56 protein-coding genes (2 of these 56 cut by a window edge) are annotated in these 57,671 nt (G+C 32.1%); 19 read left to right on the top strand and 37 right to left on the bottom strand.

Going from position 1 to position 57,671, the window contains the following annotated elements; all coding sequences use genetic code 11:
• On the top strand, nucleotides 1–971 hold the 3' portion of the coding sequence (locus Q0739_RS08675; protein ID WP_298238324.1) for a transporter. The gene continues 49 nt to the left of window position 1, outside the view; 971 of the gene's 1,020 nt are visible here — the last part of the coding sequence; its start codon lies beyond the left edge, outside the window; its stop codon occupies nucleotides 969–971.
• A 24-nt stretch (nucleotides 972–995) separates the two neighbouring features.
• Complete coding sequence (locus Q0739_RS08680; protein WP_298238325.1) at nucleotides 996–2,117, top strand: GTP cyclohydrolase; 1,122 nt, start codon at nucleotides 996–998, stop codon at nucleotides 2,115–2,117.
• A gap of 62 nt (nucleotides 2,118–2,179) precedes the next feature.
• Here Q0739_RS08680 and Q0739_RS08685 read toward each other — a convergent pair whose 3' ends face one another.
• From Q0739_RS08685 to Q0739_RS08695, 3 genes are all read right to left on the bottom strand, one after another.
• Nucleotides 2,180–3,439 carry an aminotransferase class I/II-fold pyridoxal phosphate-dependent enzyme gene (locus tag Q0739_RS08685; RefSeq protein ID WP_298238326.1) on the bottom strand — a complete coding sequence of 420 codons (1,260 nt, stop codon included), beginning with the start codon at nucleotides 3,437–3,439 and terminating at the stop codon, nucleotides 2,180–2,182.
• Nucleotides 3,440–3,701: 262 nt separating this feature from the next.
• Entirely contained in the window at nucleotides 3,702–4,742 is a 1,041-nt protein-coding gene (locus Q0739_RS08690; RefSeq protein WP_298238327.1) for a cysteine synthase family protein, read from the bottom strand.
• A gap of 78 nt (nucleotides 4,743–4,820) precedes the next feature.
• Nucleotides 4,821–6,890, bottom strand: coding sequence for a S9 family peptidase (locus Q0739_RS08695; protein ID WP_298238328.1), 2,070 nt, complete (start codon nucleotides 6,888–6,890; stop codon nucleotides 4,821–4,823).
• 144 nt (nucleotides 6,891–7,034) lie between these two features.
• Between Q0739_RS08695 and Q0739_RS08700 the strand changes: the two genes are divergently transcribed.
• Nucleotides 7,035–7,358 (top strand): YbaB/EbfC family nucleoid-associated protein, encoded by a 324-nt coding sequence (locus Q0739_RS08700; protein WP_298238329.1) that lies wholly within the window; start codon nucleotides 7,035–7,037, stop codon nucleotides 7,356–7,358.
• Nucleotides 7,359–7,402: 44 nt separating this feature from the next.
• On the opposite strand, the gene Q0739_RS08705 is transcribed toward Q0739_RS08700, so the two are convergent.
• From Q0739_RS08705 to Q0739_RS08715, 3 genes are read right to left on the bottom strand one after another with little or no spacing between them, the layout of a single operon-like run.
• The gene (locus Q0739_RS08705) at nucleotides 7,403–8,425 is read right to left on the bottom strand and encodes a GntG family PLP-dependent aldolase (protein WP_298238330.1); all 1,023 of its coding nucleotides are present in this window, start codon (nucleotides 8,423–8,425) and stop codon (nucleotides 7,403–7,405) included.
• A complete protein-coding gene (locus Q0739_RS08710; protein ID WP_298238331.1) occupies nucleotides 8,403–8,957 on the bottom strand; it encodes a hypothetical protein in 555 nt (184 codons plus the stop codon). Before Q0739_RS08710 ends, Q0739_RS08705 begins: the two co-directional genes overlap by 23 nt.
• Nucleotides 8,900–9,232 (bottom strand): hypothetical protein, encoded by a 333-nt coding sequence (locus Q0739_RS08715; protein ID WP_298238332.1) that lies wholly within the window; start codon nucleotides 9,230–9,232, stop codon nucleotides 8,900–8,902. The genes Q0739_RS08710 and Q0739_RS08715 overlap by 58 nt, the downstream gene beginning before the upstream one ends.
• Before the next feature lie 120 nt (nucleotides 9,233–9,352).
• On the opposite strand from Q0739_RS08715, the gene prfB reads away from it, so the two are divergent.
• The 4 genes from prfB (at nucleotide 9,353) to Q0739_RS08735 (ending at nucleotide 13,986) form a co-directional block, all read left to right on the top strand.
• Nucleotides 9,353–10,463 (top strand): peptide chain release factor 2 gene (gene prfB / locus Q0739_RS08720; RefSeq protein ID WP_298238333.1). Its coding sequence is split into 2 segments (ribosomal slippage): nucleotides 9,353–9,415 and nucleotides 9,417–10,463, totalling 1,110 coding nucleotides; the frame shifts between segments, so codons are not numbered across the junction.
• Between the two features lie 31 nt (nucleotides 10,464–10,494).
• Entirely contained in the window at nucleotides 10,495–11,112 is a 618-nt protein-coding gene (locus tag Q0739_RS08725; RefSeq protein ID WP_298238334.1) for an HAD family phosphatase, read from the top strand.
• Nucleotides 11,112–11,453, top strand: coding sequence for an arsenate reductase (glutaredoxin) (arsC, locus tag Q0739_RS08730; RefSeq protein ID WP_298238335.1), 342 nt, complete (start codon nucleotides 11,112–11,114; stop codon nucleotides 11,451–11,453). The genes Q0739_RS08725 and arsC overlap by 1 nt, the downstream gene beginning before the upstream one ends.
• A gap of 85 nt (nucleotides 11,454–11,538) precedes the next feature.
• A complete protein-coding gene (locus tag Q0739_RS08735; RefSeq protein WP_298238336.1) occupies nucleotides 11,539–13,986 on the top strand; it encodes an outer membrane beta-barrel protein in 2,448 nt (815 codons plus the stop codon).
• A gap of 58 nt (nucleotides 13,987–14,044) precedes the next feature.
• On the opposite strand, the gene Q0739_RS08740 is transcribed toward Q0739_RS08735, so the two are convergent.
• Both Q0739_RS08740 and Q0739_RS08745 read right to left on the bottom strand, forming a co-directional pair.
• Nucleotides 14,045–14,218 carry a hypothetical protein gene (locus tag Q0739_RS08740; protein WP_298238337.1) on the bottom strand — a complete coding sequence of 58 codons (174 nt, stop codon included), beginning with the start codon at nucleotides 14,216–14,218 and terminating at the stop codon, nucleotides 14,045–14,047.
• Nucleotides 14,219–14,311: 93 nt separating this feature from the next.
• Nucleotides 14,312–14,953, bottom strand: a complete 642-nt coding sequence (locus Q0739_RS08745; RefSeq protein ID WP_298238338.1) for a peroxiredoxin — start codon at nucleotides 14,951–14,953, stop codon at nucleotides 14,312–14,314.
• Nucleotides 14,954–15,138: 185 nt separating this feature from the next.
• On the opposite strand from Q0739_RS08745, the gene fumC reads away from it, so the two are divergent.
• The gene (gene fumC, locus Q0739_RS08750) at nucleotides 15,139–16,536 is read left to right on the top strand and encodes a class II fumarate hydratase (RefSeq protein WP_298238339.1); all 1,398 of its coding nucleotides are present in this window, start codon (nucleotides 15,139–15,141) and stop codon (nucleotides 16,534–16,536) included.
• A 148-nt stretch (nucleotides 16,537–16,684) separates the two neighbouring features.
• On the opposite strand, the gene Q0739_RS08755 is transcribed toward fumC, so the two are convergent.
• Together Q0739_RS08755 and Q0739_RS08760 are read right to left on the bottom strand one after the other, a co-directional pair.
• Entirely contained in the window at nucleotides 16,685–17,260 is a 576-nt protein-coding gene (locus Q0739_RS08755) for a Crp/Fnr family transcriptional regulator (RefSeq protein ID WP_298238340.1), read from the bottom strand.
• Nucleotides 17,261–17,264: 4 nt separating this feature from the next.
• Complete coding sequence (locus Q0739_RS08760; RefSeq protein ID WP_298238341.1) at nucleotides 17,265–17,957, bottom strand: aspartate/glutamate racemase family protein; 693 nt, start codon at nucleotides 17,955–17,957, stop codon at nucleotides 17,265–17,267.
• Nucleotides 17,958–18,012: 55 nt separating this feature from the next.
• Here Q0739_RS08760 and hutI point away from each other — a divergent pair, with 55 nt between their 5' ends.
• Nucleotides 18,013–19,251: an imidazolonepropionase gene (gene hutI / locus Q0739_RS08765; RefSeq protein ID WP_298238342.1), complete on the top strand. Its 1,239-nt coding sequence runs from the start codon at nucleotides 18,013–18,015 to the stop codon at nucleotides 19,249–19,251.
• A gap of 53 nt (nucleotides 19,252–19,304) precedes the next feature.
• On the opposite strand, the gene Q0739_RS08770 is transcribed toward hutI, so the two are convergent.
• The gene (locus Q0739_RS08770) at nucleotides 19,305–20,189 is read right to left on the bottom strand and encodes a chromosome partitioning protein ParA (RefSeq protein WP_298238343.1); all 885 of its coding nucleotides are present in this window, start codon (nucleotides 20,187–20,189) and stop codon (nucleotides 19,305–19,307) included.
• A 117-nt stretch (nucleotides 20,190–20,306) separates the two neighbouring features.
• On the opposite strand from Q0739_RS08770, the gene Q0739_RS08775 reads away from it, so the two are divergent.
• Together Q0739_RS08775 and Q0739_RS08780 are read left to right on the top strand one after the other, a co-directional pair.
• Nucleotides 20,307–21,320 (top strand): formimidoylglutamase, encoded by a 1,014-nt coding sequence (locus Q0739_RS08775; protein ID WP_298238344.1) that lies wholly within the window; start codon nucleotides 20,307–20,309, stop codon nucleotides 21,318–21,320.
• Between the two features lie 60 nt (nucleotides 21,321–21,380).
• Nucleotides 21,381–22,331 (top strand): bifunctional helix-turn-helix transcriptional regulator/GNAT family N-acetyltransferase, encoded by a 951-nt coding sequence (locus Q0739_RS08780; protein WP_298238345.1) that lies wholly within the window; start codon nucleotides 21,381–21,383, stop codon nucleotides 22,329–22,331.
• Between the two features lie 51 nt (nucleotides 22,332–22,382).
• On the opposite strand, the gene Q0739_RS08785 is transcribed toward Q0739_RS08780, so the two are convergent.
• The 8 genes from Q0739_RS08785 to Q0739_RS08820 form a co-directional block, all read right to left on the bottom strand.
• Nucleotides 22,383–24,077: a hypothetical protein gene (locus Q0739_RS08785; protein ID WP_298238346.1), complete on the bottom strand. Its 1,695-nt coding sequence runs from the start codon at nucleotides 24,075–24,077 to the stop codon at nucleotides 22,383–22,385.
• A 200-nt stretch (nucleotides 24,078–24,277) separates the two neighbouring features.
• The gene (locus Q0739_RS08790) at nucleotides 24,278–24,787 is read right to left on the bottom strand and encodes a hypothetical protein (protein ID WP_298238347.1); all 510 of its coding nucleotides are present in this window, start codon (nucleotides 24,785–24,787) and stop codon (nucleotides 24,278–24,280) included.
• A 79-nt stretch (nucleotides 24,788–24,866) separates the two neighbouring features.
• The gene (locus tag Q0739_RS08795; protein WP_298238348.1) at nucleotides 24,867–25,211 is read right to left on the bottom strand and encodes a four helix bundle protein; all 345 of its coding nucleotides are present in this window, start codon (nucleotides 25,209–25,211) and stop codon (nucleotides 24,867–24,869) included.
• A 60-nt stretch (nucleotides 25,212–25,271) separates the two neighbouring features.
• Entirely contained in the window at nucleotides 25,272–26,507 is a 1,236-nt protein-coding gene (locus Q0739_RS08800) for a DUF6638 family protein (protein WP_298238349.1), read from the bottom strand.
• Nucleotides 26,508–26,590: 83 nt separating this feature from the next.
• Entirely contained in the window at nucleotides 26,591–27,178 is a 588-nt protein-coding gene (locus Q0739_RS08805; RefSeq protein WP_298238350.1) for an NUDIX domain-containing protein, read from the bottom strand.
• Between the two features lie 63 nt (nucleotides 27,179–27,241).
• On the bottom strand, nucleotides 27,242–29,203 hold the full coding sequence (locus Q0739_RS08810; RefSeq protein WP_298238351.1) for an AAA family ATPase: 1,962 nt from the start codon (nucleotides 29,201–29,203) through the stop codon (nucleotides 27,242–27,244).
• 81 nt (nucleotides 29,204–29,284) lie between these two features.
• A complete protein-coding gene (locus Q0739_RS08815) occupies nucleotides 29,285–30,358 on the bottom strand; it encodes a hypothetical protein (RefSeq protein WP_298238352.1) in 1,074 nt (357 codons plus the stop codon).
• A 220-nt stretch (nucleotides 30,359–30,578) separates the two neighbouring features.
• Nucleotides 30,579–31,922 (bottom strand): microtubule-binding protein, encoded by a 1,344-nt coding sequence (locus tag Q0739_RS08820; RefSeq protein WP_298238353.1) that lies wholly within the window; start codon nucleotides 31,920–31,922, stop codon nucleotides 30,579–30,581.
• 231 nt (nucleotides 31,923–32,153) lie between these two features.
• Between Q0739_RS08820 and Q0739_RS08825 the strand changes: the two genes are divergently transcribed.
• Genes Q0739_RS08825 through Q0739_RS08835 form a run of 3 tightly spaced genes read left to right on the top strand, consistent with a single transcriptional unit; the run spans nucleotide 32,154 to nucleotide 32,809 of the window.
• On the top strand, nucleotides 32,154–32,384 hold the full coding sequence (locus Q0739_RS08825) for a hypothetical protein (protein WP_298238354.1): 231 nt from the start codon (nucleotides 32,154–32,156) through the stop codon (nucleotides 32,382–32,384).
• A gap of 3 nt (nucleotides 32,385–32,387) precedes the next feature.
• Entirely contained in the window at nucleotides 32,388–32,570 is a 183-nt protein-coding gene (locus Q0739_RS08830) for a hypothetical protein (protein ID WP_298238355.1), read from the top strand.
• Nucleotides 32,571–32,596: 26 nt separating this feature from the next.
• Nucleotides 32,597–32,809, top strand: coding sequence for a hypothetical protein (locus Q0739_RS08835; RefSeq protein WP_298238356.1), 213 nt, complete (start codon nucleotides 32,597–32,599; stop codon nucleotides 32,807–32,809).
• 54 nt (nucleotides 32,810–32,863) lie between these two features.
• Here Q0739_RS08835 and ettA read toward each other — a convergent pair whose 3' ends face one another.
• From ettA to Q0739_RS08870, 7 genes are all read right to left on the bottom strand, one after another.
• Nucleotides 32,864–34,555, bottom strand: coding sequence for an energy-dependent translational throttle protein EttA (gene ettA, locus Q0739_RS08840; protein ID WP_298238357.1), 1,692 nt, complete (start codon nucleotides 34,553–34,555; stop codon nucleotides 32,864–32,866).
• Nucleotides 34,556–34,647: 92 nt separating this feature from the next.
• On the bottom strand, nucleotides 34,648–34,830 hold the full coding sequence (locus Q0739_RS08845; RefSeq protein WP_298238358.1) for a CAL67264 family membrane protein: 183 nt from the start codon (nucleotides 34,828–34,830) through the stop codon (nucleotides 34,648–34,650).
• 96 nt (nucleotides 34,831–34,926) lie between these two features.
• Complete coding sequence (locus Q0739_RS08850) at nucleotides 34,927–35,643, bottom strand: pirin family protein (protein ID WP_298238359.1); 717 nt, start codon at nucleotides 35,641–35,643, stop codon at nucleotides 34,927–34,929.
• Nucleotides 35,644–35,881: 238 nt separating this feature from the next.
• On the bottom strand, nucleotides 35,882–36,751 hold the full coding sequence (locus tag Q0739_RS08855) for a pirin family protein (RefSeq protein WP_298238360.1): 870 nt from the start codon (nucleotides 36,749–36,751) through the stop codon (nucleotides 35,882–35,884).
• A gap of 107 nt (nucleotides 36,752–36,858) precedes the next feature.
• Nucleotides 36,859–37,296, bottom strand: a complete 438-nt coding sequence (locus Q0739_RS08860; protein WP_298238361.1) for a MarR family transcriptional regulator — start codon at nucleotides 37,294–37,296, stop codon at nucleotides 36,859–36,861.
• Nucleotides 37,297–37,330: 34 nt separating this feature from the next.
• The gene (locus Q0739_RS08865; protein ID WP_298238362.1) at nucleotides 37,331–37,861 is read right to left on the bottom strand and encodes an NAD(P)H-dependent oxidoreductase; all 531 of its coding nucleotides are present in this window, start codon (nucleotides 37,859–37,861) and stop codon (nucleotides 37,331–37,333) included.
• Between the two features lie 60 nt (nucleotides 37,862–37,921).
• Complete coding sequence (locus Q0739_RS08870; protein WP_298238363.1) at nucleotides 37,922–38,278, bottom strand: DoxX family protein; 357 nt, start codon at nucleotides 38,276–38,278, stop codon at nucleotides 37,922–37,924.
• A 143-nt stretch (nucleotides 38,279–38,421) separates the two neighbouring features.
• Here Q0739_RS08870 and Q0739_RS08875 point away from each other — a divergent pair, with 143 nt between their 5' ends.
• Nucleotides 38,422–40,065, top strand: a complete 1,644-nt coding sequence (locus tag Q0739_RS08875) for a carboxyl transferase domain-containing protein (RefSeq protein ID WP_298238364.1) — start codon at nucleotides 38,422–38,424, stop codon at nucleotides 40,063–40,065.
• 87 nt (nucleotides 40,066–40,152) lie between these two features.
• Here the strand turns inward: Q0739_RS08875 and Q0739_RS08880 are convergent, their stop codons facing one another.
• The 8 genes from Q0739_RS08880 to Q0739_RS08915 all read right to left on the bottom strand — a co-directional run bounded on the left by Q0739_RS08880 (nucleotide 40,153) and on the right by Q0739_RS08915 (nucleotide 49,688).
• Entirely contained in the window at nucleotides 40,153–42,474 is a 2,322-nt protein-coding gene (locus Q0739_RS08880) for a von Willebrand factor type A domain-containing protein (RefSeq protein ID WP_298238365.1), read from the bottom strand.
• Nucleotides 42,475–42,565: 91 nt separating this feature from the next.
• Nucleotides 42,566–43,636, bottom strand: coding sequence for an AMP-binding protein (locus Q0739_RS08885; protein WP_298238366.1), 1,071 nt, complete (start codon nucleotides 43,634–43,636; stop codon nucleotides 42,566–42,568).
• A 7-nt stretch (nucleotides 43,637–43,643) separates the two neighbouring features.
• Entirely contained in the window at nucleotides 43,644–44,603 is a 960-nt protein-coding gene (locus Q0739_RS08890) for a type II CAAX endopeptidase family protein (RefSeq protein WP_298238367.1), read from the bottom strand.
• Between the two features lie 63 nt (nucleotides 44,604–44,666).
• Nucleotides 44,667–45,713, bottom strand: a complete 1,047-nt coding sequence (locus Q0739_RS08895) for an o-succinylbenzoate synthase (protein ID WP_298238368.1) — start codon at nucleotides 45,711–45,713, stop codon at nucleotides 44,667–44,669.
• Complete coding sequence (locus Q0739_RS08900; RefSeq protein ID WP_298238369.1) at nucleotides 45,714–46,391, bottom strand: metal-dependent hydrolase; 678 nt, start codon at nucleotides 46,389–46,391, stop codon at nucleotides 45,714–45,716. It abuts the gene before it with no gap.
• A 32-nt stretch (nucleotides 46,392–46,423) separates the two neighbouring features.
• Entirely contained in the window at nucleotides 46,424–47,920 is a 1,497-nt protein-coding gene (locus Q0739_RS08905) for a hypothetical protein (protein ID WP_298238370.1), read from the bottom strand.
• A gap of 24 nt (nucleotides 47,921–47,944) precedes the next feature.
• Nucleotides 47,945–48,847 carry a 1,4-dihydroxy-2-naphthoate octaprenyltransferase gene (gene menA / locus Q0739_RS08910; protein WP_298238371.1) on the bottom strand — a complete coding sequence of 301 codons (903 nt, stop codon included), beginning with the start codon at nucleotides 48,845–48,847 and terminating at the stop codon, nucleotides 47,945–47,947.
• Between the two features lies 1 nt (nucleotide 48,848).
• Nucleotides 48,849–49,688 carry a 1,4-dihydroxy-2-naphthoyl-CoA synthase gene (locus Q0739_RS08915; RefSeq protein WP_298238372.1) on the bottom strand — a complete coding sequence of 280 codons (840 nt, stop codon included), beginning with the start codon at nucleotides 49,686–49,688 and terminating at the stop codon, nucleotides 48,849–48,851.
• Between the two features lie 54 nt (nucleotides 49,689–49,742).
• Here Q0739_RS08915 and Q0739_RS08920 point away from each other — a divergent pair, with 54 nt between their 5' ends.
• Nucleotides 49,743–50,840 carry a C1 family peptidase gene (locus tag Q0739_RS08920; RefSeq protein ID WP_298238373.1) on the top strand — a complete coding sequence of 366 codons (1,098 nt, stop codon included), beginning with the start codon at nucleotides 49,743–49,745 and terminating at the stop codon, nucleotides 50,838–50,840.
• 319 nt (nucleotides 50,841–51,159) lie between these two features.
• On the opposite strand, the gene Q0739_RS08925 is transcribed toward Q0739_RS08920, so the two are convergent.
• Nucleotides 51,160–51,825 carry a uracil-DNA glycosylase gene (locus tag Q0739_RS08925; RefSeq protein ID WP_298238374.1) on the bottom strand — a complete coding sequence of 222 codons (666 nt, stop codon included), beginning with the start codon at nucleotides 51,823–51,825 and terminating at the stop codon, nucleotides 51,160–51,162.
• A gap of 5 nt (nucleotides 51,826–51,830) precedes the next feature.
• The gene (holA, locus tag Q0739_RS08930; RefSeq protein ID WP_298238375.1) at nucleotides 51,831–52,835 is read right to left on the bottom strand and encodes a DNA polymerase III subunit delta; all 1,005 of its coding nucleotides are present in this window, start codon (nucleotides 52,833–52,835) and stop codon (nucleotides 51,831–51,833) included.
• A gap of 127 nt (nucleotides 52,836–52,962) precedes the next feature.
• Here holA and Q0739_RS08935 point away from each other — a divergent pair, with 127 nt between their 5' ends.
• The 3 genes from Q0739_RS08935 (at nucleotide 52,963) to Q0739_RS08945 (ending at nucleotide 55,330) form a co-directional block, all read left to right on the top strand.
• Nucleotides 52,963–53,409 carry a type I restriction enzyme HsdR N-terminal domain-containing protein gene (locus tag Q0739_RS08935; RefSeq protein WP_298238445.1) on the top strand — a complete coding sequence of 149 codons (447 nt, stop codon included), beginning with the start codon at nucleotides 52,963–52,965 and terminating at the stop codon, nucleotides 53,407–53,409.
• The gene (locus tag Q0739_RS08940; protein WP_298238376.1) at nucleotides 53,406–54,395 is read left to right on the top strand and encodes a glycosyltransferase family 2 protein; all 990 of its coding nucleotides are present in this window, start codon (nucleotides 53,406–53,408) and stop codon (nucleotides 54,393–54,395) included. Before Q0739_RS08935 ends, Q0739_RS08940 begins: the two co-directional genes overlap by 4 nt.
• Before the next feature lie 98 nt (nucleotides 54,396–54,493).
• Nucleotides 54,494–55,330, top strand: coding sequence for an OmpA family protein (locus Q0739_RS08945; RefSeq protein WP_298238377.1), 837 nt, complete (start codon nucleotides 54,494–54,496; stop codon nucleotides 55,328–55,330).
• A gap of 180 nt (nucleotides 55,331–55,510) precedes the next feature.
• On the opposite strand, the gene katG is transcribed toward Q0739_RS08945, so the two are convergent.
• A protein-coding gene (gene katG / locus Q0739_RS08950; RefSeq protein ID WP_298238378.1) for a catalase/peroxidase HPI crosses the window boundary here: on the bottom strand, nucleotides 55,511–57,671 show its 3' portion. It continues 35 nt past the right edge of the window; 2,161 of the gene's 2,196 nt are visible here — the last part of the coding sequence; the start codon falls outside the window, past its right edge; the stop codon is at nucleotides 55,511–55,513.

A 57,671-nucleotide genomic window follows, 5' to 3' on the forward strand; every position in this document is an offset into this window, starting at 1 on the left:
CACTTTCTTTTAGTCAATACACCGACGTTATAAACTCAAATAGACCTGGTGTTTCACGTAGTGCATTTTCTGTAGGTACAAATGTTTTACAATTTGAAGTTGGACCATATATAATTAATGAAGAACGCACGCCAGCATTAAGAAACGAGGTATCTGGTTTTGGTGTTGATTTTGCAGCACGATACGGATTGTTTTTTGAAGAATTAGAACTAAACATTGAAGGCACCTACCAAAATGACACAAAGACTTTTTTCTCAAGTATTCCATTTGAAGAAGATCGTGCTAATTTTAAGTTTTTAACAGTTGGTGCTAAATATTTGATTTTCGATCCTTATAAAAATTCTGAAGAAGACAAACCTAATTTATATAGCTATCATGCAAATCACAGGTTTAAATGGGAATCTTTAATTCCTGCGGTGTCCGTTTTTGTTGGTGCCAATTTTGACACTAAGAACAACCCATATACAGCACCAGCAATAGAAGGTTTTAGCCCAAAAGTAATGATCGCTTCTCAAAATAATTTTGCAGGAGGATGGGTATTAGTACTTAATTTAATAAAAGATAGAATTGGTACAGACCAATCCGATTTTCAATATATTATAACATTAACACATTCATTTAACCCGAAATGGGTGATATTTGGAGAAACTCAAGGAATTAAAAGCGATTTTTATGCCGATAATCTATTGCGGTTTGGTGGTGCTTATTTATGGGGTAAAGATTTTCAACTAGATACCGCTTTAACTTTTAACACCAAAGATACGCCGTCTGTTTTTAGTGTTAATTTTGGTGCTTCATATAGATTCGATTTTCACAAAGACAAAGAAAATGAAGACATAGATAATGGTGGCTCTGCTAAAGAGGAAGGTAAACGTCAAGCAAGACGTAATAAAAACAAGAAGAAAAAGAATTCTGATTCAGATTCGAAAAAGAAACAACAACGAAAAGACACAGATTTTGACGACAACTAAAAAATCAAAATCTATTATTTTTATATGATAACACTGAAAGAAGTACATACAAAAAAAGACTTAAAAACATTCGTAAAGTTTCCTTTTAGACTATATAAAAATTCTAAATATTGGGTTCCTCCTATTATTAATCAGGAAATAAAAACATTTAACAAAAAAGAAAATCCCGTTTTTAATGATGCCGAAGCTAGATTATTCCTAGCCTTTAAAGGTGATGAAGTTGTTGGAAGAATTGCTGCTATTATTAATTGGTTAGAGGTTAAAGACCAACAACAACAAAAAATGCGCTTTGGCTGGTTTGATGTTATTGATGATATTGAAGTATCCAAAACTCTACTTAACAAAGTTTTAGAGATAGGTAAAAATAACAACCTTGAGTACATTGAAGGTCCTGTTGGCTTTTCTAATTTAGACAAGGTTGGTGTTTTAACCTATGGCTTTAACCATATTGGAACCATGATTACTTGGTATAACCATCCTTACTACGCAACGCATTTTAATAAACTAGGATATAGAATTGAAAAAGAATATTTAGAACACAAACATGCTTTTGTAGACATAAAGAGAGAGAGTTTTGCTAGAATTCAAGAAATAATTAAAAAACGTTATAAGCTAAAGGCGCTTTACTTTAAAAAAACAAAAGAAGTTATGCCTTATGCAGATAGAATGTTCGACTTGTTTAATGAAAGCTATGCATCTTTATCATCGTTTGTTGCCATTACAGATATTCAAAAAGAATATTTTAAAAAGAAATTTTTAGGATTCATTAACCCAGAATATATAAAGTTTGTTGTTGATGAACATGATGAATTAGTTGCATTTGGTATAGTAATGCCATCTTATGCTGAAGCATTACAAAAAATGAACGGAAAACTTTTCCCTTTTGGTATTAAGCACTTGTTACATGCAAAAAAGCATAGTAAAAAAGTAACTTTTTACTTAATAGGTGTGCATCCAGAATATCAACAAAAAGGTGTACACGCTATAATTTTTAATGAATTCTATAATACTTTTAATAAAAAAGGAATAGTTGAATGTATTCGCACACCAGAATTAGCAGATAATATTGCTATTAATAAGATTTGGAAAAATTTCAATCCTGTTACTCATAAAAAACGGTGTACATTTAGAAAAGATATTGCATAAAAAAAATCCAATTCTTTAAGAATTGGATTATTTTTTTTTATTTGCTCATCAGTTTTAAACTTCTACTCACCCATTGCTGCTAAAACAGCCGCAGATAAACGTTTGTATGTACCATTTTGCAATCGATCTCTAATAGCATCAAAAGCATCTAAAGTCTCTTCAACATCTTTTAAAGTATGTGTAGCGGTTGGAATCATTCTTAGTAAAATTAATCCTTTAGGTATTACAGGGTAAACCACTATAGAACAGAATATTCCGTAATTTTCTCTTAAGTCTCTAACTAAAGCCATAGCTTCAGGAATACTCCCTTTTAAATACACTGGTGTAACACAACTTTGCGTTGTACCAATATCAAAACCACGCGATTTTAATCCAGATTGCAATGCGTCAACTATAGTCCAAAGATTTTGCTTTAATTCTGGCATTGTCTTTAACATTTCCAAACGTTTTAATGCACCAACTACTAGTTGCATTTGTAACGATTTAGCAAACATTTGAGAACGCAAATTGTATTTTAAATAATCTATAATTTCTTGATCTGCAGCAATAAAAGCACCTGTGCTTGCCATAGATTTTGCGAATGTTGCAAAATATACATCAATATCATCTTGCACCCCTTGCTCTTCTCCCGCACCTGCTCCAGTAGCACCTAAGGTTCCGAATCCATGAGCATCATCAACAAATAATCTGAATTTAAATTTCTTTTTAAGCGCTACTATTTCTTTTAAACGTCCTTGTTCTCCTCGCATTCCAAAAACACCTTCAGAAATCACTAAGATTCCACCACCTGTTTGTTCTGCCATTTTAGTAGCACGCTCAAGGTTTTTCTCTAAACTTTCAACATTATTATGCTTATATGTAAAGCGTTTACCCATGTGCAAACGAACACCGTCAATAATACAAGCATGTGCATCAACATCGTAAACTATAATATCATCTTTAGAAACTAAGGCATCAATGGTAGACACCATGCCTTGATAGCCGAAATTTAATAGATAAGAAGCCTCTTTATTAACAAAAGCCGCTAGTTCATTTTGAAGCTTTTCATGTAAATCTGTATGACCAGACATCATTCTTGCTCCCATTGGGTAAGCCGACCCATACTGTGCTGCAGCTTCAGCATCAACCTTACGTACTTCTGGGTTATTTGCTAAACCTAAATAATCGTTGATACTCCAAGTGATAACATCTTTTCCTTGAAACTTCATACGATTAGAAATCTCTCCCTCTAATTTTGGAAAAACAAAATACCCTTCAGCCTGAGATGCCCATTTACCTAATGGTCCTTTGTCTTTATAAATTTTATCAAATAAATCTTTCATTCATTATAAATCTTATAGCTATTAAATTTAAGATATAACCTTTAATTTCTAAACGCTTCAAAATATCATAAAAAAAACACAAATAGTGCGTTTTAGTTATTTCAATAAAGCTTTTAGTTAATGCTTAGTTAGTTGTGCAAAATTAAATATTTATATTGTTTGAGCATAATTTTTTAATACCCAATTAGTAATAAAATAAAAAAAGAGATAACTTTTTGTTAAAACAACAATAGTTATCTCTTTTCTAGGTAGATATTATTTATTATTTAATGTATTGTATCTTTTCTGCAGCTTCTTCATGAACACTATCAAAGAATCCTTGTTCGTTCATCCACTTATCGCTGTAAACTTTACTCATGTACCTAGAACCGTGATCTGGAAATATAACAACAACTTTATCTCCTTTTTTAAATTCACCTTGCTCATTTAACTGCTTAACAGCTTGCATTACAGCTCCAGATGTATATCCTACAAACAATCCTTCATTTTTAGCTATCTCACGTGCTGTATGGGCACTTTCCTCATCTGTAACTTTTATAAATTTATCTATAAGGTCGAAATCTGTTGCAGATGGAATAAGATTTTTACCTAAACCTTCAATTCGGTATGGATAGATCTCTTTTTCATCAAATTCTCTAGTTTCATGATACTTTTTTATTACAGAACCAAAAGCATCTACTCCTATAACTTTTACATCTGGGTTCTGCTCTTTTAAATATTTGGCTGTACCCGAAATAGTTCCTCCAGTACCACTACATGCAATAAGATGTGTTATATTACCTTCTGTTTGATTCCATATTTCTGGACCTGTACTGTGGTAATGGGCATCTATATTAAGTTGATTGAAATATTGATTGACATAAACAGATCCTTTTGTTTCCTCATGCAAGCGCTTTGCTACCTGATAATAAGATCTAGGGTCATCTGCACTAACATGAGCAGGACAAACATAAACCTTGGCTCCCATGGTTTTTAGCATATCTATTTTATCTGCTGATGATTTTGAACTTACCGCCAAAATACAATTATAACCCTTAATAATACTTACCATTGCTATACTAAACCCTGTGTTTCCAGAAGTAGTCTCAATGATAGTATCGCCAGGTTTTAAAATACCTTGCTTTTCTGCTTGCTCAATAATGTAAAGTGCTATTCTATCTTTTGAAGAATTACCTGGGTTAAAAGATTCCACTTTTGCTAGATAATCTCCTTTATAATCTGCGGTTAGTCTATTAAGTCGAATAAGAGGTGTCTGACCTACTAATTCTAAGACATTATCAAATACTTGATTTTTTTGCTTCATATGTACCATTTAAAGACTAGTATATTTTTAAAAATAAATACAGTCTAAAACCTTGCAAAAATAATACATTTTTTTTTATTACTGATTAATTCTTTCTAAATCTAATAAAAAGGCATATTCTAAGGCTACTTCCTTAAGACTTTCAAAACGTCCAGAGGCACCTCCATGGCCAGAATCCATATCTGTATGTAGTAATAATTTGTTATTATCTGTCTTGTAGTCTCTAAGTTTTGCAACCCATTTTGCTGGTTCCCAATATTGTACTTGCGAATCATGTAACCCAGTTGTTACCAACATATTCGGATAATCTTTGGACGCAACATTATCATAAGGCGAATAAGATTTCATATACTCGTAATATTTCTTATTATTTGGATTTCCCCACTCATCATATTCTCCAGTAGTTAAAGGAATAGTATCATCAAGCATCGTTGTAACTACATCAACAAAAGGTACTGCTGCCAAAACACCGTTATACAATTCAGGATTCATGTTTATAACAGCTCCCATAAGCAATCCTCCTGCTGAACCACCATAAGCATATAAATGGTCGCTTGAAGTATATTTCTCTTTAATAAGGTGTTTAGAACAATCTACAAAATCGGTAAACGTATTTTTCTTAGATAGAAGCTTTCCTTTTTCATACCAATCTCTTCCTAAGTACTCTCCTCCTCTTATATGGGCAATAGCATAGATAAACCCTCTATCTAATAAACTTAGTCGGATAGTAGAAAAAGACGGATCTATTGTAGATCCATACGAACCATAGGCATACTGTAGTAAGGGATTTGTTCCATCTAATTTGATTCCTTTTTTATACACTAAGGAAATAGGTACTTTTACGCCATCTCTTGCCGTTGCCCAAATACGTTCTTCTGCATAATTTTCTTTTTTGAAATTCCCACCAAGAACCTCTTGCTCTTTCATTATTTCTGATTGCCGAGTCTTTAAATTATAATCAATTACAGAACTTGGAGAAGTTAATGAATTGAAACCATAACGCATCGTGTCGCTATCAAAATCTGGATTATTTCCAATGTAAGCGGTGTAAGTTTCAGAATTAAATGGCAGTTTATAATCTTCTTCTCCGTTCCAACTTATAATTCTTAAATTGTTGAGTCCGTTTTCACGTTCGTTAATAACCAAATAATCTTTAAAAATTTCAATATCTTCAATCAATACGTCTTTTCTATGTGCAATAACTTCTTCCCAATGTTCTAACTCTGTGCTATTTTCACTTGTTTTTAAAAGTTTGAAATTTGTTGCATTATCCTTATTAGTGATTATATAAAAATGGTCATTAAAATGTGAAATACTGTAGTCTAACTCACGAATTCGTTTTTGAAATACTTTAAATTCATCATCTGGCGTGCTGGCATTTAAATAGCGATATTCGGTTGTTAGCGTACTTGATGAACCGATAATGATATATTTTTTCGACTTAGATTTATAAACAAAGGTGTTAAAAGTGTCGTCAGCTTCATAATATACTTGTAAATCTTCACTAGAAGCTGTATATAATTTATGCTTAAAAATTTTATGAGATCGTAAAGTAACTGCATCTTTCATTGAATAAAACATAGTTTTATTATCGTTTGCCCAAGTGGCACTACCTGTTGTGTTTTCAATTTTATCAGCATAGATCTCTCCTGTAACTAGGTTTTTAATTTGAATTGTGTACTGCCTTCTACTAACTACATCTGTTGAAAAAGCAGCCATTGTATTGTCTGGACTAACAGAAATACCTCCTAATTTAAAATAAGCATGACCTGCAGCCATTTCATTGCAATCGAACAAAATTTCTTCTGGAGCATCTAAAGACGCTTTCTTTCTTGTATAAATTGGGTAATCTTTCCCAGTTTCATAACGTGTTAAATACCAATAGCCATTTAATTTAAAGGGTACTGTTGTATCGTTCTCCTTTATTCTACCTTTCATTTCTTTAAAAAGTTCTTTTTGAAAAGCTTTGGTATGCTTCATAACACTTTCTGTATAAGCATTTTCGGCATTTAAATAATCTAAAACTTCAGAATCTTCCCTATCATTCAACCAATAATAATTATCTAATCGAACATCATCATGAATACGTAACTCGTGAGGAATTTTTTTGGCAATTGGTGAGCTTATAGCAATAGTACTTTTTGTCATTTTTGGTTCTTTTTTACAAGAATGAGCAAAAATAAAGCTTATGACTATAAAAATAATGAGATTCTTCATTTTTAATAAACTAAGGGATGAAATTACTCTATTTATTTTGATAGTTTTGTAGTTATATACTAAAATATAGAAATTATGTTTGGAGATATGATGAAAATGATGGGTAAACTTAAAGAAACCCAAAAGAAAGTAGAAGAAACTAAAAAGCGTCTTGATACCGTTTTAATTGATGAATCAAGTACCGATGGGAAACTTAAAGTAACCTTAACAGCAAATAGAACCATAAAAACTATCGAGATAAATGAAGATCTTCTTGAAGACAAAGAACAACTTGAAGATTATTTAATCTTAACGCTAAATAAAGCAATAGAAAATGCAACGCGTGTTAATGAGGCAGAACTTGGTGCTGTAGCTAAAGAGGGTATGCCTAATATTCCTGGGATGGATATGTTTAAGTAAGGGACGGAAGACAGTTTATAGGAGACTAAAGCAGAGAAATAGCACTAAAATTTAAGGGTTTTTAAAATATTTAACAATTTCTCATGCATAGCATTGGTGTAATCTAAATGCGTTACCATTCGTAGTTTACCTCCACCCATGCTTATAATGTGAATATTTTTATCGGCTAGGTTTTGTACAAATTCCTTTTCGTTAATATCTTTATTTAATTCGAAAATAACAATGTTAGTTTCTATAGGCTCCACAGTATTGATAATTGATAATCTAGTTAACTCCTCACCTATTTCTTTTGCTTTTTTATGATCTTGATCTAAGCGTTCAATATTATTATCTAAAGCATATAATCCTGCAGCTGCTAAATAGCCAGATTGTCGCATATTACCGCCAAAAATTTTACGTATTCTAATAGCATTTTTCATGATTTCTGAATCTCCTACTAAAATTGATCCAACAGGACACCCCAGTCCTTTACTTAAACAAACAGAAATGGTATCAAATAAACTTCCATACTGTTGCGTAGTTTCATTTTTAGCAACTATAGCATTCCATAAACGTGCGCCATCTAAATGAAAACCTAAATTATTATTATCGCACACCAATCTAATTTTTTTCAATTCATTAAAATCCCAGCAAGCTCCTCCCCCTTTATTCGTAGTATTTTCAATTTCAACTAAGCTAGCTTGAGCATACCAATAATCACTTGGATTAATAACTTCTTCAACCTGTTTAGCTTTAAACATACCTCTATTGCCATCTATTAACTTGCATGACACACCGCTATTAAAAGAGGCACCACCAGATTCATAATTATAAATATGAGCATATTTATCGCAAATAATCTGGTCTCCAGGGCTTGTATGTAATTTTAAAGCTGTTTGATTTGCCATAGTTCCTGAGGGAAAAAATAGGGCTTCTTCTTTACCAAACATACTTGCAATACGCTTCTCTAGAACCTTAACCGTAGGGTCTTCCCTAAACACATCGTCACCAACATTTGCTTGCATCATAGCTTCCAACATACCCTTGGTTGGTTTGGTAACTGTATCACTTCTTAGATCTATTATCATTCTTTTTGATAGGTTCATCTGGTTTTAAGACAGTATTTGAATCGATAAATATTGAGATAGGTGCTATAATACGATTGCTGAGTTTCATATAAAGCTTAGCAAAAAAATCGAATAATATCTCTATTAAATTGAATAGAAATTTTTCATCCTTAATATAAAACTTATGCCAGTAAATATCTTCATAAATTTTTAATTCTGGATACCTTAACTCAAATTCTTTAGCTTTTTTAGCATCTTTAAATATGCTTTTTTCATGAATAATTCTATTTCTTAAATAATAATAATCTTTAATCCTCCTAAACAAATCCTTCATATCTCCGATATCGACATCTATAATCTTAACAAAAAAATTCCAATAATTATCTAAACTACCCTTTCCGCTTAAATCTTTCAGCTTTATTGGAGATTCTAAACATATTTCAAATTCACTACAAATTCTATTAAGGTTTCCTTCCATCAATGAAAGTATAGAAATTAAAGCCGAATCTCTTTGCAAATATTGTAGTTCAACAACCGTTCTTCCTTCATCCAAAAAGTATTTATTCTTATAATCATTTTCAATTTTTTATCATCAATTTTAGCATAACCCTCATCATTGCTGATTTTCTCTCGAAGGGCTTTCCTTTGAGAATCGTATAAATTTTGATGATTAGCAATAACCATTTTCATTCCTTTCAACCCTGAATTAATTTCACTTTGCCATTCATCTAGATGGTTTTTTATATAAAACACATCTCTATAAATATAATTAACCTTATAGACTTGTTTTGTTGGTTTGAAATTATCTTTCCCTTTTATTATTCTCATGAATTTATATTTAAGTTTACTTCCCGTTATCCATAAAGCTACATAAATTAACCTCAAAAATCATATGATATAATTTTTAATTGAATGATTTAAATCTATTTTTGTTCAAAATAAAATACTATGATTACTTCAGATCAAATTAAAGATCTAAATACCCGCCTTGACAAACTTAGGCACTATCTTTGACATAGATGCCAAACTTATAGAAATACAAAACGAGGAAGAACAAACTTTCGACCCAAATTTCTGGAATGACCCCAAAGCCGCAGAAACGATTATGAAATCCTTGCGTGTTAAGAAAAAATGGGTACAAGACTTTAAAGATTTAAAAACACTTATTGAAGATTTAGAGGTTATTTATGAATTCTTTAAAGAAGGCGAATCCTCTTTAGAAGATGTTGAAAATCGCTTTAATGAAGCTTCCGTTTTAATGGAAGATGTAGAATTTAGAAATATGCTTTCTGAAGAAGGTGATAGCTTAAGTGCTGTATTACAAATTACAGCTGGAGCTGGAGGTACAGAGAGTTGTGATTGGGCAAATATGCTTATGCGCATGTACTTAATGTATGCTGAAAAAAGTGGCTTTAAAGTACGAGAATTGAATTTTCAAGAAGGAGATGTTGCCGGTATTAAAACAGTTACACTAGAGCTTGAAGGCGATTTTGCCTTTGGTTGGCTAAAAGGAGAAAATGGCGTACATCGTTTAGTGAGAATTTCTCCTTTTGATAGTAATGCCAAACGACACACAAGTTTTGCTTCGGTATATGTATACCCGTTAGTTGATGATTCTATTGAAATAGATATTAATCCTGCCGATATCGAAATAACAACAGCGCGATCAAGTGGTGCAGGTGGTCAAAATGTAAACAAAGTTGAAACTAAAGTACAACTTACCCATAAGCCCACAGGTATACAAATATCTTGCTCAGAAACACGTTCACAACATGATAATAGATCAAGAGCTATGCAAATGTTAAAGTCGCAATTATATGAGATTGAATTACAAAAACAATTAGCACAGCGTGAAGATATTGAAGCTGGCAAAATGAAGATTGAATGGGGAAGCCAAATTCGCAACTATGTGATGCATCCATATAAATTAGTGAAAGACGTTAGAACAGGTCATGAAACAGGTAATGTAGATGCCGTTATGGATGGGAATATTGATAGTTTTTTAAAGGCTTATTTAATGATGATGGGACAAAAAGTAGAAGATAATTCTAACTTATAAAAAACAATTGAAACCCCTATTTTGGAAGATTATGAAAAAAATAGACACAATAATATTCGATCTTGGTGGCGTTTTAATAGATTGGAATCCTGAATACGTTTTTCTAGATGTTTTTAATGGCAATCGCGAAAAAATGCAATGGTTTTTTGATAACATTTGTACAAGTGATTGGAATGAAAATCAAGACGCTGGTTACCCTATAGCTAAAGCAACAGAAGAACGCGTATTACTATTTCCAGAATATGAAAAGGAAATAAGGATGTTTTATGGCAGATGGGTTGAAATGCTTGGTGATGCTATAAGCGATACGGTAAATATTCTTAAATATTTTATTGATTCAAGTAATTATAAAGTTGTCGCTCTTACAAATTGGAGTGCTGAAACTTTTCCTATTGCATTAAAACGTTTTGAGTTTTTGCAGTGGTTTGAAGGTATTTTAGTTTCTGGTGAAGAAAATACTAGAAAACCTTTCGATGAAATTTATAATTTAACACTCGAAAGATTTAATATAAAAGCTGAAAACGCCATTTTTATTGATGACAACTTGAGAAACATTGAAGCTGCTAATAACTTAGGAATTAACGGAATTCAATTTAAATCACCAAAACAACTTATTCAAGACCTAAAAGCATTTAATATAGAAATATAATGATAAAAATATACCATAATAACCGTTGTAGTAAGTCTCGCTGTGGGCTTGAAATTCTTGAAAACTCAGGAAAAGAATTTGAAGTTGTAAAGTACTTAGAGAACACCCCCTCTATAAAAGAATTAAAAAACATTATTCAACTACTAGACATAAAACCTATCGAGTTGGTTAGAAAGAATGAAGCTATTTGGAAAAGCGAATACAAAAACAAAAACTTAAGTGATTCTGAGATTATTACTGCCATGATTGAAAATCCAAAACTGATTGAGCGTCCTATCGTAATTAACGGTAATAAAGCAATAATAGGTCGTCCTCCTGAAATAATTTTAGATATTATTTAACTTAATTCTATAGCCATTAACACAATTTTAACCAAATGGCTTTATGTGGTAAGTTACCTTTGCCTTAAATGCAATTTAGAGCAGAATGTCCAAAAACACATTTACCTACTTATTCTTTATTCTATTTTTTTCATTTGGATTTAGCCAACCCAAAAACAATGATATAATAATTTCTAGTCCCGTTTTAAAAAAAGACGTCATTATTTCTGGAAAAGTATTTGATAAGGAAACAAACACCCCTTTAGAGTATGCCACTATTTCCTTTTTTAGCCAAATTGAAAATAAAATCGTAACTGGCGGTATAACCGATACAAAAGGCGCATTCAAAATCACGGTTCCAGCAGGCGTTTATAATATTTCTATTGAATACATTTCATTTAAAACGCAAACTATTAAAAACAGAAAAATAATTTCTAATGAAAATATTGGAGAATTTTATTTGGAGCTTGATTTAGAAGCTTTAGATGCTGTAGAAGTAATTGCAGAAAAAACGACTGTTGAAGTTCGATTAGATAAAAAAATATACAATGTTGGAAAAGATTTAACGGTGCGTGGTGGAAATGTTAGTGATGTTTTAGATAATGTACCTTCGGTTTCTGTTGATGCTGAAGGAAATGTTGCCTTAAGAGGGAATAGCAATGTAAGAATACTTATTAATGGAAAACCATCAGGCTTAGTTGGTTTAGATTCTAGTGAAGCACTTCAACAATTACCAGCTGAAGCTATAGAAAAAGTGGAGGTAATTACATCGCCTTCTGCAAGATATGAAGCTGAAGGAACAGCAGGTATTTTAAATATAATTCTTCGCAGAAGTAAACTTTTAGGATTAAATGGTGCTTTAACAAGTAATATAGGGCATCCAGATCGGGCAGGTATCTCTGGAAATCTAAATTTCAGAACAGGCGATTTAAATATATTTAACACATTGTCATATAGATATAATGAGTCTCCTGGATATTGGTATTCTTATACAACTTTTAAATCTTCTGGAAATATAAATGATGAAAAACGTGATTGGGTAAGCACCTCAAAAGGTATCACTAATAACTTTGGAATTGAATGGTACATAAATAATTCATCATCTATTACAACGTCAATGCTATACAGTAATAATAGTGGAGACAATAATTCGATAAATAGATTATTGCAACTAGATTCTAATATGAATTTATTAAGTGAAAGCTTACGATTAGACCCTGAAAATCAAGATTCAAAAAACATACAATACACTTTTAATTATACAAAAAACTTTAAAACTTCTGGCCATAAACTAACCTTCGATTTTCAATTTGAAGATAATGATGCAGATGAATTTTCATTAATAAATTCTAATGGTATCGATACCGATATTCTAACTCAAATTGTAGATGGCTCAAAGATTTTTTTACGATCAGACTATGTTTTACCTCTAGGTGAAAATAGCCAATTTGAAATAGGATATCGTGGCGATTATAACGACACAACAACAGATTATAAAGTAGAATTGTTAAATGAAAATACTAATGTCTTTGAGATAAACAATAACCTTACTAATATTTTCAATTTTAGAAACTATATTCATGCGGCTTATGTACAATTTGGGAGTAAAATTAATAAATTTTCATACCTTTTAGGTTTACGTATGGAAAACACACAGTTAACCTTAGACCAACCAACATCAGGCGATTTTGAAAAAAGGAATTTTACTGGCTTATTTCCAACTATTAATCTAACTTATGAATTTAACGAAGATGAAAATTTAACACTAGGGTTCAATAGAAGATTAAGTCGCCCTAGATCTTTTTTTCTAAACCCATATCCTTCTAGAAGTAGTATAACCAATATTTTTCAAGGAAATCCAGCTCTCAACCCTACCTATTCTGCTAAGTTTGACCTAGGGTATCTTAATAGGTTTAACAACTTCGTGCTTAGCTCTTCTATATATTATCAACATTCCACAGATATAATGAAGTTTATTAGTAAAGAAACTGGAGAAATTGTTGAGATTGATGGGCAAGATATTCCCGTTATATTAAGAACACTTTTAAATATAGCAACAGAGGATCGCTATGGTTTAGAATTTAACTTAACCTATAGCCCATCTAAAAAATGGCGTGTAAATACAGATTTTAATATATTTAATTCTATCATCGATGGTGAGTTTGATAGTACAAATTTCGATTCAGAAAATGTAAGTTGGAGAGCTCGTTTAAGTAACAAACTAACAATTCCATGGAAAATTGATTGGCAAACCAATATCAATTATAGAGGACCGAGTTTAGATGCCCAAAACACAAGAGATGGTATACTAACTGTTAATCTTGCATTTAGCAAGGATTTATTTAAAGAAAAAGCCTCTATTGCTTTTAATGTTAATGACTTATTTAATACTCAAGCATTTAAAGGAACTGTTGAGACTGAAGATTTTATTACAGAAAGAGATTTACGGTATCGAGGAGTTCGCTCTTATAACCTATCTTTTACCTACAGATTTAACCAGAAGAAAAAACGTGAATTCCAACGAAATTTCGAAGGAGGAGATGTAGATATATAAATAAAAAAGGAAGCTAAATTAGCTTCCTTTTTACTTATATATTCTGGTTTCTATGCTTTTAAGCATTACGCTTAGCTTTCTTTTCTTCTCTAATTTCTTTCAATCTTTCAATTAAAGAACCTCCAATCCAATATGGAATTACAAAGGTTAATAAGAAAATCATTAGCCAAAATCCAATGGTTAATATAGTTAAGAATGCTAAAAAGCCTAAATATTGATCAAAATCAAACATAATTGTAAGTGTCTATTATAAATCTGTGGCAAAGATAATGCAAAGGGGTTTCTTATACAATATCAAATTAAAAATTATTAACAGTCTTTTTAACTAATTTAAATTTGGTTGTGGTGTTATCCTTAAATAAGGTTTCACTTCCTTATACCCTTTTGGAAAAATACCTAGGATATCTTCTGTTGCAACAGATGGTACTACAACACAATCATCACCATTATTCCAGTTTGCAGGAGTAGCTACTTTATGGTAAGCCGTCAATTGTAATGAATCTATCACACGTAATAGCTCATCAAAATTTCTGCCAGTTGAAGCAGGATAGGTAATAGTTAATTTTACTTTTTTATCAGATCCAATAACAAACACAGAACGCACTGTTAATTTGCTATCAGCATTGGGATGAATCATATCATATAATTCTGAAACTTTTCTATCCTCATCAGCAATAATTGGAAAATTAACTGTAGTCCCTTGTGTTTCATTAATATCATTTATCCAACCGTTATGCGAGTTAATGCCATCTACACTTAGTGCAACAACTTTAACATTACGTTTATCAAATTTAGCTTTATACTTAGCTACGGTTCCTAATTCTGTAGTACATACTGGTGTATAATCTTCAGGATGCGAAAATAATATACCCCAACTATCTCCTAACCAATCATGAAAATTTATAGTTCCTTCTGTTGATTCTGCTGTAAAGTTTGGAGCTTCGTCTCCTAATCTAATTGCTGCCATGGTTTCAAAATTTATTGATTACTAAATAATTTACAAAGTCTACTAAGTTACTCATTTTAAAGAAAAGTATTAAACATTAATAGATAATAATTATGTTAAAAAACTTTCAAAAAACTAACATATATCATAATTAAAACAGCCCTAAAAGAATTAACTTTGTACCTTAAAATTAAATTCATATTACCATGAGCTATAGAATTGAAAAAGACACAATGGGTGAGGTAAAGGTACCTGCAGATAAACTTTGGGGAGCACAAACAGAGCGATCTAGAAATAATTTTAAAATAGGCCCTTCGGCATCTATGCCGTTAGAGATTGTATATGGATTCGCATACTTAAAAAAAGCTGCAGCTTATACAAACTGCGAACTAGGTGTTTTAGCTGAAGAAAAACGTGATTTAATTGCTCAAGTGTGCGATGAAATTCTCGAAGGAAAACATGACAATCAATTTCCGCTAGTAATCTGGCAAACTGGATCTGGTACCCAAAGTAATATGAATGTAAATGAAGTGATTGCCAACAGAGCACATCAGATTTCAGGAAAAAATATTGGAGAAGGAGAAAAAACTATTCAGCCTAATGATGATGTAAATAAATCACAATCTTCAAACGACACCTTCCCTACGGGCATGCATATTGCGGCTTACAAAAAAGTGGTAGAAACTACTATTCCTGGCGTAAAACAATTACGTAATACATTGCATAAGAAATCTGAGGCTTTTAAGAATGTGGTAAAAATTGGGCGTACACATTTAATGGATGCCACACCGCTAACCTTAGGTCAAGAGCTTTCTGGTTATGTAGCACAACTTGACCATGGTATTTCTGCTTTAGAAAATACTTTATCTCATTTAAGCGAATTAGCACTTGGAGGAACAGCAGTTGGAACTGGCCTAAATACACCTAAAGGCTATAGCAAGAAAGTGGCAGAATATATCGCTGAGTTTACCGAGTTACCATTTGTAACAGCACCAAATAAATTTGAAGCCTTAGCAGCTCATGATGCCTTGGTTGAAACTCATGGCGCATTAAAACAGCTAGCTGTTTCTTTAAATAAAATAGCTAATGATATTAGAATGATGGCTTCTGGACCTAGAAGTGGTATTGGAGAAATTATTATTCCAGCAAACGAACCTGGAAGTTCTATTATGCCTGGTAAAGTAAACCCTACGCAATGCGAAGCACTTACTATGGTATGTGCTCAAGTAATGGGAAATGATGTTGCTGTTTCTGTTGGTGGACTTCAAGGCCATTATGAACTAAACGTTTTTAAACCTGTAATGGCAGCTAATGTTTTACAGTCAGCGCAATTAATTGGAGACGCGTGTGTAAGTTTCGATTTAAACTGCGCAGTAGGTATTGAACCAAATAATGAAGTTATTACAAAATTATTGAATAATTCATTAATGCTTGTAACCGCTTTAAATACTAAAATTGGTTATTACAAAGCTGCTGAAATTGCTAATACAGCTCACAAAAACGGTACAACTTTAAAAGAAGAAGCTATTAATTTAGGTTACGTTACAGCTGAAGATTACGATGCCTGGGTAAAACCTGAAGATATGGTAGGCAGTTTGAAATAATCTATATTATCAAAAAGGACATAAAAAAACAGGTATCGAATTCAATACCTGTTTTTTTTGGTTGGTTAGCTATCAATCCTTTTGTATAGTTGCAAAAAGAAATCGCTGTAAATTTATAATTTGCCAACCACAATTTTGTTAACAAATGTTAATGTCTTTCCATTTTTTTTCTTATTCTACTTAATTGAACCGCTGTGATACCCAAATATGACGCGATATGATACTGTGGAATAAGTTCATCTACGCTTGGGATTTGCTTACGCAACTCTAAGTAACGTTTCTTAGCATCTAAAGAAATTAATTCCACCAAACGATTTTCATATTTTACATATAAAGATTCCAAGATTTTATTATAAAGGTTTTTTAAATTTATATTATCCTCGCAAAGATTCATAAGTTTATAATAATCGATTTCGTACAACTTGCAGTCTGTTAAAGTCTCAAAAACAAACATTGAAGGCTTTTTTTTCATTAATGCCGTCAAAGAGGCTACAAAACTAACAGGAAGATAAAAGCTTTTATTAAATTCTTTTCCATCTTCGGTATTCAAATAACATCTTACAATACCACTAACAAGCATATAAACTTTAGAGCTATTCTCTCCATGCTGCACTATTTGAACACCAGCATCAACTCGCTTAAATTCCGATATTGCTTTAATCTTTTCAAAAGTTTCCTCAGAAATATCTGTAATAGAATTTAAAAAAGAAAAGTTTCTATTCATCTAATTATAACCTTGTTGCTAAGCTAAACGCTTTTGTTGCGTGAATTGTAGTAGTATCAAATACTGGCACCCCAACATCTTCTTGTTTTATCAATAATGGTATTTCGGTGCATCCTAAAACAACTCCCTCTGCACCATCTAAAATTAATGAATTTATTATTTTTAAATATAATTCTTTACTTTCTTTTTTCAAAATGCCTTTAGACAGCTCATTGTAAATAGTATTATGGACTAATAATCTATCCTTCTCGTTTGGTATAACAACTTCAATATCAAATGATTTTAGTACATCTTTATAAAAGTCCTTTTCCATAGTGTATTTTGTACCTAGTAGGGCTACCTTTTTTAATTGGTGTTCTTTAATCGCATCTGATGTCGCTTCGGCAATATGAATAACCGGTATCTTCACAGCTTTTCTTACAGTATCAATGGTCAAATGCATTGTATTTGCACAAATTAAAATGCTTTTTGCTCCAGCTAGCTCTAAACTTCTAGCTGCAGCAGACATAATTTCATCCAACTTATCCCATTGATTTTCTTTCTGTAATTGACCTATTTCGGCAAAATTGACCGAATTAATAATAACTTTACACGAATTAAATTCTCCATATTTCTTTTCCGCTAAGTCATTTAAGACCTGGTAATACATAATTGTTGATTGAGGCGTTATACCGCCAATTAATCCAATTGTTTGCATAGGTTCTAATATATTGTTGTTAAATTTAAGCCTAAATATTCTATATACTTATTTAATGAGATTACTAATTATCAATATAAAAGAACTTTTACAAATTCGAGATATAACGATTATAAAAGTTTCTGGTAAGAAAATGAAAGAACTACCAACCATTAAAAATGCTTTTCTGTTACTTGAAAATGATATTATTATTGATTATGGCAATATGAACGACTGTCCTGATGTTACTAAAGAAAACACCATTGATGCCACAGGTAGATTAGTACTGCCTACTTGGTGTGATTCGCATACCCATATTGTTTATGCAGGAAATAGAGAACAAGAATTTGTAGATAGAATTAATGGTTTAAGCTATGAAGAAATTGCAAACCGTGGTGGAGGTATATTAAATTCTGCTGAAAAACTTCAGAATACAACCGAAGATGAACTTTATAAACAATCGTTAGAACGAGTGCAAAACGTTGTTAAATTAGGAACAGGTGCTATAGAAATTAAATCGGGCTATGGTTTAACTGTAGAATCTGAATTAAAGATGCTTCGCGTAATAAAACGTTTAAAAGAAAATACTGCTATTAAAATTAAAGCAACGTTTTTGGGTGCACATGCTATTCCAAAAGCTTTTAAAGGTAATACCAATGGTTATATAGATTTAATTATTAATGACATGCTACCAATAATCGCAAAGGAAAACTTAGCTGAATATATTGATGTGTTTTGTGAGAAAGGTTATTTCTCTTTGGAAAACACAGAACGTATAATGGCTGTAGGTAAAAAGCATGGATTGATTCCAAAAATACACGTAAACCAATTTAATACTTTTGGAGGTGTTGAACTCGCTGTAAGATATGGCGCATTATCTGTAGACCACTTAGAAGAATTATCTGAAAGCGATGTGGTGGCATTAAAAGAAAGTGATACTATACCCGTAGCCCTTCCCTCCTGTTCTTATTTTTTAAGCATTCCTTACACCCCAGCAAGAAAACTAATAGATGCTGGTTTACCTTTAGCATTAGCTACCGATTACAATCCTGGTTCTACACCAAGTGGTAATATGAATTTTGTTATAAGTACTGCTTGTATTAAAATGAAGATGACACCAGAAGAGACTATAAACGCTGCAACCATAAACGGTGCCTATGCCATGGGAATTTCTGAAAATTATGGAAGTATTACTAAAGGAAAAAAAGCCAACATCATAATAACTAAAGAGGTTCCTAGTTATAATTATTTACCCTATGCTTTCGGCGAGAATCATATAGACAAAGTTATAATTAACGGAAAGCTTGTTGTATAAAAAAACCTCAAACATTACGTTTGAGGCTTTGGCTCTTAAGTGTTATATTATGTTTACTTCAAAGTAAACTCAGAGCTTGATACTAAATCTTTTTGATTAAAAACGTTTACAACGTAACGTCCTTTTGCAAAATTATCTTCGCCTTTAGATACAACGAACTCACAAATGTTAAGGTTACTATTTTCATAGTTAAACTTACTAATTATACTATAGTTAAGCGTTTTTTCTCCAAACTGCACTTGATCATTTAATCCTAAAGTATTGCTATTTGGATCTATAACTTGAACATATAATTCTTGATCTCCAGATTGAACTAAAGCATTTTTTGCAACTGTAAAACATACTCGAATTTTATCAACACGGCTTGCTCTTTCTGTTGGTATTAACTTCCCTGAAGATCTTTCAATAACTCCAAAGCCTTTTAGTCCTACTGTAGACAATACCGCAGCATTCTCAACAACTTCAGCTAAAGCTGTATTTTGTACTAATAACGAATCGGTGAATATAGTACGTTCTTCTAAACGAACACGCGTACTATCTAAAGAAGTCGCTAAATATGAATTTTCAACTCTTAACGAATCATTTTGAGCTAAAAGAACATCCATTTCTTTTTGTAGCGATTGGTACTTACTTTTATATCTCCATAAACTTTTTACATTAGTTTCAGAAATTTTTAAAGAATCTATCAAGCCTTGAATTCTTCCTCTAGCTTCTACTAAGTTAGCATTGGCAATGTCATTTTCGCTAATAGCTTCATCGTATTGTTTAGCCATCGCATTTAAGTCGTTCATAACTAATTGTTTCTCCTCAGTTAACTGTTTCTTAGTATCGTTACTTTCTTTGTAAAGATTCATTGTGTAAAACCCAGTTGCTAAAAATAATACTAGTGCTATTCCTAAAGCTATTTTAAGGCCCATACTGCTTTTGTTGTTTTCCATAATTACTTGTTTTTAATTTTTGTTAAGGTCAAAATGATTTTTAAATTTTTTACTTCGTTTTTTCAATGCTAAAAATAAATAATGGTGTATTTTTATTATTCAAAATTACTTACTTTAATGGATAAACTTGTTTTATTTAACAATACTACTCGAAATAAATTATTAAACAAACGCTCTGGTGAATCCAAATTTGGTCAACATGTTCAAATATTAACTCGCATTTCTAACATATACGAACAACTTAAAAATTTGGATGTTAAGTATGTAATTTTAGGTTTACCTGAAGATGTTGGTGTATTCGCCAACCATGGAAAGATAGGAGCGTCAAAGGCTTGGGAGGTTTCACTTAAATCTTTGTTAAATATTCAAAGCAACGAATATACTAAGGCTAAAGAAGTTTTAATTCTGGGTTATCTGAATTTTAGTCGTGAGCTATTAGAAGTCTCGAAATTAAATTCAGCAAGAAAAAAGGATGTTTTAAAAGCAAGAAAGTTGGTTGAAACAATTGATTCTTATGTATCACAACTAATATATCAAATTGTATTGGCTGGAAAAAAACCAATAATTATTGGTGGAGGTCATAATAATGCATACGGAAACATAAAAGGCGCTAGTTTGGCGCTAGGTAAGCCAATAAATGTTATCAATTTAGATGCCCATTCAGATTTTAGAGCAGAAGAAGGTCGCCATAGTGGTAATGGTTTTCGGTATGCTGCTTCGGAAGGATTTTTAGGTAACTATTTTATTTTTGGATTACACGAAAACTACACACCTAACAGTATTTTTAAAATATTAGATAAGTCCAAAGCTATTAAATATAATACATTTGAAGCTTTAGAGATAAGGAAGGAATTAAAGTTTAAACAGGAACTGAATAGAGCTTTAAAACATGTTACTGAAACACCTTTTGGAATTGAAATTGATTGTGATGCTATTGAAAACATTCCAAGTAGTGCCATAACGCCAAGTGGTTTTAGTGTTAATGAAGCTAGACAATTTCTTAACTTTTTTGCGAAACAAGAACATGCAACCTACCTCCATATATGCGAAGCAGCACCCACTAAAAAAACAACTACTCTAGTTGGAAAACTCATTACCTATTTAATTACCGACTTTATAAAATTATCCTAAATAATTTGCAGAAATAACAAAAAATAGTAATTTTACATAAGTACTTATATAAATATTAATATGGATGCATTAAGAGGTTACGGTGAGTTAGGTTTAGGGTCACGTTTAAAACGTGTTAGTGAGTATTTAATGAAAGAAACACAATTAGTTTACAATCATTTTAATATTGATTTTGACCCCTACCTTTTTCCAGTGTTCAAAATCATATCAAATAAAAATGGAGTGACTAATTCTGAAATACAGAATTCATTGAAATACACCCAGCCCGCTATAAGTCAAACACTTAATAAGCTAAAGGATAAAGGTTTGATAGTTATCAAGAATGATACATTAGATAAAAGAAAAAAAATAGTCTCTTTATCATATAAAGGAAACAAAACCTTGATTCAATTAAAACCCATATGGAAAAGCATTGATGAGGTTATAAAGACATATACCTTAGAAAAATCATCATCACTTATTGAACATCTTAATAGCCTTGAAAACAAATTAAATAAAAAGAGTTTTAGTAATACCATTATCGAAAATGTAAAAATGGAAGTAAATCAAGAGCTTGATATTGTATTGTATGAAGATAAATATGCAAAATATTTTTATGATTTGAATGTTGAATGGTTAAAAACCTATTTCTATGTTGAGCCTTATGATGATGAAGTATTAAGTAATCCTGAAAAATATATTATTAGTAAAGGCGGGCATATATTTTTTGCTAGATTAAACAAGCAAGTTGTTGGTACTGTAGCTTTAATGCCTATTGGAAATGATGGGCTTTTTGAGTTAACAAAAATGGCAGTTTCTCCAGAACACCGTGGCTATAAAATTGGCCAGCAACTCATGCAACATTGTATTGATTATGCAAAATCATTAGGCTTACCCAAGCTTATACTCTACTCGAGCAGAAAACTAGAAAACGCTATTTATATTTATAGAAAATACGGTTTTATTGAAGTCCCTGTTGAAGCCAATTGCCATTATAAACGCTGTGATATTAAGATGGAGTTAGTGTTTTAATTTTGAATTAAGACCTGTCAGGTTTCAAAAACCTGACAGGTCTGTGAAAATCTAATTTTTAGAAGCCTTCAAAGAATCAATCTGTTTCTGTAATCTCTCAATTTCTTCAGCCTTCTTATCAACTTGAGGGATTGCTTTTATTGAATCAATAACATGTCGAGCAATATCAATTTCTTTTGTTTCTTCAACAAAATAGTAGCCTATCTTTTCGCTAGAACGCCATGCTTCATTTAATTGATCGTAAACGGTTTTATCCCATTGGCTAGGGTGTTTTACATCAATCCAAACCACATCTCGGTATTCACTATCAATTAGTACCAAATCTGGTGTTGCAGAACCATCAAATTGCTTAGAGTCGGTATCACTTATTGAAGATACTGTTCCCATAAAAAACATACGCTTTTTACCAGCTATATCTTTTATATATGGCCTAAATTCTACTGGTGTATTTGCTGTCCAATCATATTCTTTTCTTGATTCTTTCACTTTTAAAGGCATCGCAGAAACACCAGCATAGCCTTGTTTTTTAGCGGCATGATTATAATAGTACATTTTATCAGTTCCATCTGCTGGTACAAATACACTAAAACTTAAACTTGTTCGCTCGTCTCCTACGGGTTCTAAACCAAACCAATGATATAACCCACTAAAAGCTCCCGTTTCGGTATCTGAAAAATCAAAATCTGTAACATAAGGTTGCTGATTTTGGTCTTTTGGCATTTCAGGAATTTTAACGGCTGTTTCCATATTCCAAGGTAAAGGATCACTAAATCCGCCTAAAAATTTTAACGACTCTGCTTGTAATCTTGATACTTTTTCAGCTAAGGTATTTTGTCGTGTTAAATAAATGTGATTCTTCATGTTTTCTGGACTTATGTAAGTTCCTTTTCCTATTAAAATACGCTCCATATAATCGTTAAAATCATGCTCGCCATTATCAATAACCATAACACCTCCAAAGGTTGGATACGGAAAAAGAAAACCTTTCCATTTTATTAAACTCACCACTTGAACCCATTGTCCTGAATCATTTTTCATATAATAGGTGTCACTAGGCTCCATAGTAAACAACTGGAAGATATTGAAACGTTGTACCACAGCGTTATACGTATTTCTACTAAACTTTAAAGATTCTCCTATTGAGAAAGTAACAGGAATCCTATTTTCGCTTGAAAATCTAGGAAAAGGCGTTGTACTCGACACTGCAAAAACTTCTTCAGTATTATCAGTCATACCTTGCCATACATACTTTTCAGTTGGCTGAATGGCCATAGTCCATTTATTCTCGTCTCCTATCCTAACTAAGTGTGGTAATGAAACATCTTTAGTTTCTCCAACGCTTTCATTAGCCATAGAAAACACATTCCGTAGTGGTTGAATGCGTTCGTTTTGTGTTAATGGTAATTCATTGATTTCTACACGATTCAAATGATTGAAAACATTATACGTTTTCATGTAATCGTACATTTTAAAATGCCATCCTACAACATATAAAATTCCAAAGAAAACAACCAATAATGCTAAAATACCTAATCGCCCTCCCGTGCTAGTAGACTTTCTGAATTTTCGTAACCCTAAAAACAAGATTATGCCGCTTAGTAAGATTATGAAAATAAATTTTCTAACAAATAACAAAGCTGGTTGATAATCATCTCGTAATACAAACAACGCTATAAGCAGAACTAAAGCGCAAATAATCGTTACTATTTTTTGTTTTTTTCCTTTATTCCAGTAATTTTTAATCATATTTGAAATTTTAATTTTCGTCATTACTTTTGACGTGTTTGATCGATAAAACCATAGCTATAATCATTAATATTGGGGCTGCTAATTTTAAAACACTTTTCCAATCAAAATCAGCAGAAAAATCATAATTAACCAACTGCAGAATTAATAAAATTGTAAAAATGCCAATTAATATATACCTAAATTTATTCTTACTCATTTTACAATAGCCCTTTATCTTTCAAACGTTCTCTAGCACTTTTTTCATCTGTTTTTGGTGTTTTTTTTGGCGCTTCTACAATTTCATCTTTTGTTTTTAAATCTTCAATAAATTCTTTTCCTTTATCAATCGTGTCTTTAACCATATCTTCAAGAGAATCACTTTTTTCTTCTATTACTTCACTAGATTTAAATATGAAATTTGCTAAATAAGTTCCTGCTATTGTACCTACTATCATAGATGCAAAAATGGATATAGTTGCAATATCAATAGGGATTAAAAACCTAAATATGACAATACCTATTAGAAATAAAAAACCAATAAAAACCAATCGTAGTAAAAAGGTTTGCTGATATACAAAACCTGTTTTATCCTCAGGTTTCATTTGAAGGTCTTTAGAATTTATAATTTTATTAAAGAAACGGTAAAGTCCATTGCCTTTGGATTCTCTCCAATATAAAAAGATTCCGAAAAGGATAGCGCCAATAAATACGATAAGTTCTAGTGTCATAATTTAAAAGTTGGAAGCATGAAGTTGGAAGCGTGACGTTGCTTACTCATCTTAATACTAGTATTATTAATGTTTTATTTTATTTCTGAATGCTATCGTCATTATTCATGATATCAAAACAGTCTTTATAATATTTTAAAAAAACCTCTTCCGTTAAATAATTTCTTCTTTTTGCTTTATGCAAACAAGTAACAACTTCTGCGGTTGAACGAATTGAATATCCTAAAAATTTTCTATACTCAGGTCCTGATTGTAATATTGAACCTTCTGAGATATTTAAAGCTATGGAATCGGCAGCTCTTTTTAATTGAGAAGATAAATTATACAATTCGTCTTTAGGAAAAGTTCGAGATAATACGTTCATATCTTCACCCAAATCCATTCCTTTTTGCCAAATAATTAAATCTTCAAACTTAAATTTCATCTTTTTATATTATTCATAAAGATAGGAAACTTCTAACTTCTAACTACACGCTTCTTACTACTAGATATTGTTACTAATAGTCTCAATTGCCCAGTCTTTAAGCGATTCGTTCCAAGTTTTAAAACTATTATAAAACGCTTCTTTATCATACCAATACCAATATAAAATATCTTTTTCAGAGATATTTACTAACAATTTCCATATTAAATCTTGATGTTTTGCGTCTAATGATGAATGTGGCTGATGTAAAGCTTCAAATAACTTACTATCAACAATATCGGCTATTTTGTATTGATTACTGGTTTCCAGTTTTTCTAGATAACGCTCAACACTCATCACTTTTTTTCTAGCTTTTATATCGAGTTTGTTTAAGTAACTCTTAAACAAGATTGGATCGTTTAAAATATCTCTTACAGGATGATTAGGCTTTTTAAGTTGTTGTGCCATTTCAAATTTTTTGATGCGTTCGTAACGTTTGGTCTCAACTACTTTTTCTAAATCATATTCAATAATAACATGGTCTTTGAGTTTATCCATAAGCTCAGGTTGCGCAATATGATAAATCAAAACATCATAATTTGTATCCTTTATAGCTTCTTTATGCCATGTATCATCTTCAAAAACAACTATTGGTTTTATAAAATCTCTTAAAACATAAACACCACCAAATGATCTTGTGTAAAACGAATCTGTTGTATATTGAAGTGCATGTAAATCTAAATCTCGATGACGCAAATCGCCATGAGCCTTGGCAGAATCTAATAACTTTTGATGCAGATTTTCATCTATAAAATTGTTACCTCTATTAAATGTTTCTACAAGTTCTATTTGCTCTTTTTGTATGTACCACAACCTATCAATTAAATGAAAATTAATAGTTATTTTATTATACTTTAGTACATCAAGCGGCTCATAAAAGGCATCAATACCTTGGTCAAAATCTAAACAAATGGCACAATCTCTTGTGATGTCTTTAATCTTTTCTCCGTGAATTTTAAAGACAAATTTCATGATATCTCTATCAAACGTATGAAAAGGTAAATACACAGGTTTGCCTTTTTGAAGTGGCGAAATTATAATTCCATGCGGATTTGCTTCACCGTTGTTTAAATAGTGATTATCTTCTTTTTCCTCAGCAACTTCAGGGCTCCAACCAATACCATCAATATGAAAAGTTTTTAATTTGGTTTTTGTGAAACCAAGTTTTACTAGGCATTTGTTATAACGCTCAACAAGTTTTCCACTAACTGGAATGAGTTCACTTCTGTATAATTTGGCTTGTCTTAGTTTGTCCATTTCTATCATTCCTGTAAAAGCAGGAATTTTATTAATTTATTTTCTCTTTAAATGGATTCCTGTCTTCGCAGGAATAACAAATATTAATTTAACAGTTTATGAATAATAGCATACTGCAACAATACAATAGTTCGTGTATCAACTATGTCTCCATTGTTCAACATATCTATTGCATTATCAAAAGGGATTTCTAACACCTCTATATCTTCATGTTCCGTATCTAAACCACCACCATCATTCACTTTCATATCATCGTTATATTCACCAATAAAAAAATGCATTTTCTCTGTCATGACTCCTGGAGAAGAATAGGCTTCATATACTTTCTTAACCTCTTTTAATCGATACCCAACTTCTTCTTCGGTTTCACGAATAATACAAGCTTCAGGGTTATCCTTATCTAACATGCCTGCAGCAATCTCTAACAAAAAACCATCTTTATTATCATTCAAATAGGTGGGCATTCTAAATTGTTTGGTTAAAATGACAGTCTTTTTTTGTTTGTTATACAACAGAATCCCAGCACCATCGCCTCTATCATAAACCTCTCGCATTTGATTTACCCATTTACCACTCGACATTAAATAATCGAATGTGACTTTATTAAGGATGTAATAGTTATCTGAAAGTAAAGTGCTTTTAATATTTTTTAATCTGTCAGATTTATGCATTTAATCATTTTTTTAGTTACATCAAATTAAATAGGTCTCGACTGCGCTCGACCTGACAATAATTTAACTTCTATTCTCAAACGTTTTTCTAGCTTCGGTTTCAATATTTAATTGGTTCACTCTGGCATCTACTTTTCGTTTAAAGTCTGTATCTGCTATAGTTGCCACATTATCTAAATATCGTACTACTTCTTGCCTTCTAATCTCAGAAAAATCCAAGCCTTTCATATTTCCTCTCATAAGTTCTTGAAGCATATTAAACTTAGTCTCATAATCTTGCTTAAAATAAATTTCTGGGTTTTCAAACCAGTCTTCTTCTAAATCAAAATCAGTCAAACGTAATGATACCGCACTTTGAATATTTCTCACATCACGAGATGAGAAAAATGGAAATGCCTTTTGCATCGCTTTATAAAGGTTTGCATAAAACAAATGCTGATTGGTTTTAAACTGTTGTTCAACCTTATCGTAGATAGCATGAACGCGCTCTTCGGTTGGTTTATCAGTAAGGTTTAATATTTCTCCCATGTTTTTAGCCAATCCTTGGTCTTGCAAATAACTATAGTTTTCTGGCCCCTGCATATTTACAAAATCTGGCATGGTATCATCTAGTTTTCGCCACCATAAATGATCTTGATCTAAAAAATCATGTTCTGTTCTGGCACCATCAATTTTAAACCGTCCTTGTACACGAGAAATCACCGCCTTATCTAACATTTCTGGAAGATTAGTGAATAACCCGATTGAGCTATTACCATAATTTACCGCATAAGCACCTTCTGTATATCTTAAAAAAACACCAATAACTTCTTTTACACCAGCCGAAACACCTTGAGCTGTACGCTCTTGCAAATTATTTTCGGCATCATCAATGGGTGCAAAAATTAATTTTGAAGGATCTTGCATCGGTTTCATCCACTCTACCATTTTTTCTGCTGACCCCCCTTGAAAGGTACTAATTAAAGTATCTGGCATAGGGTGAAATAAAAACGGAATATCCAACGTATCACAATGTTCTTTTAATCGGGTGGCAATTGCTGCAATTAACATACTCTTACCTGTTCCTGGAATGCCGTAACCCATAAACACTGGCATAAACCCACCCAGTTCTTGAAATGGGTTTTTCTTAGCTGTAAAATCGTAGCTCAACATACGCTCGGTTAATCTGCGTGCAAAGTGTTTTGCATCGCGGTTACCAACGATTTGTTCAAACTGAATTTTATTAAATTCAACACTTTTTGCAGTACCTTGAAATACATTACTCCAACCAGAAACTGCAAATTCAGAATTTTCTAATTTATAGGTTCTATCCTCAATAGTTTCGGTGTATTCCAATGAACTTTTGCGTAACTGAATTTCATCAATCAATGCTTCAAAATAGACTACCGTAAAATCGATAACATCTTTATCAGATTTAATAATATCTGGATGCCCTAAATATTTATCATAATAAAACAAACTACAGGAAATCCCTTTAATAGGCGACATTAAAGACACCTCTGGAATACCTGCAAATTTTTGTTTCATAACCCTTAAATCATCAGATGCATGAGGTTTTAAATCATGTAATATTTTATAAGCTTGAGCAAACAGCATAAACGCCGTAGCAGTATGCATTTTACTTTCAAACTCTCGCTTTCCATTATTATCTAATGCCGATTTATTTTCGTTTAAACTTGATAAGCCTGACGCATCGTAGTAACTATCCTTAATCCAAATACCAAGTGTAATCCCTTCTTGAACCGCATATAAGGTTTGATTTAAGTAAATAGGAAGCGCAACAGAATCTGGCAATAACCGCTTTTTTAAACCTAATATCGTTTTTGAAACCGAGGTTACACTAACAGAACTTCCGTTATTTGCCCTTGATAAATACAGTAATATAGATTCATCTTTTGCATCTTTATCTCTATTTTTAGCACGAGAACCTTGCTCCCATTGTATGTTTTTTAAGTATGAAGAAGCTTCATCACGAAGCATATCAAGTTCTGTGAGTTTTATTGGGAATGTTGAGTTGTGTTCCATAAGTTTATTCTTTACGTCATTGCGAGTGTAACGTGGCAATCTGCTAAATTTGATAAGATAACCACATTGCTTAGCGCCTCGTTATGACGTTATTTTTTTTAAATCTATTTCTAATCCTGAAATTTCAATAGGCGCTTTAGCAAGACCATTCATCATTTCTGGAGTTTTATTATATAACAACTGAATGATCCGATGTGGTGCTAAAACATATTTTTGTCTAAACACATCATCCCATTTTTGTAAAACTTGCTTACTAAAAAAACCCCCATCTTTAAATTCGCTTTTCGATTGTACTTCATCTACTCGTAATGAAAACGCATAGGATTCTAGCGGGATTTCTTTTTTACCTATACTCTCTAAAATAGTATGTGTTACTTTATGCTCATCCTTTGCAAAAACATTATGCAATGGCCCTAAATCTATACGTTTAATAAGTTTAGGAAATACTTTTGGTAATTTCCTATCTATTGTATAAGCCATGGTATCAAGCGTCATATCTCTATCTGCAACTGTTTTTAAAACCTCATAAATATCTTCTCTGTAATCATTTATTTTACTCCCGTCATAATTGAAATACATAAAACAGATAAATGGTCGGTTATGAGACACATCGTAAAAACTCCAACTGGTTAGCAAATCTGCCTCGGCATCTTTTGGTGCTGCTATAATTTTACCTTGTACAAAACGATTAAAAATATATTGTTTATTAACCGAAGTATAATACACAATAGAAGACGCCTGAAAGAGTTTACTCTTTTTTACAGGCTCTTTTTTTCGCAATAAGGTATCTAAAAACTCGTCTTTAAGCGTAGCTATTGGAGTTAATTTTCCAAGGTATTCGTCTCGCAATTCTAAATCGTTAAAGAGGTAGCGAAACTCTAAATAATTAGGAAATCCAGAATCTGTTAAATCCACCTTCATATTATCCTCTTCATCATACATATACTTAACACGCATGGCTTCAATGGAATACAGTAGCAAATCGCAATATTGCTTAAACAATTCCACCTCAATAGCATTGCATATTTTTTCTCTCTGAACAGCCACAATCAATTCTTTAAAAGCAAAATCCACCATTTTATGATAAAAAACGTATTGCTCTTTGGAGTCAAGTATAGCAGAATCTAAAGGGGTTACAATGTGGTTTATAGACATTTATTTTCTTTTGACACGAATTTTCATAAATATTTACGAAGTTTATTTGGGCGTTACCACAAGGGTCGGGCTTTCACTACTCGCTCCCTCCTAAGGTCGGGGAGCTCAAACATACCGTTCAATCCCTAACGCAAACAGAACTTAAATTAAACTTAAAGTTCCATTTGAAAGAGATTCCCTCCCAATAGCTATCAAGATTCGTGGGAATCTCAAAATTATTTTAAGACAACAAATCGTCGTCGTTAGCTTCTGGTTTTGGGTTGTCTGCGGGTTCGCCATCATCTCCTGAAGGTGCATTAGCATCAGCATTATAATAGTCTTCAAAAATCTCTTTCATATCGATGCCGTAACGCTCTGCAAAATTCTTTTGAATTTCACCATCTTTTGCACGAATCTCTTGTAAAGCCTCAGCATAACTACTATAAACACCCTGCATTACTTTTTCATGAACTGGGATATTGTCCATCATATCTTGTCGTGCTTTAGCACTTGCTGTATGCATTGAGGCTAAGGTTTCTCCAATATGCTCATCCGTTTTAACACCTAAATGCTCTAAAATGGCCGCAAATTCTTGATCGGTTCTAGCTTTTAAAGCCACCACGTAGCCATCATAATATTTAAGACGCTCTTCGGTATCAGATTTTAATTTTGCACGATGTGTTTGCAAATTACTACGTAAAGAGGTTAATACTTTTATAGTTAAATTATGCTTATGTACAAAGCTATCTTTACTTGCTGCTAAAGTTGTATAAGCGTTTTTAAGACCTTCTAACTCTTCTACTTTTTGTTCAAGTTCTGTAACTTTTGCAATAGCCTGCGCGTATTCTGCAGATTGTTTATCGGCTATATCTTCCAACTCTTGGCGCGCTTGTTTTAATAAGGCGTATTGCTCTTCTAACTTCGCCTCTACTTCTTTCTTTTTCTCTAAAGCTTTGGTATGGTTTTTTGAAGCTTCAACAATAGCATCTTTTAGCTTTTCTTCAACTTCCTTAATTTCAACTTCACGGTTTTTTAAACGCGTAACAGCTGCTTGAGATTTATATGATAATTCGCTTAAAAGCGTTTGTACATCTGCACTTTCAATACGCTCTTGAAACATAGCCTTAGCTTTATTATCTGCTCCTGCTCTAACTTTTTCTGCGGCTTTTAATGCATCTTCAGCTTTTTTTATTTTGCTTTTACGCCCCCAAAGGTTATTCCACCAGGTATCAGGTTTTGCTTGCGCATCTTCTAATTCAATTTTTGCACGTTCTAATGCTTTTTGAGCATCATCAATTACCTTTTGCTCTGTTGGGTTTAATGCCGAAAATTTTTCGAATATAATACCAACTTCATCTTGATAGTCAGTTAAATCTTTAATAGCATCTAAAAGTGTTGTCCTATCTTTTTCTGCCATGTGTACCACATCGTCTAAAGTGGCATTCAATATTTTTTGACGCACCTCTGGATCGTCTTCTTGAGACAATTTAGATTTCATAGTATCAATGGCTTTTCCCCAATTAACATCTACTTTCTCTGTTTTCTCGTTAGAACTGGTTTCTAATAAATCAAAATCATCAGACATGTATATTTTATGTTTTTAAGTTGAACAATTTTATGGATAAGCAATTTCGTTAAAAAATCTCAATTTTAAAACGTAATTGAGTATTTACTTTCAAAATTTAATATTATAACTTAATACTCAAATTATATGTATCTGAAATTATTAAATTGTTACACTTGTTAAAATTTTCGGACAAATTGAAAGAATGTACTATATTTGTTACTAATCAACTAAAAAAGTAACCCAGATTCAATGACTAACCCTTTTTCAACCATATTATTGATTAAAGAAAGTACCATTGTATACCTTCTTATAGTTGTGGTAGTTTTCTTTGGGATTTTATTACTTCTAGGGGTTCGGAAATCCTATAAGCTTAAAAAGGAAAATGAACGTTTAGATGCTATAAATAGAAAAATAGCCGAAGAAGCCAAAGATAAACCATACAGAGATTTTACTGAAGGACACATGTATGGTGGTGATTAAAACATGATGAATATAACAATTATAGTATTAGCTTTTATTGGAACCTATTTTATTGAATTATTATACCATCGAATTATTTTAGGAAAGTTAATAAACAAGAATGTTGAAAAATTTGATACTAACAACAAAGAATTGATGAAAATAGACTTATCTGGATATAAATTAGGTAACACTCACATATATTAATAAAAACTAAACCCCAATCAATTAATATGAAATATTTAATAACCTATTATTTTTTAGTATTTCAAAATAATTTAGAAAAATCAGAATCAATTAATGATGAAAACAATTTAAATACTATAATAAGTATTTTATCCATAGGTTTTATAACAATACTAGTTTTACTAGTTATAAGCTTGATAAAAGTTTATAAACATAAAAAGAGAATAAAATCTTTAGAAGAACAGTTAAACATTAATTAATAAAATATAAAACTCCAGTAAATACAGGCGTTTTATTTTTTATCTCAGAGAAATTTATCTAACTAATTTTTTATACTTAATTCGTTTCGGCATCAAATCGCCACCTAAACGTTTCTTCTTATTTTCTTCGTAATCAGAAAAACTACCTTCAAAGAAATACACTTGAGAATCGCCTTCAAACGCTAAAATATGCGTACATATTCTATCTAAAAACCATCGGTCGTGACTAATTACAACCGCACAACCCGCAAAGTTTTCTAATCCTTCTTCTAACGCACGTAATGTATTCACATCAAGATCATTAGTAGGCTCATCTAAAAGTAACACATTACCTTCTTCTTTAAGCGTCATAGCTAAATGCAAACGGTTACGTTCCCCTCCAGAAAGTAGTTTTACCTTTTTATTCTGCTCCCCACCCGAGAAGTTAAAGCGGCTTAAATAGGCTCTAGAATTTACTTCCTTTCCACCCATTAAAATCAACTCTTGCTCATCACTAAAGTTTTGCCAAATGGTTTTTTCAGGGTCTATATTAGAATGCTTTTGATCTACATAAGCCAATTTAGCAGTATCACCAACTATAAACTCACCTTTATCAGGAGTTTCCTCTCCCATAATCATTCTAAAAATAGTGGTTTTACCAGCACCATTAGGTCCAATAATTCCAACAATTCCAGCTTGAGGTAAATTGAAGTTTAAGTCGTCATACAACAGTTTGTCTTCATATCCCTTTGCAACACTTTTGGCTTCAATAACATTGGTTCCTAAACGTGGGCCATTAGGGATGTATATTTCAAGTTTTTCGTCAAGTTGCTTTTGGTCTTGACTCATTAACTTATCGTAATTCTTTAAACGCGCCTTTTGTTTAGTTTGACGTCCTTTTGCACCTTGACGCACCCATTCTAACTCGCGTTCTAATGTTCTTTGACGTTTAGATGCTGCCTTACCTTCTTGAGCCATTCGCTTAGATTTTTGGTCTAACCAAGACGAATAGTTTCCTTTCCAAGGAATCCCCTCTCCTCTATCCAACTCTAGAATCCAACCTGCAACATTATCTAAAAAGTATCTATCGTGCGTTACAGCAATCACCGTTCCTTTATATTGAGCTAAATGATGCTCTAACCAATGTACCGATTCTGCATCCAAATGGTTGGTAGGCTCATCTAGTAATAGTACATCAGGTTCTTTTAAAAGCAAACGACATAAAGCCACACGACGTTTTTCACCTCCAGAAAGCACTCCAATTTTTTTATTGCCATCAGGTGTTCTTAAAGCATCCATGGCAATTTCTAATTTAGTATCTAATTCCCAAGCATTTGCAGCATCAATTTGATCTTGCAATTCTGCTTGTCTATTCATAAGCTTCTCCATCTTATCAGGATTGCTATAAACCTCCTCTAAACCAAACTGATCGTTAATTTTATTGTATTCATCAAGAATAGCAACCGTTTCAGCAGCGCCTTCACGAACCACTTCCATCACTGTTTTATCGTCATCTAATTTAGGTTCTTGCTCTAGATAACCTACCGAGTAATCTTGTGAAAACACCACATCGCCTTGATAATTCTTATCAACACCTGCAATAATCTTTAGCAATGTGGACTTACCAGAACCGTTAAGTCCTAAGATGCCTATTTTGGCACCATAGAAAAAACTTAAATAAATATTCTTTAAAACTGGTGTATTTGCACTCTGGAATGTCTTGGTAACACCAGACATTGAAAATATTATCTTTTTATCGTCACTCATTTGTTATAAGTTCTAATTAGTTTTATTATTAAGTAGATTGAAATATAATTTTTATCAAAAATCAACAATCATTATTCTGCAATTATAAATCTTTAAACTCTACCTTTTAAAGCATTAAAAACCCATGCATTTGCTAAAAAACCTATACCCACAGAAGCAAAACCCCATCCAGCAACTTCGTCATAACGAAAGGCTCCCATAGCTATTAAACCTAATCCTACAAAAATCATTATCCAAGTGGCCCATGCCAATACTGTATTTTTATTCATCGCCATAATCTTTTCTTTTTGGTTAGTTAAAAGCAAATATCGTAGTTTTAAATAAAAAAAGCATCCGTTTTTGGATGCTTTTTCGCTATTAATCAACATTACTTAGTTCATTGGAACTTCTATTATAATAATTTCAGATGCATCTTGCCCTAGTATATCTATGCTTTCAACATCCCAAACTCCAATAGCATCTCTTTTACTTAAGGTTTGATTTGCAATTTCTAAGGTGCCACTAACAATAAAAATATAAAATCCATAATTATTTCCCTTAGATTTTAAAGTTATAGATTTCCTACTTTCCAAATCGGTTCTATATATATAAGCTTGCTGATTAATTGGTAAAGCTTCCCCTTCCAAATAATCCTTAGGCGCTACCACTGTTTGCAGCTTATTTTTCTGATTTAAAGCATCAAACTTACGTTGCTCATAATTAGGCGTTACGCCCTTTTCTTGAGGCATAATCCAAAGTTGCAAGAAATTAACTTCATCTGTTTTACTATCGTTAAACTCTGAATGTGTTAAACCTGTTCCCGCACTCATTACCTGCACTTCCCCAACTTCAATTGCACGGGTATTCCCCATACTATCTTTATGAGACAAGGCACCTTTTAATGGAATAGATATAATCTCCATGTTTTGATGAGGATGCGTACCAAACCCCATTTTAGGTTGTACCACATCGTCATTTAGCACTCTTAATGCTCCAAAATTCATGCGTTCTGTATTTTGGTAACTTGCAAAACTAAACGTATGATGCGATTTTAACCAACCATGGTCTGCAAAACCTCTAGTCTCTGCTCTGTGAATTGTTGTTTTCATTTTCTTTATGTTTTATTTGGGCGTTACCACAAGGGTCGGGCTTTTATTCATGCATTTCTATATTATATTTTGAATTCATGAACATCAAATGTTTCGCTACAAGTCCTCGCACCTCCTTCGTCGGGCTGTGGACTATCCGCTACAAACCCTAACGCGCCACTGTTATGTAATTACTCAATCTCTTAATAAACCTACAAGGTTTTAAAAACCTTGCAGGTTATGTATTTTCCTTTTGGAGTTAGGGGGCTAAAAAACCCATTTTCCCCATTTGAAAGTCACGCATCGCTTCCATAATCTCAGTTTGTGTATTCATTACATACGGACCATAAGTGGTTACAGGTTCATTAAAAGGCTCACCCGAAAGAAATAATAGCTTACTAGTTTCATGTCCTGTAATTGAAACTCCTTCACCATCTTGATTAAACTGAACTAACTGATTTTCATTAAATTTCAAACTTTCAGTTCCATTAACAACTACATCACCTTTCAATAAGTAAATGCTCGATTGATGTGAACTAGGAACCTTAATATCAAATTCACCACCAGCTTCCATATCAATCATAAAAGCATTTACTGCTGTTTGCGTTTTAATGCGTCCGTAAACACCATCAAGTTCCCCAGCTATAATTTGAACATTTACTTTCCCATCATCAGATTGCACCACTCTAAAATTTTCATGTTTAACATGCTGATAATTGGCTTCAATCATTTTCTTTTCAGCAGGTAAATTCAACCATAACTGTATGCCTTCTAAAGTTCCTCCTTTTTCAACAAAGGCTTTTGTTGGTGCCTCAGCATGTATAATACCTCTACCTGCTGTTGTCCATTGCACATCTCCTGCTTTTACTATACTTTCATTTCCTAATGAATCTCTATGTAATTGCTCCCCTTGAATCAAAAACGTTATTGGTTCAAAACCACGATGCGGATGTGGCCCTAAATCAAACGGATTATTCTGTTCAGAAATGCTGTACGGACCGTAATGGTGCAATAATATAAACGGATCTATATTATCAATTGTTCTTGCTGGTATGGGTTGCCGTAATTGTATGGGCCCCATATTAACAAAATCACTTCGTCCTACGCTTTTTATTGTATTTGCTTTCATAATAATTACTTTTAAATTATTTTCCATGGAAAATAATTGATTAAAAAAATACGCTATCTATTTTATGAGATACTGAAACAAGTTCAGTATAACAAACAACAAGTTCATCATCGCATTTTATCAAGCAGATTACTTAATTGTTCTGCTTCATCTTCACTCAAATTCTTCAATAATTCTTTATTAAAGTGATTTGGTATAGATTCTAAAAACGCTTTTCCTTCTTTGGTTATAGCAATCTTAACCACACGCCTATCATGCTCTGAAGGACAACGTTCAATATATTGTTTAGCACATAATTTATCCATTAACCGAGTAGCATTTGGCGAACGTTCAATCATTCTATCTTTAATAGTTTGAACATTTAATGGTTCGCCTGCACCTCTTAGGATCCTTAAAATATTATACTGCTGGGGAGATATTCCATAACTTTTAAAAAACTCATTTTGATGACTCATTATCCAGTTTGATGTATAAATAATATTCAATAAAGCCTTTACTCTATTGTTATCAAATTTAGAATTTATGTCTTTTGATAAATCGCCCATACACTTAGTTTTCAGTTGCAGTCTCAGTTTTCAGTTATAGAGAATCTTTAAATATATTTACTTTTTCTTTTAAAGCAGTATTTAAAGTTTCATTAGTAATTTTCTCTTCAGAAAAATTATCAAAAAATGATGGAAAACTAAAATCTGCAACAATATTACCTCCCATATACGGAAAACGTCCCTTAGCTATTTCTAAAACCGTAGCACCTCCTCTAGCGCCTGGAGACGTTGCCATTAAAAGCATTGGCTTTTCACTCCAAAGCTTGCCATCTATTCTAGACATCCAATCAAAAATATTTTTAAAAACTGTAGCATAAGCACCATTGTGTTCTGCTAATGATAATATGATCCCATCTGAAGATTTTATATTATCTAAAAATTTCTGTGCGTTATCTGGAATCCCCTTGTCTTCCTCTAAATCTATACCATATACTGGTAATTCAAAATCGTTTAAATCTAAAATAGTAATTTCAACATCTTCAACTAAACGCGCTGCATAAGTTGCTAATTTTTTATTAATTGAAGTTTTACTGTTACTACCGGCAAATGCTATTATATTTTTCATTGAATTATTTTTTTATTCATTTCCTCAAAGAAGAAAATCTCTAATTATTTTTATTAAATACTATTTACTTGTTCTTTTATAAAATATATAGGATATAACTAACGCTATTAATGCTACCACTGCTGTTCCTTGTTGCCCATCACCTATCATGTAATGTGCAAAAAATGCTAGTACAAAAGCATAAAAGAAACCTGCATAAGCCCATTCCTTTAAAACTTTATAACCTGGTAGCCATAAAGCTATCAAACCTAATAATTTTGCAATGGCGTAAGGATATATAATATAGGTTGGGTATCCAAAACTCTCAAAAGCACCTTTAATCATATCATGCTTGAAAAAATACATACTTACAGAAAATAGCATTATGGCAGTTACTAATGCTGTTGAAATGTAATATATTATTTTATTCGCTTTCATTTTGTTTATTTTAAATTATGATACAAAACTACAAAAAATAAATTTATATTCCAAGGAATATATTTCCATGTTATATTTTTTAACAAATTATTCACTTTTTATACAGGAATTGGTTTTGTAAATTCGTCTCAAATAATCAATGTATGGATATCAACTTCAATAAAAACGAAGACCACAATAAACTCCTAGTATCAGAATTACAAAAAAGACTTGTAAAAGTAAGCCTAGGTGGTGGTAAATCGCGTATCGAAAAACTGCACAGCAAAGGTAAAATGACCGCTAGAGAGCGCATTGATTACTTATTAGACGCTAAGGCTAAATCTATTGAAATTGGTGCTTTTGCTGGAGAAGATATGTATCAAGAACATGGTGGATGTCCTTCTGGTGGTGTGGTTGTAAAGATTGGTTATATTAAAGGCAAACAATGCATTGTTGTTGCTAATGATGCTACTGTTAAAGCTGGTGCATGGTTTCCTATTACTGGAAAAAAGAACCTTCGTGCTCAAGAAATAGCTATAGAAAACAAATTACCAATTATTTATTTGGTTGATTCTGCTGGTGTTTATTTGCCTTTACAAGATGAAATTTTTCCAGACAAAGAGCATTTCGGTCGTATTTTTAGAAACAATGCAATTATGAGTAGTATGGGGATTACCCAAATTGCTGCAGTTATGGGTAGTTGTGTTGCTGGCGGTGCCTACCTCCCTATTATGAGTGATGAAGCTTTGATTGTTGATAAAACAGGAAGCATTTTCCTAGCTGGAAGTTATCTGGTTAAAGCTGCCATTGGAGAAAGTATTGATAATGAAACCCTTGGAGGTGCAACAACACATTGTGAAGTTTCTGGAGTTACAGATTACAAAGCCAAAGACGATAAAGATGCTTTAGATAAAATTAAAAACATCATTGATAAAATTGGCGATTACGACAAAGCAGGGTTTAATAGAATTGATGCAAAAAAACCTTCAGAAAATCCAGAAGACATCTTTGGTATTCTTCCAAAAAGTCGTGCCGACCAATATGATATGTACGAAATTATTAAACGCTTAGTGGATAATTCGGAATATGAGGAATATAAAGCAGGCTATGGGCAAACTATTATAACGTGTTACGCTCGTATTGATGGTTGGGCAGTGGGTATTGTAGCAAATCAACGTCAAATTGTAAAAACTACGGGATCCAAAACTAAACCAACCGAAATGCAGTTTGGTGGTGTGATTTACAATGACTCTGCTGATAAAGCTACCCGTTTTATTGCCAATTGTAATCAAAAGAAAATTCCTTTAGTATTTCTACAAGATGTTACCGGTTTTATGGTAGGCAGTAAAAGTGAACATGGAGGGATTATAAAAGATGGTGCTAAAATGGTAAATGCCGTTAGTAATTCGGTAGTGCCAAAATTTACAGTAATTATTGGAAATAGTTATGGTGCTGGTAATTATGCGATGTGTGGTAAAGCTTATGACCCAAGACTAATTATTGCATGGCCTAGTGCAGAATTAGCTGTAATGAGTGGAAATTCTGCAGCTAAAGTATTATTACAAATTGAAAAGGCTTCACTTGAAAAACAAGGCGAAAAAATTACTCCTGAAAAAGGAGCAGAATTATTCAATAAAATAAAAGACCGTTACGACAACCAAGTATCTCCATATTATGCAGCTGCTAGAATTTGGACTGATGCCGTTATTAATCCGTTAGATACCAGAACTTGGATTTCTATGGGTATTGAGGCTGCTAACCACGCTCCTATTGAAAAGCAGTTTAATTTGGGGGTTTTGCAGGTTTAGTTTTTTATATTTTTCTTCGTTGATAATGATTTAACAAAATGAGACCTGTCAGGTTTTAAAAACCTGACAGGTCTGAGAAACTGATTATTATAAACTTTGATAAGAATCTACCAATCTTTTAAATTCAGACCTATAACCATTATCATCTTTTCCTCTACCCGCTTTAGCTAATGCAATTACATTCTCTATAGTTGAGTTGCTATGATATTTAGATTGTCTTAATTGCATTCCAAATAGTGCTACTGATGCTGCAAATTTCAAATCTTCTGATGCTTCTGAGAGTTCATCGTTTTGAATATGAATCATTTCAATACTCTTTTCTCCATCAGGTTTTTTATAACGAAATTTAACCGTAAATAATTCATCTGAATAATTATTGACTACTTGTGGTTTGGTATATTTTAATTCAGATACAGCCTTTAAATAATCCGTTTTAACTCCTACAGGAATGACTTCATATAAAGCAGTCACAGTATGACCACTTCCAAGTTCGCCTGCATCTTTAGTGTCATCAATAAAATCTTCATCTTCTAACATTCTATTTTCATAACCTATCAATCTATAAGCTTGAACCTTGTTAGGGTTAAACTCAACTTGAATTTTCACATCTTTTGCAATAGTATATAATGTACCTCCAAATTCTTTTCCAAACACCTTTTGAGCCTCTTGCATATTGTCTATATAAGCATGATTCCCATTTCCTTTGTCGGCTAAGGTTTCTAATTTTGAATCTTTATAATTTCCATAACCGAAACCTAAAACTGATAAAAACACTCCTGACTTTCTTTTTTCTTCAATTAGTTTTTCCATAGCTTTGTCTCTAGAAGCTCCCACATTAAAGTCGCCATCTGTAGCTAGTATTACTCTATTATTCCCATTCTTTTTAAAATGTTTTTCAGCTAATTTATAAGCTAATTCAATTCCTGCACCGCCAGCAGTAGACCCTCCAGAATTTAAATTCTCTAAAGCTTTAAAAATTTTATTTTTGTGCTTTCCAGATGTTGGCTCTAATACAACACCAGCAGCTCCAGCATAAACAACAATGGACACTTTATCTTGTTCTCGTAATTGATTTATTAAAACCTTAAAAGCAGATTTTAATAATGGTAATTTGTTCTGAGACCCCATTGAACCGGAAACATCAAGTAAGAATGTTAGATTTGATGAAGGTAATTCTGCATTGTCATAAGTCTTTCCTTGTAGGCCTATTTTAACAATTTTAGTATCATTATGCCAAGGTGTTTTAGCCACTTCAGTATTTATAGAAAAAGGATGTTCTCCTGTTGGTTGTGGATATGAATAATCAAAATAATTAATCATTTCTTCAATTTTTACCGCATCAGGTGCTATCGACATGCCGCTATTAATCATTCTCCTAATATTACTATAAGACGCTTTATCAACATCTATTGAAAATGTAGAAAGAGGAGATAATGTTGTTCTTTCAAAACTATTTTCTTCAATAACAGCATAGCTTTCATTATTTTGAATTCTAAAATTACCTTGATGCGTTGTAATTACTAAGCATCCATTTTTAGCAATCTTACCAAATTTTTGTTTAGCTTCAGACTTGGTATATTCTATCTTACTATCAATATCTGTCTCTTTTAAGTTTTCGACAATGTGATTATTTTCTTTCTTAATAGGCTTTCCATCAACTATATACAAAAGAGATTTATCTAAATTTTGCTTATTATTTTTTGTTGAAACAAGAATAACACCGTTACCGCCTCTGCTTCCATAAATAGAAGTTGAAGCTTTACCTTTTAGTACATCAACAGATTTTATATTGTTTGGATTTAGTTCTTCTAGCTTATCGAAAGAAGTGATTTTTCCATTTATAACAACTAAAGGTTTGTTCTTTTGAGACAAAGATGAAATCCCTCGAACCTTTATTTGAGTACTAGTTCCTGCAACTCCTGAATTATTAACAATATTTACCCCTGAAACTTTTCCTTGTAAAGTAGTTGAGGGTGAATTCGAATGAATTTGATTGGCTAATTGCCTATGAAATGCTTTTTGTTTTTGACGCTTTAGCTGAGATTTCGTAGCATAACCAAGTTTTCTAGTATTTCTTTTAATACCATATGCAGACACAACAATTTCATCAAGGCATGCAATATCTTCTTGAAGTGCTACTGAAACAGTATTAAGATTATCTACTTTCCTTTCTAAAGTTACAAAACCGATGTAATTAAAGACTAGGGTGTCATGCGATTTTGCTTTTATTTGATATAATCCATCAAAATTAGTTGTGGTTCCTATTGTTTTGCCTTTAATAACAACAGTAACCCCAGGTAATGGTATATTGTCACTAGCTGATGTTACTTTTCCTGTAATTAACCGTTCTTGCGCTTGAATTTGTATGGAACACACCAGTACAAATAGGAAATTTAAAAGTGTTTTCATGATAGTTGATTTTTAAGTTTAACATAAAACTAAACCTAACAACTATATTTAAAAACCCATAATGAGTGAAGTGTCTTTCTGAATGAGTTAACTAGATACCTAACTGTGCTAACGTTTTTTCTCTATGAATTTTACCAGATGCTGTTTCAATAAATTTAGGTAAGGCAAAAACTTCTTTAGGCTTTTCGAACTTATCTAAACCGTCAAAATTTATAGCATTCTTATTAGTTTCTTGAGTCTCAATAACTAACACTACTTTGTCTCCCAGCGTATCATCTGGCAATGAAGCTACAAAAAACTGTTCTGCTATTTTGCTTCTTAGTTTAGCTTCAATTTGTTCTGGGTATAGCTTTATACCACCTGAGTTAATAACATTATCATATCTCCCTATCCATTCAAAACGTGTATCAGAATGAATTTTAACAATATCGTTTGTTATAATCTTCTCTTCCGTTAGGCTTGGAGCATCAATTACTAAACAGTTTCTGTTATCAACAGACACTTTAATATCTGGAAGTGTATTAAAATATGTATTGGTAGTATTATCGTCTAAATTATTTAATTTTTTCACTGCAATATGGGAAACTGTCTCTGTCATACCAAAAGTTTCATAAACGTGAGGTTTTTTGTCTTTTATTAGATCTACAATATCATCTGAAACCCTTCCGCCTCCTACTATTACAATCTTAATTTGCTTAAAATACTTTGCGAAATTTTTGAGCTGCATTGGTGTAAATGCACAAAAATGATATTTCTTCTCATAGTCTATCTGTGGGAATGCAGATGGCTCTACCATATCTAACTCTAAACCTAAAATAAGGGCTCTTACAATCATCATTTTACCTGCAATGAAGTTTGAAGGTAAACAATGTAAAACCTTATGCCCTGGCTCTAAATTGAAAAAATCTCCAGTTGCAATAGCCGAATTTACCATTGCCTGCTTTTTAATTTTTATTTTTTTTGGTTTTCCTGTAGATCCAGACGTTTGAACTAACATATAATCTTTATCGTCTAGCCAATCCAATAAAAAATTTCCTAATTCCTGTTGGTAAGGCTCTCCTTCTTTCACAAAGCTATAGGCTACTTCCATGAGACTTTCATGGGAATAATAATGATTGTTTAATTTAAATCGAATATGGACTTTTTTATAATTAGGTATCATAGTGTCTTTAATCTTCTAAAATTTTATAATCGTCTTTTTGTGGCTCTATAACTTCGCCAAATAATTTGTCTTTCCAGTTAGTCCAGTTATATTTCTTGGATAAAATAAATAACAATATTGGAAAAACCACAAATACAGGTACAAAAATTTCTCCTAATCCCATGGTCTCTGGATCACTCATATCCTTTAAAATTGAATGGGTTTGAAATGCTGTCCAATCTGCTGTTACCAAAAGCGCTGTAAACAAGTTATTTGCTGCATGAAAGCCTAATGCTAGTTCTAAACCATCATCCATTAAAGTCATAATACCTAAAAACAAACCTGTGCCTATATAATAAACCATAATAATTGGTCCTAATTTATCTACTTCTGGGTTTGCAATGTGTAGTAAGCCAAAAACAGCTGAAGTTGTAATTAATGGTATCCATTTGTTTTTTACAAGAACTCCTATTCCCTGCATTAAATACCCTCTAAATAAATATTCCTCGAAACTGGTTTGTAATGGTACTAATATAATTGCTATAATGCAAAGAATTATAAACGGGACTAATTTAAAATTCACAACATAATCTTCTGGGGACATAAAATAATCGACCAATACTAGTCCACTAGATAATATTCCCCATAAAAAGAAAACAAACCAAAAACGGCTCCAATCAATTTGTTTTCGTGATGTTGTTAAATGAGTAATGGACTGATTGTGCAAATATTTTACAGCTATTAAAAGCCCTAACAAACCAACAGCAAACGACAACAGCATTAAGAATAAATTCAAATTAGGCTCTAAAAGTGTCATCACCTCTTTTTCATTAAGACCACTTAAGCCATCATCATTTTGAAATGCCTTAAATAAAACCGCCCCAGTAAAAGGCAATTGCCCTAATATAACGGCAAACACTACAATAACTACACCTACTAAATAGCGCCACCAATCGTGCAACACATTAAACGCTTGAGCTATATACATATCTTATAAATTAATTCCGAATCATCCACGGAGTGTTAGTTAATAAATTGACACAGCACCTATTTAGTGCTGTATCCTTTCTATATTCCAATTAGTATTTCTATTATATTTTAAAGTACCATTTTTTACTTGCAATGGTGAATCAAAGTTATTAGTAAACAAACCTCCAGTACCTAAGCCTTGAATCATTTTACTTTTTTTAGTATAAGTATATTGCGCTATAGCATTTAATCCTACATTACTTTCTAATGCACTAGTAATCCACCAAGAAATATTTTGATTTTCTGATAGTTCTATCCACTCATCACTACCTTTAAAACCGCCAACTAAGCTAGGCTTTAAAATAATATATTGTGGCTTTATGGTTTGTAGTAACTCATGCTTTTTTGTTACATTAAAAACGCCTATTAATTCTTCATCTAAAGCAATTGGCAAGGGTGTTTGCTCACACAATAATGCCATTTTTTCTAATTGACCTTGTTTTATTGGTTGTTCGATAGAGTGTAAATCGAAATCTGATAATATTTTCAATGTTTCTAAAGCTTCTTCAAATAAAAATGCACCATTAGCATCGACCCTTAATTCTATATCTTTTGAACTGAATTCATTTCGTATGGATTTAAGCAGACTGACCTCTGCTTGAAAATCAATAGCACCTATTTTCATTTTAATACAACTAAAACCAGCTTCAATTTTCTCTTTTATTTGCTGTTTCATAAAAGCTTCATCTCCCATCCATACTAAACCATTAATTGGAATGGCAGCTTCACTTTGTGTGAATTTTGATGGAAATAATTCAAACACATCATCACTTTCTAAAGATTTAAAAGCGGTTTCTAAACCAAATTGAATACTAGGAAACTCTATAAGTTCAGGGAGCAAAACCTCTAAACCCAAATTAATATTGTTGCAAACCCATTTTAGCTTGTCTTCGTAATCAACTCTATCATCAATTGAAAGTCCTCTAAACAATCCGCATTCACCAATACCTTCTCTGCTTTCTGATTTTAAAATAAGAAACCAAGTCTCCTTAGTTTTTAAGATACCTCGAGAAGTTCCGCTAGGTTGTTTAAAATTAAGAATGTATTTTTTATACGATGCTTGAATCATTTACAGTTCGATATAATCTCCTATTTCTAAAAGCATTAAATCTTTTTCTTTTTCAAAAAACTTTTGTTTAGCTGCCTTATGATCAATTTCTATATAACCAAAAGTATCAAAATGATATCCTAGAACCTTATCACATGCTACAAAATCGCTAGCTAAAATCGCATCTTCAATTCCCATGGTAAAATTATCACCAATAGGTAAAATAGCTAAATCGAGCTTAGTTTGGAGTGGTATTAATTTCATGTCGAAAGTAAGCGCAGTATCGCCTGCAATGTATATGTTTTTATGTTCTCCTTCTATTACAAAGCCTCCTGGTTGCCCTCCATAGCTTCCATCTGGGAAAGAAGATGTATGAATAGCATTTACATATTTAACAGTTCCAAATTCAAAATCCCATTTTCCACCATGATTCATGGGATGGCCTTCTATACCTAATTTTTCATAATGTGATACAATTTCAAAATTAGAAATAACTACAGCACCAGTGCGTTTTGCTATGGCTTCAACATCTACAATATGATCTTGATGCGCATGTGTTATTAAAATATAATCTGCTTCAAGGGTATCTATGTCTATTGCAGTAGCCTTTGGATTTGCCGAAATAAATGGATCTACTAGAAGCTTAATATCGCCTATTTGAATCCCTAAACTAGCGTGACCGTAAAATGTAATTTTCATAGTATTGAATTTTAATTAGAAAAGTAATGATTCTACTCTAAAATTAAAAATTGTTTTTTGCCACTACTTCTACTTATTGTAACAAAGCGATTTCCATTAAAAATACCATAATATGGTAAATAAAAAGTCTTACCCTTATTGTCTTGAATTTTATTGTATGAGGGTTTCCCTAAATCGTCAAAAACGATGTCGTATAAAGATGTAGATTCCAACCAACCTTTAGATACTTTAACTCTACCATCATCTTTTTCTGTTAAGTTTTTACCAGAATTTAAAATAACATGTAGTTCATCATCTTTAACAAATGCGTTATATGAAGGTCGTGTATCTCTTTTAAAAATACTTCTGCCCCATTCTAAATTTCCTTCAGAATTAAGTTTTAGCACAAGTACATTATTATAATGGTAGGTTGTTACCCAAATGCCACCATTCATACCATTTGGAACATACTGCTGTGTAATAAAAAACTCTTCTGCTAATAGATAAGTGTTTCCTTTAGAATCTGTAATTACATAGTCTACATAATAACTCGACAATTCATCGCCTCTATCTTTCTTTCTTTTAGCTCTGGTCTCGTTGTATAAATCTTTGTAGACTTCGTCAGGAAGATTAAAAGATTTACTTTCTGTTACTTCCATTGTAGCCGTATCTACATTAAATATCAATGTACCTTTTATTTTACCTGCTCTTTCATCAGAGTAAAAGCCTAATAATTTTATTTCATTTTTAATATTTGAAATTATTAAAGAATTTATATGTGCTTCTTTATTAAATTCTACTTTACTTGTTTCAATGTTTGAACTAGAAATTTTATTAAGTACGAAATCGTAATTAGCCTTTCCACGTTTTTTTTCTTTACGCCCTTCTAAAAACAACTTACCTAGTGCATAAACATTAGCTTCATCATCAATTGATAAATCGTTAGCTTCGTAAAATTTTTCAACGTTTTCTTGATATCCCTTTTTGTAAATTAATTCAAGGGTTTCAGAATTATAAACGTGTACTGTATAAGAATTAGAGTTTTTCTTTATATCGTCTGTAGAAACTACAAAATAGGCACCATTTGGAGACATTGCAAATCCAGTTTCTCTTTTATTACTTCCAGAGAAAATACTCTGATTCTTTTCAACATTAGCTGTAAATAATTTTGTTTTTTTATGAGAACCATCATTAATACTGAACTCATGACAATAAACAGTTCGTTCTTTTTTTGAAGGAGAAAATACAGTGAAAATTTTCATTGTATTGTTAAAAGCCAAATCGCCATAATAATCTTCTTGTTTTTCCTTAGGAATAACGACATTCTTTATCCTACCAAGTGACTCGTTAAAGACATCAAACAATAAATTTTTTCTACTATATCTAACTATTCCTGTTAAATTTTCGGGTGAAGTATGAATGGATAATACATCTCCTGACTTTACTTTGTCCTTGAACTCGACACTTTCTCTAACTTTTAAGTTTGTTGTACTTTGCGAAAAACAATTTGCTGTTAGCATTATTGCTAAAATTAGTATTATTTTTTTCATATGTTTTAGTAATATTTTTTTAATTTAAAGTAAGTGCCCTATTCCCATTAGTACTGCAAGGAGAAATGTAGTTAATGCCAACTTTTTTAATTCTGGATCTAATTCCTTTAAATCTTTTATTTTAGAAACCTTTCTTAAGTGGATAAATAAGGGTACATAGGCCACAATAAAAATTAAATTAAGAGGTGATGTATAATATAGAATGCCAAAAAGACCAGATAAACCTATAGCTAAAGTTAGCAACGTAACATGATATGTTTTTACATATTTTGCACCTAATTTTACAGCTAGCGTTACTTTACCAGCTTTTTCATCAGATTTTATATCGCGCATATTGTTTAAATTTAAAACTGCTGCACTTAAAAGACCAATAGCAAATGCTGGTAAAAAAACGACATGATCTATTACTTTTGCATAAAGCACGTAACAGCCAATAACACTTAATAATCCGAAAAAGATAAAAACAAATAAATCACCTAAAGCGTTATAACCATAAGGAGAATTTCCAATAGTATATTTAATTGCGGCAATTATTGATGCAATTCCAAGTAAAAAGAAAAGCATTGTTAGTATAAAATGTTTAACTCCAAATGCCGAAAAAACAAGCATAAACGCTAGGCATATAGAAATTAATATGTTAATTCTAATTGCATTAAACATCTCCTCTGGAGATATTTTACCACTTTGTATAGCGCGCTCAGGACCAATTCTGTCATCATTGTCTGTTTCTTTAATTCCGTCACCATAGTCGTTAGCTAGGTTTGAAAGAATTTGTAAACTTAAAGTTGTAAGAATTGCTAAAGTGAATATTTTCCATTCAAAATAACCATTATATGCTGCAAAACAAGATGCTAAAATAATTCCAGAAACGGATAGTGGTAAAGTTCTTAACCGCATCGTGGATATCCACAATAATACATTTTTCATATTAAGGAATCCATTTTTTATCAAAATTCGGCTTTCGCTTTTCTAAGAAGGCGTTTCTACCTTCTACAGCCTCTTCTGTCATGTATGCAAGACGTGTTGCTTCACCAGCAAAAACTTGTTGTCCAACCATGCCATCGTCGGTTAAATTCATCGCAAATTTTAACATTTTTATGGAGGTTGGTGATTTTGCCAGAATTTCTTGAGCCCATTGATAAGCAGTGTCTTCTAATTCGGCATGAGGTATCACTGCATTTACCATTCCCATCTCAAAAGCTTCTTGGGCAGAATAGTTTCGTCCTAAAAAGAATATTTCTCTAGCTTTTTTCTGACCGACCATTTTAGCTAAATAAGCAGAACCATAACCACCATCAAAACTCGTAACATCTGCATCTGTTTGCTTAAAAATAGCATGCTCTTTACTTGCTAAAGTTAAATCGCAAATAACATGTAAGCTATGTCCACCACCTACAGCCCAACCAGGCACAACTGCAATTACAGCCTTTGGCATAAAACGAATCAATCTTTGTACTTCTAGTATGTTTAAACGATGATAACCATCCTCGCCTACATACCCTTGATGCCCTCTTGCTTTTTGATCTCCTCCACTGCAAAAAGAATAAACTCCATCTTTGGTAGATGGGCCTTCTGCAGAAAGTAATACCACACCAATATTTACATCTTCATTGGCATCATAAAAAGCTTCATATAATTCACTTGTAGTTTTTGGTCTAAAGGCATTCCTTACATTTGGTCTATTAAAAGCTATACGAGCTACACCATTACACTTCTTATACGTAATATCTTGGTATTCTTTAGCTGTTACCCAATTAGGTTGCTCCATTTTCATTATTTTAGTCAAAAATAAATTTTATTTCATTAAAACACTTATATACCAATGAAAAATAATATTTCATTTGCTTTTTTATTTGCTTTTTCACTTGCATGCTTTTCTCAACCATATGAATTTAAAACTATTATCGATTTAGAAGCTACAGATGTAATTAGCCAAGGCAGAACAGGAACTTGTTGGAGCTTTTCTACTTCGTCGTTTTTAGAAAGTGAAATTGTTAGACTTACTGGTAAAAAAATTGATTTATCTGAAATATACAATGTTCGAAACACTTACCCGAAAAAAGCTTGGGTTTATGTTATGCGTCAAGGAAAGGCTCAATTTAGTGAAGGTGGTTTAGCGCACGATGTTATTAATAGTGTTAGAGATTATGGGCTTGTACCAAATAATGCATACTCTGGGTTAAACAACGGTGAAGAAAATCACAATCACTCACAATTAATTGATACATTATCCAAAACTTTAAAGAGTTATATTAAAAACCCTAAAGGCAATTCAACCAACTGGCAGGATGAAATAAATAAGATACTGGATAGCTATTTAGGAAAAAATATAACTCAATTTACTTTTGAAGGTGCTAAATTTACACCCAAGTCATTTTTAGAATTTACTAAGATAAATCCTGACGATTATATTTCAATAACTTCATTTACTCATGTACCATACAATAGCGAGTTTATTTTAAATATTCCAGATAATTTTTCAAATGGAAAATTCCTTAATGTACCATTAGATAAATTGGTAAGTATTGCTAATCACGCTTTAGAAAATGGGTATACTATTGAATTAGATTGTGATGTTAGTGAAAAATCGTTTTCATCAAAATACGGTATAGCTATTATTCCTGAAGATGAATTAAAAACCAAAGAAAAACTCAACTTTGTAACCAAGGAAAAAACAATTTCTCCAGAATTTAGACAACAAGAGTTTGAAAATTATAATACTACTGATGATCACTTAATGCATATTACTGGCTTAGTAAAAGATCAAAATGAAAATACTTATTATAAAGTAAAGAACTCGTGGGGTACTAACTCTAAACGTATAGGTAATAATGGTTATATTTATATGAGTGAAGCATATTTTAAGTTAAAGACCATTTCTATTATGGTACATAAAGATGCTTTAAATAAAATTCAATAGTCAAAACTATAAATACTTCAAAAAACTAAATGAATTTTGGCTTTTTCATAATTATTATTAAATACTTACAAGTAAGTATTGCACTACGAATAATGTTAATTATCTTTGTATACAGATGAAAATTCAAATAAAACTTGCATTTCATCTTATTTAATTGTATTTTGTCGATGTTTTTAATCCCAAATGCTTATGTTATTAACAATTACAATCTGTCTTACTGTATTAGTTGCCTTTAACTTTTTATTACTTAAATTTAGTTGTAGTAAAACTAATAAGCGACAAAAAATAGCAAAAAAACCTATTGTTTTTACGCCAAGGACTACCAGAGAATCGGCTTCAACTCAGCTTGCTCCAACTGGAAGTTAGTTTTACTAAAATGCTTGTTTCCAAACCAATACCCTCTATTAGCACTTAATGGAGAGGGGTGTCCCGTTTGTAATATCGTGTTTTTTGACTTATCAATTAATTTTTTTTTTCGCTTAGCATAACCGCCCCAAAGTAAAAAAACAACTCCTTGTTTCTTGGTATTTATTAATTGAATAACTGCATCAGTAAAAGTTTCCCATCCTTTTTTTTGATGACTCCCTGCTTCATTGGCTCTTACCGTTAATGTTGCATTTAACATTAACACACCTTGATCTGCCCATCTCAACAAATTACCACTTTTAGGATAAGGAATTCCTAAATCATTTTCAATTTCCTTAAAAATATTTATTAATGACGGCGGGTGTGCTATACCATTATTAACAGAAAAACATAAACCATTTGCTTGCCCCAAACCATGATATGGATCTTGACCAATAATTACCACTTTCAAATCATTAAAATGACAATGATTAAAAGCATTGAAAATTTGCTCTTTGGGAGGAAAACACGTGTGAGTTTTATATTCAGCTTTTACAAAGCTAACAAGGCTCTTGAAGTATGGCTTAGAAAATTCTTCTTCAAGATAAGGTTTCCAGCTATCATGAATATTAAGTCGCATTAAAATTAATTTAAAATTTTAACTAGCAATTCCTTTAAAAGATCTCCCTGAGGTGCGGAGCTTGATCCAACACCTTTACTTTTTAAATCAAACTCTCTTAAAGTAGAAACCACCACACTCACTTTACGCATAGGGTAATTTCTAGCAGCATTAATGTATTCATTAACAAAATATGGATTGACTCTTAATGCAGATGCAACACTTCTTGGATTTTTATCTGAAAGACCATGAAAATGAAGTAATTGCGAAAAGAAATTAAATAACAATGACACCGTTACAACCATAGGATTGTCCTTTGGGTTTTCAGAAAAATACTTAACAATTTGATGCGCCTTAACACTATTTTTTTCTCCAATAGCTTTGCGTAACTCGAAATTATTGTAATCCTTACTAATACCAATATTTTCCTCAATAATCTCTGGTGTAATTTGACTGCCTTTTGGTAAAACTATTTGAAGTTTTTCTAGCTCATTATTAATCTTACTCAAATCAGTTCCTAAAAACTCCACAAGCATTTGAGCTGCTTTAGGAGAAATTGTATAGTCCTTTGGGGATAAAACACGTCTAATCCAATCGGCTACTTGATTTTCGTAAAGCTTCTTGCTCTCATAAACAACACCAACTTTTTTTATAGCCTTGTATAGCGCCTTACGTTTATCAATTTTTTTATACTTGTAATTAACAACCAAAACCGTAGTAGGTTGTGGATTATTAGCATAAGATGCTAATTTTTCAATTGTTCGCGAAAGTTCTTGAGCTTCTTTTATAATAACTACTTGATATTTAGACATCATTGGGTAACGCTTGGCATTACCAACAATATCTTCTATAGTAACGTCGCGACCATATAGAACCATTTGATTAAAACCACGTTCTTCTTCAGCTAAAACATTTGCTTCAATAAAATTGGAAATCTTATCAATATAATAAGGCTCCTCTCCCATTAAAAAATAAATGGGTTTTAAATTTCCATTTTTTATATCGGTTACTAATTGTTTTACTTCGTCCAATTACTTTTAAATTTTCAATTAACAGATACAAAATTCCAAAAACTAAATCTGCAAATTGGAATTTGTACTTGGAAATTGTTATTTATGGTTTTCTAGATTAACTTTGAAAAAATATAAAACGCTTCTCTTGCAAGAACTCAACTTTCCAAAGTATTCATTTCGATTCAAAAATAGCGAAAATAAAGTTTCTATTTTTGATGACATTCGTAAAAAATTTGTAATTCTTCAACCAGAAGAATGGGTAAGACAGCATTGTTTACAATTCTTGATTTTGGAAAAATTATTTCCTAAATCTCTAATAAATGTAGAAAAAGAATTGATAGTTAATTCTTTACGCAAGCGTTATGACATTGTTGTTTATAATTCTGATGGAAGTATACACTTAATAGTGGAATGCAAAGCTCCTAGCATTAGTATCAATCAAGGTGTATTTGATCAAATTGCCCGCTATAACTCTAAATTAAAAGCCACTTATTTAATGGTAACCAATGGAATAAATCATTATTATTGTCAAATGGATTTTGAAAATAAACGCTATCAGTTTTTAAAAGAAATTCCAGATTATATAAAATGAAAATAGCTGTCGTCATACTAAACTGGAATGGTAAAAAATTATTAGAACAGTTTTTACCCTCGGTCATTGAGCACTCTAAAGAGGCTTCTATTTATGTTGCAGATAATAACTCGGTAGATGATTCGGTTTCTTTTTTAAAAATAACTTATCCGCTTGTTAAGGTTATTCAAAATTCAATTAATGGTGGCTATGCAAAAGGTTACAACGAAGCTTTGCAAACTATTGAAGCAGACATTTTTTGTTTGCTAAATAGTGATGTTCAAGTAACTAAAAACTGGCTTGCTCCAATAATAAAAACTTTTAAAGCTAATTCTAGCACTTCTATAATTCAACCAAAAATACTCGACTATAAACAAAAAGAATATTTTGAATATGCAGGTGCAGCAGGCGGTTTTATAGACAAGTATGGTTACCCTTATTGTAGAGGCCGGGTTTTTAATACCATAGAAAAAGATGAAGGTCAATTCGATGATGTGACAGATATATTTTGGGCCTCAGGTGCTTGTTTATTTATAAGAAGCGCTGCCTTCAAATCGCTAAACGGTTTTGATGAAACTTATTTTGCTCACATGGAAGAAATCGATCTTTGTTGGCGTGCAAAAAACTTAGGCCATAATATTACTTATGTTGGATTATCTAAAGTTTATCATGTTGGAGGTGCTACATTGCATGAAAATAATCCAACAAAAACCTATCTAAATTTTAGAAATAGCTTGTTTACACTAACAAAAAACGCTAACGGAAATTTATTTACAACCATTTTGTTAAGGCTATTATTAGATGGAATAGCAGGAATAAAGTTTTTGTTAGAACTCAAATTAAAACATACACTTGCTATTATTCATGCACACTTAAGCTTTTATGGTTCATTACCAAGATTACTTAAACAAAGAAAAGATACTAAAAGTAAGATAAACTATTATCAAATTAAGTCAATTGTCGTTGCTTATTTCTTAAAGAAAAAAGTCATTTATAATAGTTTATAAATAGTTAGCAAAAGTTTTGTTAACAGTTCTTCATTAAACGGATTTTTATATACTTTTGTCGAAGTTAATAACGCAAATATTTAATCCATAAATAAATTATGAAAAAAATTTTATTATTTAGTTTATCATCACTACTATTTTTAAGTTCGTGTGTTTCTAAAAAGGAATTTATAGCATTAGAAGAAAAACAAAAAGAAACGCAAGATTTACTTAATTCTGCCACAGTAAAATTAAATGCATGTTTAGAAGATAGAGCCTCTGCAACAGCAAGAGCAAAAGCACTTGAAGAGCAAATAGTAGATTTACGTAAAAGCAATGATAACTTACAAATATTATCTGCTAAAGGCGCGAGTAATGTTGAAAAAACATTAGAGAGTATTAAAGAAAAAGATTTAAAAATTACACGTTTGCAGGATGCTCTTACTAAAAAGGACAGTGTAACTTTAGCTTTAGTAACAAGCTTAAAACGCGAAGTTGGTATAAATGACCCAGATATTGAAGTAAATGTTGAAAAAGGTGTTGTGTTTATTTCTATTGCAGACAAGTTATTATTTAAAAGTGGTAGCTATAATGTAACAAGCAGAGCTAAAGAAGTTTTAGCTAAAGTTGCTAAAGTAGTTAATAGCAAGCCAGATTTTGAAGCTATGGTAGAAGGACATACAGATAATGTATCTTACAGAAAAGAGCCTTTATTAGACAATTGGGATTTAAGCGTAAAGCGTTCAACTTCAATTATTAGAGTATTACAAGAACTTGGTGTTAACCCAAAGCAACTTATAGCTGCAGGTCGTGCTGAATTTGTTCCATTAGTGGATAATGATACTGCTGAAAATAGAGCAAAAAATAGACGTACGCGCATTGTTGTACTTCCAAAAATTGATCAGTTTTACGACATGATTGAAAAAGAAATGAAAAATTTATCTGCAGGTAACTAAGATATCTTTTAAAAAAATAAAGAAGAGGCTATCTGAAAAGTAAGTTCGATGTCATATTGAGCTTGTCGAAATATTTTTAACTTACTGATAATCAATATCGGTTTCGACAGGCTCAACCTGACAAATGAAATTATAATAATTTTTTAGACAGCCTCTTTTTTATTTTATATCATGGCGTAATTAATTTAAATCAAATCGGTCAAGATTCATTACTTTAGCCCAAGCGGTAACAAAATCTTTAACAAATTTTTCTTGTCCATCATTAGCACCATAAACTTCTGCAATTGCTCTTAGCTCTGTATTTGAACCAAAAATTAAATCTGCACGAGTTGCAGAAAACTTCATAGCTCCTGTTTTTCTATCACGTCCAATAAACTCTTTATCTTCCATAGTAGCAGCTTTCCATGTAATTGAAAAATCTAAAAGATTTGTAAAAAAATCGTTAGTTAGACTTCCAATGTTATCTGTAAAAACACCGTGTTTAGAGCCATCATAATTTGCTCCTAAAACGCGTAATCCACCTACTAATACAACCATTTCAGGTATTGAAAGTGTTAATAAGTTTGCGCGATCAACCAATAATTCTTCGCCAGCTACATTAAGCTTAGAATTCAAGTAATTTCTAAATCCATCTGCTAAAGGCTCTAAATGACTAAACGACTCTAAATCGGTTTGCTCTTGAGAAGCATCTCCACGTCCTTGAGTAAATGGAACACTTATATTATAACCTGCATTATTAGCAGCTTCTTCAACACCAGTATTTCCAGCTAGTACAATTAAATCTGCCATAGAAACAGAACCACTAAACGCACTTTGAATTCCTTCTAAAACGTTTAGAACTTTATTTAATTCTTCTGGATTATTTACTTCCCAACTTCTTTGAGGCTCTAAACGAATTCTTCCACCATTAGCACCACCTCTTTTATCTGAACCTCTATATGTAGAAGCCGATGCCCAAGCTGTTTTAACCATTTCTGAAATAGATAAACCTGAAGCTAATACCATTTTCTTTAAAGACTCTATATCGGAATCACTTAATGTATAATTAACTTTAGGAATTGGATCTTGCCATATTAACTCTTCACTCGGTACCTCTGGGCCTAAATAGCGATCGATTGGTCCCATATCGCGATGTGTTAGTTTAAACCAAGCGCGTGCAAAAGCATCTTCAAATGCTGCATGATCTTCATAAAAACGTTTAGATATTTCTAAAAATACTGGATCTTTTTTCAATGCCATATCTGCAGTAGACATCATTAAAGCTTGCTTGCCATTAGCATCACCAGCTTTTGGAGCCATTCTTGCGTTGGAAGCAGCTGTTGGTGTCCATTGGTGTGCTCCTGCAGGACTCTTTGTTAATTCCCAATCGTAATTAAGTAATACATCAAAATAGTCATGATCCCATTGCGTTGGGTTTGGAGTCCAAGCCCCTTCTAACCCACTAGTAATTGTATCATCCAAAACACCAGTACCAAAGGTGTTTTTCCACCCTGTACTCATTTCTTCTATAGGTGCTCCATGTGGTTCTGCACCTACATACTTATTAGGGTCTGCGGCTCCATGGGCTTTACCGAAAGTATGACCACCCGCAATTAAGGCAACCGTTTCTTCATCATTCATTGCCATTCTTCCAAAGGTAATCTTAATATCGTGTGCCGATTTTAATGGGTCAGGCACTCCGTTCGGTCCTTCAGGATTAACATAAATAAGTCCCATATGAACTGCTCCTAAATGGCCTTCTAAATCACCGTCGCTAGTATCGTAACGCTCATCATTTCCTAACCACTGATTTTCGCTTCCCCAGTAAATATCTTGCTCTGGTTCCCAAACATCTTCACGCCCTCCTGCAAAACCAAAAGTTTTAAAACCCATAGATTCCAAAGCACAATTACCAGCAAGTATCATTAAATCTGCCCAAGAAATTTTATTTCCATACTTCTTTTTTACTGGCCATAGTAGCAGTCGTGCTTTATCCAAGTTTCCATTATCTGGCCAACTGTTTAACGGTGCGAAACGGTGTGTCCCAGAACCAGCGCCTCCTCTCCCATCTCCAACTCGATAAGTCCCAGCACTATGCCAAGCCATACGAATGATAAAACCTCCATAGTGTCCATAATCTGCTGGCCACCAATCTTGAGAATCTGTCATTAAATCAATAACATCTTTTTTTAATGCAGCAAAATCAACACTTTTAAAAGCTTCAGCATAATTAAAATCAGCTCCATATGGATCATTCCTAGAAGCATTTTGACGTAAAATATTCAGTTTAAGTTCGTTAGGCCACCAATCTCTATTTGATGTACCACCACCTGCAGGTTTTTTTTGAACTCCACTCATGTAT

Origin of the sequence: uncultured Algibacter sp., from assembly GCF_947487605.1 — a bacterium.
Classification (GTDB): Bacteria; Bacteroidota; Bacteroidia; order Flavobacteriales; family Flavobacteriaceae; genus Algibacter_D.

Excerpts from the sequence above, each read along its gene's own strand:
- Q0739_RS08705 (WP_298238330.1), bottom strand. The coding sequence starts at position 8,425 with ATGATAATAGATCTAAGAAGTGATACAGTTACCAAACCAACCAAGGGT.
- Q0739_RS08850 (WP_298238359.1), bottom strand. The coding sequence starts at position 35,643 with ATGAAAACAACAATTCACAGAGCAGAGACTAGAGGTTTTGCAGACCAT.
- Q0739_RS08940 (WP_298238376.1), top strand. The coding sequence starts at position 53,406 with ATGAAAATAGCTGTCGTCATACTAAACTGGAATGGTAAAAAATTATTA.
- Q0739_RS08780 (WP_298238345.1), top strand. The coding sequence starts at position 21,381 with ATGGATGCATTAAGAGGTTACGGTGAGTTAGGTTTAGGGTCACGTTTA.
- Q0739_RS08890 (WP_298238367.1), bottom strand. The coding sequence starts at position 44,603 with ATGTATATAGCTCAAGCGTTTAATGTGTTGCACGATTGGTGGCGCTAT.
- Q0739_RS08880 (WP_298238365.1), bottom strand. The coding sequence starts at position 42,474 with ATGAAAACACTTTTAAATTTCCTATTTGTACTGGTGTGTTCCATACAA.
- Q0739_RS08805 (WP_298238350.1), bottom strand. The coding sequence starts at position 27,178 with ATGCATAAATCTGACAGATTAAAAAATATTAAAAGCACTTTACTTTCA.
- Q0739_RS08925 (WP_298238374.1), bottom strand. The coding sequence starts at position 51,825 with ATGCGACTTAATATTCATGATAGCTGGAAACCTTATCTTGAAGAAGAA.
- Q0739_RS08745 (WP_298238338.1), bottom strand. The coding sequence starts at position 14,953 with ATGGCAGCAATTAGATTAGGAGACGAAGCTCCAAACTTTACAGCAGAA.
- Q0739_RS08725 (WP_298238334.1), top strand. The coding sequence starts at position 10,495 with ATGAAAAAAATAGACACAATAATATTCGATCTTGGTGGCGTTTTAATA.
- Q0739_RS08735 (WP_298238336.1), top strand. The coding sequence starts at position 11,539 with ATGTCCAAAAACACATTTACCTACTTATTCTTTATTCTATTTTTTTCA.
- menA (WP_298238371.1), bottom strand. The coding sequence starts at position 48,847 with ATGAAAAATGTATTATTGTGGATATCCACGATGCGGTTAAGAACTTTA.
- Q0739_RS08695 (WP_298238328.1), bottom strand. The coding sequence starts at position 6,890 with ATGACAAAAAGTACTATTGCTATAAGCTCACCAATTGCCAAAAAAATT.
- Q0739_RS08680 (WP_298238325.1), top strand. The coding sequence starts at position 996 with ATGATAACACTGAAAGAAGTACATACAAAAAAAGACTTAAAAACATTC.
- arsC (WP_298238335.1), top strand. The coding sequence starts at position 11,112 with ATGATAAAAATATACCATAATAACCGTTGTAGTAAGTCTCGCTGTGGG.
- Q0739_RS08740 (WP_298238337.1), bottom strand. The coding sequence starts at position 14,218 with ATGTTTGATTTTGATCAATATTTAGGCTTTTTAGCATTCTTAACTATA.
- Q0739_RS08830 (WP_298238355.1), top strand. The coding sequence starts at position 32,388 with ATGATGAATATAACAATTATAGTATTAGCTTTTATTGGAACCTATTTT.
- Q0739_RS08915 (WP_298238372.1), bottom strand. The coding sequence starts at position 49,688 with ATGGAGCAACCTAATTGGGTAACAGCTAAAGAATACCAAGATATTACG.
- Q0739_RS08800 (WP_298238349.1), bottom strand. The coding sequence starts at position 26,507 with ATGGACAAACTAAGACAAGCCAAATTATACAGAAGTGAACTCATTCCA.
- Q0739_RS08865 (WP_298238362.1), bottom strand. The coding sequence starts at position 37,861 with ATGAAAAATATAATAGCATTTGCCGGTAGTAACAGTAAAACTTCAATT.
- Q0739_RS08825 (WP_298238354.1), top strand. The coding sequence starts at position 32,154 with ATGACTAACCCTTTTTCAACCATATTATTGATTAAAGAAAGTACCATT.
- Q0739_RS08860 (WP_298238361.1), bottom strand. The coding sequence starts at position 37,296 with ATGGGCGATTTATCAAAAGACATAAATTCTAAATTTGATAACAATAGA.
- Q0739_RS08820 (WP_298238353.1), bottom strand. The coding sequence starts at position 31,922 with ATGTCTGATGATTTTGATTTATTAGAAACCAGTTCTAACGAGAAAACA.
- Q0739_RS08885 (WP_298238366.1), bottom strand. The coding sequence starts at position 43,636 with ATGATACCTAATTATAAAAAAGTCCATATTCGATTTAAATTAAACAAT.
- ettA (WP_298238357.1), bottom strand. The coding sequence starts at position 34,555 with ATGAGTGACGATAAAAAGATAATATTTTCAATGTCTGGTGTTACCAAG.
- Q0739_RS08855 (WP_298238360.1), bottom strand. The coding sequence starts at position 36,751 with ATGAAAGCAAATACAATAAAAAGCGTAGGACGAAGTGATTTTGTTAAT.
- Q0739_RS08755 (WP_298238340.1), bottom strand. The coding sequence starts at position 17,260 with ATGAATAGAAACTTTTCTTTTTTAAATTCTATTACAGATATTTCTGAG.
- Q0739_RS08810 (WP_298238351.1), bottom strand. The coding sequence starts at position 29,203 with ATGGAACACAACTCAACATTCCCAATAAAACTCACAGAACTTGATATG.
- Q0739_RS08715 (WP_298238332.1), bottom strand. The coding sequence starts at position 9,232 with ATGAGAATAATAAAAGGGAAAGATAATTTCAAACCAACAAAACAAGTC.
- Q0739_RS08790 (WP_298238347.1), bottom strand. The coding sequence starts at position 24,787 with ATGACACTAGAACTTATCGTATTTATTGGCGCTATCCTTTTCGGAATC.
- hutI (WP_298238342.1), top strand. The coding sequence starts at position 18,013 with ATGAGATTACTAATTATCAATATAAAAGAACTTTTACAAATTCGAGAT.
- Q0739_RS08775 (WP_298238344.1), top strand. The coding sequence starts at position 20,307 with ATGGATAAACTTGTTTTATTTAACAATACTACTCGAAATAAATTATTA.
- Q0739_RS08690 (WP_298238327.1), bottom strand. The coding sequence starts at position 4,742 with ATGAAGCAAAAAAATCAAGTATTTGATAATGTCTTAGAATTAGTAGGT.
- Q0739_RS08770 (WP_298238343.1), bottom strand. The coding sequence starts at position 20,189 with ATGGAAAACAACAAAAGCAGTATGGGCCTTAAAATAGCTTTAGGAATA.
- Q0739_RS08870 (WP_298238363.1), bottom strand. The coding sequence starts at position 38,278 with ATGAAAGCGAATAAAATAATATATTACATTTCAACAGCATTAGTAACT.
- Q0739_RS08920 (WP_298238373.1), top strand. The coding sequence starts at position 49,743 with ATGAAAAATAATATTTCATTTGCTTTTTTATTTGCTTTTTCACTTGCA.
- Q0739_RS08845 (WP_298238358.1), bottom strand. The coding sequence starts at position 34,830 with ATGGCGATGAATAAAAATACAGTATTGGCATGGGCCACTTGGATAATG.
- Q0739_RS08700 (WP_298238329.1), top strand. The coding sequence starts at position 7,035 with ATGTTTGGAGATATGATGAAAATGATGGGTAAACTTAAAGAAACCCAA.
- Q0739_RS08875 (WP_298238364.1), top strand. The coding sequence starts at position 38,422 with ATGGATATCAACTTCAATAAAAACGAAGACCACAATAAACTCCTAGTA.
- Q0739_RS08795 (WP_298238348.1), bottom strand. The coding sequence starts at position 25,211 with ATGAAATTTAAGTTTGAAGATTTAATTATTTGGCAAAAAGGAATGGAT.
- Q0739_RS08945 (WP_298238377.1), top strand. The coding sequence starts at position 54,494 with ATGAAAAAAATTTTATTATTTAGTTTATCATCACTACTATTTTTAAGT.
- Q0739_RS08835 (WP_298238356.1), top strand. The coding sequence starts at position 32,597 with ATGAAATATTTAATAACCTATTATTTTTTAGTATTTCAAAATAATTTA.
- fumC (WP_298238339.1), top strand. The coding sequence starts at position 15,139 with ATGAGCTATAGAATTGAAAAAGACACAATGGGTGAGGTAAAGGTACCT.
- Q0739_RS08685 (WP_298238326.1), bottom strand. The coding sequence starts at position 3,439 with ATGAAAGATTTATTTGATAAAATTTATAAAGACAAAGGACCATTAGGT.
- Q0739_RS08900 (WP_298238369.1), bottom strand. The coding sequence starts at position 46,391 with ATGAAAATTACATTTTACGGTCACGCTAGTTTAGGGATTCAAATAGGC.
- Q0739_RS08785 (WP_298238346.1), bottom strand. The coding sequence starts at position 24,077 with ATGATTAAAAATTACTGGAATAAAGGAAAAAAACAAAAAATAGTAACG.
- Q0739_RS08905 (WP_298238370.1), bottom strand. The coding sequence starts at position 47,920 with ATGAAAAAAATAATACTAATTTTAGCAATAATGCTAACAGCAAATTGT.
- Q0739_RS08895 (WP_298238368.1), bottom strand. The coding sequence starts at position 45,713 with ATGATTCAAGCATCGTATAAAAAATACATTCTTAATTTTAAACAACCT.
- Q0739_RS08815 (WP_298238352.1), bottom strand. The coding sequence starts at position 30,358 with ATGTCTATAAACCACATTGTAACCCCTTTAGATTCTGCTATACTTGAC.
- Q0739_RS08760 (WP_298238341.1), bottom strand. The coding sequence starts at position 17,957 with ATGCAAACAATTGGATTAATTGGCGGTATAACGCCTCAATCAACAATT.